The sequence below is a fragment of the Gilliamella sp. Pas-s95 genome, from assembly GCF_009795795.1.
Lineage (GTDB): Bacteria > Pseudomonadota > Gammaproteobacteria > Enterobacterales > Orbaceae > Gilliamella > Gilliamella bombicola.
Genome location: NZ_WTFC01000001.1, coordinates 57,672 through 115,342, shown reverse-complemented (window position 1 = coordinate 115,342; position 57,671 = coordinate 57,672). Strand labels below are relative to the sequence as shown.

The 57,671-nt window shown below is 35.3% G+C and carries 55 protein-coding genes and 1 pseudogene (2 of these 56 cut by a window edge); 24 read left to right on the top strand and 32 right to left on the bottom strand.

Annotated features, from left to right (window positions below; all coding sequences use genetic code 11):
- Positions 1-1,021 carry the 5' portion of an LTA synthase family protein gene (locus GQ598_RS00610; protein ID WP_160401886.1) on the bottom strand. It extends 422 nt beyond the left edge of the window, so only the first 1,021 of its 1,443 coding nucleotides appear in the window; its start codon is at positions 1,019-1,021; the stop codon falls past the left edge of the window.
- A 216-nt stretch (positions 1,022-1,237) separates the two neighbouring features.
- Here GQ598_RS00610 and GQ598_RS00605 point away from each other — a divergent pair, with 216 nt between their 5' ends.
- The 10 genes from GQ598_RS00605 to GQ598_RS00560 all read left to right on the top strand — a co-directional run bounded on the left by GQ598_RS00605 (position 1,238) and on the right by GQ598_RS00560 (position 10,750).
- Positions 1,238-1,870: a nitroreductase family protein gene (locus tag GQ598_RS00605; protein WP_160401885.1), complete on the top strand. Its 633-nt coding sequence runs from the start codon at positions 1,238-1,240 to the stop codon at positions 1,868-1,870.
- A 16-nt stretch (positions 1,871-1,886) separates the two neighbouring features.
- Positions 1,887-3,089, top strand: coding sequence for an FTR1 family protein (locus GQ598_RS00600; protein ID WP_160401884.1), 1,203 nt, complete (start codon positions 1,887-1,889; stop codon positions 3,087-3,089).
- Between the two features lie 84 nt (positions 3,090-3,173).
- Entirely contained in the window at positions 3,174-3,737 is a 564-nt protein-coding gene (locus tag GQ598_RS00595; RefSeq protein WP_091346214.1) for an iron transporter, read from the top strand.
- 95 nt (positions 3,738-3,832) lie between these two features.
- On the top strand, positions 3,833-5,092 hold the full coding sequence (locus GQ598_RS00590) for a Fe-S-containing protein (RefSeq protein ID WP_160401883.1): 1,260 nt from the start codon (positions 3,833-3,835) through the stop codon (positions 5,090-5,092).
- A gap of 22 nt (positions 5,093-5,114) precedes the next feature.
- Positions 5,115-6,401 carry an ABC transporter permease gene (locus GQ598_RS00585; RefSeq protein ID WP_160401882.1) on the top strand — a complete coding sequence of 429 codons (1,287 nt, stop codon included), beginning with the start codon at positions 5,115-5,117 and terminating at the stop codon, positions 6,399-6,401.
- A 17-nt stretch (positions 6,402-6,418) separates the two neighbouring features.
- Entirely contained in the window at positions 6,419-7,561 is a 1,143-nt protein-coding gene (locus GQ598_RS00580; RefSeq protein WP_160401881.1) for an FtsX-like permease family protein, read from the top strand.
- Between the two features lie 10 nt (positions 7,562-7,571).
- Positions 7,572-8,231, top strand: coding sequence for an ABC transporter ATP-binding protein (locus tag GQ598_RS00575; protein WP_091346207.1), 660 nt, complete (start codon positions 7,572-7,574; stop codon positions 8,229-8,231).
- A 20-nt stretch (positions 8,232-8,251) separates the two neighbouring features.
- On the top strand, positions 8,252-8,785 hold the full coding sequence (locus GQ598_RS00570) for a DUF4418 family protein (protein WP_160401880.1): 534 nt from the start codon (positions 8,252-8,254) through the stop codon (positions 8,783-8,785).
- A gap of 85 nt (positions 8,786-8,870) precedes the next feature.
- A complete protein-coding gene (locus GQ598_RS00565) occupies positions 8,871-10,082 on the top strand; it encodes an ABC transporter permease (RefSeq protein WP_160401879.1) in 1,212 nt (403 codons plus the stop codon).
- 2 nt (positions 10,083-10,084) lie between these two features.
- Positions 10,085-10,750 carry an ABC transporter ATP-binding protein gene (locus GQ598_RS00560; RefSeq protein WP_160401878.1) on the top strand — a complete coding sequence of 222 codons (666 nt, stop codon included), beginning with the start codon at positions 10,085-10,087 and terminating at the stop codon, positions 10,748-10,750.
- Positions 10,751-10,762: 12 nt separating this feature from the next.
- Here GQ598_RS00560 and GQ598_RS00555 read toward each other — a convergent pair whose 3' ends face one another.
- Positions 10,763-11,356: a nucleoside triphosphate pyrophosphatase gene (locus GQ598_RS00555; RefSeq protein ID WP_091346200.1), complete on the bottom strand. Its 594-nt coding sequence runs from the start codon at positions 11,354-11,356 to the stop codon at positions 10,763-10,765.
- A gap of 1 nt (position 11,357) precedes the next feature.
- Positions 11,358-11,762 (bottom strand): GNAT family N-acetyltransferase, encoded by a 405-nt coding sequence (locus GQ598_RS00550; protein WP_091346198.1) that lies wholly within the window; start codon positions 11,760-11,762, stop codon positions 11,358-11,360.
- A gap of 133 nt (positions 11,763-11,895) precedes the next feature.
- Between GQ598_RS00550 and GQ598_RS00545 the strand changes: the two genes are divergently transcribed.
- The gene (locus GQ598_RS00545; RefSeq protein ID WP_091346196.1) at positions 11,896-12,324 is read left to right on the top strand and encodes a universal stress protein; all 429 of its coding nucleotides are present in this window, start codon (positions 11,896-11,898) and stop codon (positions 12,322-12,324) included.
- Between the two features lie 238 nt (positions 12,325-12,562).
- Here the strand turns inward: GQ598_RS00545 and GQ598_RS00540 are convergent, their stop codons facing one another.
- Together GQ598_RS00540 and rlmKL are read right to left on the bottom strand one after the other, a co-directional pair.
- Complete coding sequence (locus tag GQ598_RS00540) at positions 12,563-13,645, bottom strand: hypothetical protein (RefSeq protein WP_160401877.1); 1,083 nt, start codon at positions 13,643-13,645, stop codon at positions 12,563-12,565.
- A 246-nt stretch (positions 13,646-13,891) separates the two neighbouring features.
- Positions 13,892-16,012: a bifunctional 23S rRNA (guanine(2069)-N(7))-methyltransferase RlmK/23S rRNA (guanine(2445)-N(2))-methyltransferase RlmL gene (gene rlmKL, locus GQ598_RS00535; RefSeq protein WP_160401876.1), complete on the bottom strand. Its 2,121-nt coding sequence runs from the start codon at positions 16,010-16,012 to the stop codon at positions 13,892-13,894.
- Between the two features lie 197 nt (positions 16,013-16,209).
- On the opposite strand from rlmKL, the gene GQ598_RS00530 reads away from it, so the two are divergent.
- Entirely contained in the window at positions 16,210-16,962 is a 753-nt protein-coding gene (locus GQ598_RS00530) for a hypothetical protein (RefSeq protein ID WP_160401875.1), read from the top strand.
- A gap of 561 nt (positions 16,963-17,523) precedes the next feature.
- Here the strand turns inward: GQ598_RS00530 and GQ598_RS00525 are convergent.
- The 6 genes from GQ598_RS00525 to glmU form a co-directional block, all read right to left on the bottom strand.
- Positions 17,524-17,856 carry a hypothetical protein gene (locus GQ598_RS00525; RefSeq protein ID WP_160401874.1) on the bottom strand — a complete coding sequence of 111 codons (333 nt, stop codon included), beginning with the start codon at positions 17,854-17,856 and terminating at the stop codon, positions 17,524-17,526.
- A gap of 475 nt (positions 17,857-18,331) precedes the next feature.
- Complete coding sequence (locus tag GQ598_RS00520) at positions 18,332-18,883, bottom strand: MltR family transcriptional regulator (RefSeq protein ID WP_160401873.1); 552 nt, start codon at positions 18,881-18,883, stop codon at positions 18,332-18,334.
- Entirely contained in the window at positions 18,883-20,055 is a 1,173-nt protein-coding gene (locus GQ598_RS00515) for a mannitol-1-phosphate 5-dehydrogenase (RefSeq protein WP_160401872.1), read from the bottom strand. The genes GQ598_RS00520 and GQ598_RS00515 overlap by 1 nt, the downstream gene beginning before the upstream one ends.
- Positions 20,056-20,134: 79 nt before the next feature.
- Complete coding sequence (locus GQ598_RS00510) at positions 20,135-22,012, bottom strand: PTS mannitol transporter subunit IICBA (protein WP_160401871.1); 1,878 nt, start codon at positions 22,010-22,012, stop codon at positions 20,135-20,137.
- Between the two features lie 394 nt (positions 22,013-22,406).
- Complete coding sequence (gene glmS / locus GQ598_RS00505; protein WP_160401870.1) at positions 22,407-24,239, bottom strand: glutamine--fructose-6-phosphate transaminase (isomerizing); 1,833 nt, start codon at positions 24,237-24,239, stop codon at positions 22,407-22,409.
- Between the two features lie 3 nt (positions 24,240-24,242).
- Positions 24,243-25,628, bottom strand: coding sequence for a bifunctional UDP-N-acetylglucosamine diphosphorylase/glucosamine-1-phosphate N-acetyltransferase GlmU (gene glmU, locus GQ598_RS00500; protein WP_160401869.1), 1,386 nt, complete (start codon positions 25,626-25,628; stop codon positions 24,243-24,245).
- Positions 25,629-25,781: 153 nt separating this feature from the next.
- Between glmU and hemG the strand changes: the two genes are divergently transcribed.
- From hemG to GQ598_RS00480, 4 genes are all read left to right on the top strand, one after another.
- Entirely contained in the window at positions 25,782-26,303 is a 522-nt protein-coding gene (hemG, locus tag GQ598_RS00495; protein ID WP_160401908.1) for a menaquinone-dependent protoporphyrinogen IX dehydrogenase, read from the top strand.
- A 165-nt stretch (positions 26,304-26,468) separates the two neighbouring features.
- Positions 26,469-28,295 carry a ribosome-dependent GTPase TypA gene (typA, locus tag GQ598_RS00490; RefSeq protein ID WP_091346614.1) on the top strand — a complete coding sequence of 609 codons (1,827 nt, stop codon included), beginning with the start codon at positions 26,469-26,471 and terminating at the stop codon, positions 28,293-28,295.
- 249 nt (positions 28,296-28,544) lie between these two features.
- Positions 28,545-28,799 (top strand): type II toxin-antitoxin system prevent-host-death family antitoxin, encoded by a 255-nt coding sequence (locus tag GQ598_RS00485; RefSeq protein ID WP_160401868.1) that lies wholly within the window; start codon positions 28,545-28,547, stop codon positions 28,797-28,799.
- On the top strand, positions 28,792-29,046 hold the full coding sequence (locus tag GQ598_RS00480; protein WP_085248226.1) for a Txe/YoeB family addiction module toxin: 255 nt from the start codon (positions 28,792-28,794) through the stop codon (positions 29,044-29,046). The genes GQ598_RS00485 and GQ598_RS00480 overlap by 8 nt, the downstream gene beginning before the upstream one ends.
- 45 nt (positions 29,047-29,091) lie before the next feature.
- On the opposite strand, the gene GQ598_RS00475 is transcribed toward GQ598_RS00480, so the two are convergent.
- Both GQ598_RS00475 and GQ598_RS00470 read right to left on the bottom strand, forming a co-directional pair.
- Entirely contained in the window at positions 29,092-29,508 is a 417-nt protein-coding gene (locus GQ598_RS00475) for an RnfABCDGE type electron transport complex subunit B (protein ID WP_091346178.1), read from the bottom strand.
- Positions 29,508-31,220: a formate--tetrahydrofolate ligase gene (locus tag GQ598_RS00470; protein WP_160401867.1), complete on the bottom strand. Its 1,713-nt coding sequence runs from the start codon at positions 31,218-31,220 to the stop codon at positions 29,508-29,510. Before GQ598_RS00470 ends, GQ598_RS00475 begins: the two co-directional genes overlap by 1 nt.
- Positions 31,221-31,360: 140 nt before the next feature.
- Here GQ598_RS00470 and sohB point away from each other — a divergent pair, with 140 nt between their 5' ends.
- The gene (gene sohB, locus GQ598_RS00465; protein ID WP_160401866.1) at positions 31,361-32,470 is read left to right on the top strand and encodes a protease SohB; all 1,110 of its coding nucleotides are present in this window, start codon (positions 31,361-31,363) and stop codon (positions 32,468-32,470) included.
- 69 nt (positions 32,471-32,539) lie between these two features.
- On the opposite strand, the gene GQ598_RS00460 is transcribed toward sohB, so the two are convergent.
- The 16 genes from GQ598_RS00460 to GQ598_RS00385 all read right to left on the bottom strand — a co-directional run bounded on the left by GQ598_RS00460 (position 32,540) and on the right by GQ598_RS00385 (position 46,121).
- Positions 32,540-33,766: a beta-ketoacyl-ACP synthase gene (locus GQ598_RS00460; RefSeq protein ID WP_160401865.1), complete on the bottom strand. Its 1,227-nt coding sequence runs from the start codon at positions 33,764-33,766 to the stop codon at positions 32,540-32,542.
- Complete coding sequence (locus GQ598_RS00455; protein ID WP_160401864.1) at positions 33,763-34,494, bottom strand: 3-ketoacyl-ACP reductase FabG2; 732 nt, start codon at positions 34,492-34,494, stop codon at positions 33,763-33,765. Before GQ598_RS00455 ends, GQ598_RS00460 begins: the two co-directional genes overlap by 4 nt.
- A gap of 8 nt (positions 34,495-34,502) precedes the next feature.
- Complete coding sequence (locus tag GQ598_RS00450; protein WP_160401863.1) at positions 34,503-34,976, bottom strand: 3-hydroxy-fatty acyl-ACP dehydratase; 474 nt, start codon at positions 34,974-34,976, stop codon at positions 34,503-34,505.
- Entirely contained in the window at positions 34,976-36,157 is a 1,182-nt protein-coding gene (locus tag GQ598_RS00445; protein WP_160401862.1) for a beta-ketoacyl-[acyl-carrier-protein] synthase family protein, read from the bottom strand. The genes GQ598_RS00450 and GQ598_RS00445 overlap by 1 nt, the downstream gene beginning before the upstream one ends.
- Positions 36,158-36,730: a DUF3261 domain-containing protein gene (locus GQ598_RS00440; protein ID WP_160401861.1), complete on the bottom strand. Its 573-nt coding sequence runs from the start codon at positions 36,728-36,730 to the stop codon at positions 36,158-36,160. It lies immediately after the preceding gene.
- 18 nt (positions 36,731-36,748) lie between these two features.
- The gene (locus GQ598_RS00435; protein ID WP_160401860.1) at positions 36,749-39,085 is read right to left on the bottom strand and encodes an MMPL family transporter; all 2,337 of its coding nucleotides are present in this window, start codon (positions 39,083-39,085) and stop codon (positions 36,749-36,751) included.
- Positions 39,063-39,668 (bottom strand): outer membrane lipoprotein carrier protein LolA, encoded by a 606-nt coding sequence (locus GQ598_RS00430; RefSeq protein WP_160401859.1) that lies wholly within the window; start codon positions 39,666-39,668, stop codon positions 39,063-39,065. Before GQ598_RS00430 ends, GQ598_RS00435 begins: the two co-directional genes overlap by 23 nt.
- Positions 39,665-40,087 carry a thioesterase family protein gene (locus tag GQ598_RS00425; RefSeq protein ID WP_160401858.1) on the bottom strand — a complete coding sequence of 141 codons (423 nt, stop codon included), beginning with the start codon at positions 40,085-40,087 and terminating at the stop codon, positions 39,665-39,667. Before GQ598_RS00425 ends, GQ598_RS00430 begins: the two co-directional genes overlap by 4 nt.
- Positions 40,077-41,828 (bottom strand): glycosyltransferase, encoded by a 1,752-nt coding sequence (locus tag GQ598_RS00420; RefSeq protein WP_160401857.1) that lies wholly within the window; start codon positions 41,826-41,828, stop codon positions 40,077-40,079. The genes GQ598_RS00425 and GQ598_RS00420 overlap by 11 nt, the downstream gene beginning before the upstream one ends.
- Positions 41,819-42,181, bottom strand: coding sequence for a hydroxymyristoyl-ACP dehydratase (locus tag GQ598_RS00415; RefSeq protein WP_160401856.1), 363 nt, complete (start codon positions 42,179-42,181; stop codon positions 41,819-41,821). Before GQ598_RS00415 ends, GQ598_RS00420 begins: the two co-directional genes overlap by 10 nt.
- Entirely contained in the window at positions 42,174-43,559 is a 1,386-nt protein-coding gene (locus GQ598_RS00410) for an acyl-CoA synthetase (protein ID WP_160401855.1), read from the bottom strand. Before GQ598_RS00410 ends, GQ598_RS00415 begins: the two co-directional genes overlap by 8 nt.
- Positions 43,529-43,945 carry a hypothetical protein gene (locus GQ598_RS00405; protein WP_160401854.1) on the bottom strand — a complete coding sequence of 139 codons (417 nt, stop codon included), beginning with the start codon at positions 43,943-43,945 and terminating at the stop codon, positions 43,529-43,531. Before GQ598_RS00405 ends, GQ598_RS00410 begins: the two co-directional genes overlap by 31 nt.
- A gap of 148 nt (positions 43,946-44,093) precedes the next feature.
- A complete protein-coding gene (locus GQ598_RS00400; protein WP_160401853.1) occupies positions 44,094-44,342 on the bottom strand; it encodes an acyl carrier protein in 249 nt (82 codons plus the stop codon).
- Positions 44,335-44,610 (bottom strand): phosphopantetheine-binding protein, encoded by a 276-nt coding sequence (locus tag GQ598_RS00395; protein ID WP_160401852.1) that lies wholly within the window; start codon positions 44,608-44,610, stop codon positions 44,335-44,337. The genes GQ598_RS00400 and GQ598_RS00395 overlap by 8 nt, the downstream gene beginning before the upstream one ends.
- Positions 44,611-44,622: 12 nt before the next feature.
- Entirely contained in the window at positions 44,623-45,420 is a 798-nt protein-coding gene (locus tag GQ598_RS00390; RefSeq protein ID WP_160401851.1) for a 1-acyl-sn-glycerol-3-phosphate acyltransferase, read from the bottom strand.
- The gene (locus GQ598_RS00385) at positions 45,402-46,121 is read right to left on the bottom strand and encodes a beta-ketoacyl synthase chain length factor (RefSeq protein WP_160401850.1); all 720 of its coding nucleotides are present in this window, start codon (positions 46,119-46,121) and stop codon (positions 45,402-45,404) included. The genes GQ598_RS00390 and GQ598_RS00385 overlap by 19 nt, the downstream gene beginning before the upstream one ends.
- A gap of 129 nt (positions 46,122-46,250) precedes the next feature.
- Between GQ598_RS00385 and GQ598_RS00380 the strand changes: the two genes are divergently transcribed.
- The 4 genes from GQ598_RS00380 (at position 46,251) to GQ598_RS00365 (ending at position 51,405) form a co-directional block, all read left to right on the top strand.
- A complete protein-coding gene (locus tag GQ598_RS00380) occupies positions 46,251-47,336 on the top strand; it encodes a class I SAM-dependent methyltransferase (protein WP_160401849.1) in 1,086 nt (361 codons plus the stop codon).
- 34 nt (positions 47,337-47,370) lie between these two features.
- Entirely contained in the window at positions 47,371-47,769 is a 399-nt protein-coding gene (locus GQ598_RS00375) for a hypothetical protein (protein WP_160400158.1), read from the top strand.
- Between the two features lie 310 nt (positions 47,770-48,079).
- A complete protein-coding gene (gene aspT / locus GQ598_RS00370) occupies positions 48,080-49,780 on the top strand; it encodes an aspartate-alanine antiporter (protein WP_160401848.1) in 1,701 nt (566 codons plus the stop codon).
- A gap of 29 nt (positions 49,781-49,809) precedes the next feature.
- Positions 49,810-51,405: a bifunctional aspartate transaminase/aspartate 4-decarboxylase gene (locus tag GQ598_RS00365; RefSeq protein WP_085248216.1), complete on the top strand. Its 1,596-nt coding sequence runs from the start codon at positions 49,810-49,812 to the stop codon at positions 51,403-51,405.
- A 235-nt stretch (positions 51,406-51,640) separates the two neighbouring features.
- On the opposite strand, the gene GQ598_RS00360 is transcribed toward GQ598_RS00365, so the two are convergent.
- The 3 genes from GQ598_RS00360 to GQ598_RS00350 form a co-directional block, all read right to left on the bottom strand.
- The gene (locus tag GQ598_RS00360) at positions 51,641-52,852 is read right to left on the bottom strand and encodes an MFS transporter (RefSeq protein WP_160401847.1); all 1,212 of its coding nucleotides are present in this window, start codon (positions 52,850-52,852) and stop codon (positions 51,641-51,643) included.
- A gap of 667 nt (positions 52,853-53,519) precedes the next feature.
- Positions 53,520-54,371, bottom strand: a complete 852-nt coding sequence (locus GQ598_RS11240) for a methylated-DNA--[protein]-cysteine S-methyltransferase (protein WP_160401846.1) — start codon at positions 54,369-54,371, stop codon at positions 53,520-53,522.
- Positions 54,372-55,151: 780 nt separating this feature from the next.
- A complete protein-coding gene (locus GQ598_RS00350) occupies positions 55,152-56,351 on the bottom strand; it encodes an MFS transporter (protein WP_160401845.1) in 1,200 nt (399 codons plus the stop codon).
- A 200-nt stretch (positions 56,352-56,551) separates the two neighbouring features.
- Here GQ598_RS00350 and GQ598_RS00345 point away from each other — a divergent pair, with 200 nt between their 5' ends.
- The 3 genes and pseudogenes from GQ598_RS00345 to GQ598_RS00335 form a co-directional block, all read left to right on the top strand.
- Complete coding sequence (locus GQ598_RS00345; RefSeq protein WP_160401844.1) at positions 56,552-56,731, top strand: aldehyde dehydrogenase; 180 nt, start codon at positions 56,552-56,554, stop codon at positions 56,729-56,731.
- A 358-nt stretch (positions 56,732-57,089) separates the two neighbouring features.
- Positions 57,090-57,293, top strand: a pseudogene (locus GQ598_RS11280) (type I glyceraldehyde-3-phosphate dehydrogenase); the annotation flags it as partial.
- Positions 57,294-57,495: 202 nt separating this feature from the next.
- Positions 57,496-57,671, top strand: partial view of a TetR/AcrR family transcriptional regulator gene (locus GQ598_RS00335; RefSeq protein WP_160401842.1) — the 5' portion only. It continues 355 nt past the right edge of the window; the window shows 176 of its 531 coding nt (coding positions 1-176); its start codon is at positions 57,496-57,498; the stop codon falls past the right edge of the window.

Here is a 57,671-nt window from a genome sequence, read left to right as displayed (position 1 = left end):
GCATTCTTTCATCATCAAAACCATTTGGTGCATGGGTTGAAACAGTCGAAACAAACAAAGCAAAGGGTTTGTTTGCTTGGCGCATTTCGCCAATTTGTTTTTGCGCAACATCAAAAATATCTTTGTCATACAATCCAAAAGGTGCTGGTGGATATTGCCCAACATAGTTTTTTTCGGAAATAACTTGCATACCAAACAGCTCCGCAGTATGGCCAATGCCAGCAAAATCGGGGCTTGCCATTACATAACGGGTTTGATACCCCGCTTGTTTAAGCACATCTCCCAAACTGACTAAGTTTGTTTTATCTGCACGCATTAATGGCGATGTGGTGTAGCCGCCAATTAAAAAAGGCATACCAGTCATATAAGTATACATCGATGCGGTAGTCCAACTGCTACCAGGGCTCATTGGCATATTGGCAAAAAAGGTATAATCTTGGCGAAGTTGTCGTAAATTAGGCGTTATGTTGTCAAAATCAAAAAAGCCTTGTTCAAACGATTCTAAAGATAGCACAATAATATTTTTACCCTGATGGCTAACAAGCTGATTTTTATTAGTATAGTTAGTCATGTTGAGTGATTGTAACGCTTGATCAAATGGCTTACGAGGGGCACTTGTCACTTGATAAATTTCGTATAAACGGCTTAGTGGTCCATTGTGATAACTAATTGATACAATTGCTACAACGGCTAATAATAAACGAACAATTAAAGGGCATTTTCGTTTGCACCAATTCGCTAGTTTTGATAGCAAAAAAATAAGGGTAAAAAAGACGACAATAACCAAAGCAGCTTGTAATTTGAAAATAAATAGCCCTTCAATAATGTCATTAACGTTTAAATTCACATAAAACTGATAATCAATAAAGCCACCACTAAAGTAGATAGAAGTGAGCTCCATTACGATAAAGACCGTGAATAATGTTATGCTTAAAAATTGCCACTTTTTTTGTTTAAAAAATGTGGCAAAAACAATTGCGATAATAAAAAGTGGTAAAACAATCAGTGTTGATAATGGCATAAAATGTGTTACTCAATTTACTCAAGAATCAATTTTGCTTAAGTATATACTTAATGCGCAAAAAAATAAAAATATCGGTTAATTTCGTATTATAAAATGCCAATAAAAATAGTGTTACTATGGGGAAAAATGATAATTGTTACTATTTGATGTTGATAATTGATGTCATTCGCAATAAGATATCCCTAGTCCATTATTATAATGTCAGGGGTTGCTATGCCGTGTTTTATACGGAAAGTCATTGCCATTTTATCTTTATTTTGCTTTTCTTTTTGTTATGCCGATATTACATTACCAACACCACAAACTAGAGATGGCATGAGTTTGTTTGAAAGTTTGAAAAAGCGCTCTTCAACGCCCGGAGGCGGTTTCCCTGTTGGTCAAGTGGCTGATGATGAACTTTCAACTGTGCTTTGGGCGGCAAGTGGTTTAAACCGAGGCAAAAATGGTTGGACTGTGCCAATGGCTAATGGTAATTCTCCTTACGTACGAATTTATGTTGCCGGTGAAAAGGGCACTTTTTTATATGAGTGGGAAGGACATTATTTAAAAGAAATTAATAACAAAGATATTCGTGCTGATATTGGTTTACAAAATTTTACTAAGCGAGCGGCTTATTCGTTGATTTTTGTGTCAGATGCGCGTGCATTTACGGATATCAATCCAGAACAAATTACTAACTTTAGTTACACAGCTGTTGGTGCAATGAGTCAAAATGCCTATCTAGCTGCGACAGCGTTGAAATTAAGCGCCCGTTATATTCATTCTATTAAACCAGACGTCATCATCCAAGAGCTAGAATTACCCGAAGGCAGTAAACCACTTGGTATGCTTTTATTAGGAAAATAAGAGGTAATAACGGGATATGAAAAGATTTATTACACTTACTTTGCTTCTTATTGCAAGCTTGATGGCCTTTGCACCATCGTCTTATGCGGTAGAAAAAAAATATGAAAGTTGGAATGCCATTATTAGTGAAATGGATGTCATTTTAAATGACGCTTATGATATCTATTTTATGAAAGATGTTGAGCGTGCCAAAGCTCGTGTTAATAATGCCTATTTTGGCTTTTATGAAAAGCACGGAGTAGAGCGTGCTGTTATGTCTTATATTTCGGGTAAGCGTGGCACTGATACTGAATATCAATTTGCTAAAATTAAGCGGTTGATGAGTGATGGTGCACCAAATAAAGCTGTTCGTGTTGAGATAGATACAATTTTAAAAATGTTGCATGAAGACGCTAACGAATTGGATGGCAAAAAAGAGAGTGGTTGGGGCGTTTTCTTTGCTTCATTTATTATTATATTCCGAGAAGGCTTAGAAGCGATTTTAGTCATTGCAGCAATTTCAGCTTATCTTGTTCGTTCTGGGAATATGCCAATGGTGAAAGTAGTTTATATGAGTTCACTTGCTGCTGTTTTTGCCAGTGTATTTGCTGCGATAGCACTTCGATCTGCAATTACAATCAGTGGTGCTAATCAAGAAATTATAGAAGGTTCGGCAATGTTACTTGCAACAGTGGTGTTGTTTTTTATTAGTAACTGGATGTTTTCTAAAGCCGAAGCTGAAGCGTGGAAGAGTTATGTCCAAGGTAAAGTGCAAACAGCAATTTCATCAGGAAGTCGTTTTGCATTAGGTTTTGCCGCTTTTTTAGCTGTTTTTCGAGAAGGTGCTGAAACGATCTTATTTTATCAAGCCATGTTAGTTGATGCTCAAGATCATATGGATAAGGTTTGGTATGGACTAGCCGTTGGAACAATTGTGTTGGCAGTGATTTTTATGGTGATTCGTTTTGGCTCAATGAAACTGCCGATTAAACCATTCTTTATTGGTACTAGTATATTAATGTATGTTATGGCAATTGCTTTTGCTGGTGGTGGAGTGAAAGAGTTGCAAGAGGCTGATATTATTTCGGTTACTCCTGTTGATTTTGTTCATTCTGTTGAGATTTTAGGTATTTATCCAACACTAGAGACATTAATTCCACAAGTCATTATGGTGTTTATTGTGGCGTTTGCAGTTATATATTACACATTTAAGCGTAGTCATAAAAATTATAAGAGTTAACGGATTTGCCACCAATAAAATAGAGACAAGCCTTTAGGAATATTCGTTAAAAAAGTTGTTAAAAAGAAAGTGAAGGAGTTTTCAATGAAAAAATTAGTATTATCGGCGGGTATTGCTTCAATACTTGCGTTATCTTCGTTTGCTCACGCAGCAGCGCCGGCGCCAGGTGAACAAAAAGGTTTTGAAGAGTTCCCAATCGGTGATGAAGTCACTGTTGGTCCATTACATATTGGCGCAGTTTATTTCCAACCTGTTGATATGGAACCGGCTGGAATGGGTGGTTTGCCAGCTTCAAAATCAGATATGCATATTGAAGCAGATATCTCTGCTGCAGAAGGTAATAAATTAGGTTATGGCGTTGGTGATTTTGTCCCTTATTTGACCGTTAAGTATAAAATACAAAAAGAAGGTAGCGATAAAGCGATCGAAGGTAACTTTATGCCAATGAACGCATCGGATGGCCCTCACTATGGTAATAATATTAAACTTGATGGTGCAGGTAAATATAAAGTCACGTTTACGATTGAAAATCCTGAAAAACAAGGTTATTTATTACACGTTGATAAAGAAACAGGGGTAGAAGGTCGCTTTTGGACTAAACCGATTGAAGTTTCTTGGGACTTTGATTATATTCCACGTGCATGGTAATTGTGTTTTAAACACTAAATATAATTATATTTAATAGTCAATTATTGGTGAGCATTATGCTCACCAATAACATTTGTAATCACTAGGCAATGAATATGCTTCAATACCTTATCAATATTACCGATAATACTTTCGTTCCGGCCATGATGATGGCACTACTTAGTGCAGTAGTTGTGAAATCAATACCTAATCATAGTAAAAAAATTATTTTATTCGGTTTTATAGTAGGATTTGTTGCTGCCTTAGTCTATGCCGTTTTAAAACGCAATACGGGTTTTGCTGTTCGTGAATTTTATGATCTCGGGGTAATTATACCTTGGGTTATTATTGCTGTACCCGTTGTAATAGGTATTTGTTTACAAAAATCTACTGATAATTGCATTGGACGTGTTGGCAATGCTGTATTGATAGTGCTATTTGTAGTAGGTATTGGCTCGATCAGTGCTCAATATTTACCTAATTTAATGCTTTATCCGTTCGAATTTGCAGTTGGTATGGATTCTATCTTTAATCATGACTACTTATTTAAGTGGGTAGGCTATGGGTTTGCTCTGCTGGTTATTTTGTTAACGGGGCTGTTTGTTTATCGTGCTTGTGGTCGATTGTCGACTAAATTTGTTTTTACCATTACTGCATTGTCGATTATTATTTTTGCTATTCAAAATAGCATTAATATTTTACAAATTTTAATTGTTAGACGTTTTATTTCAACACAGCCTTGGATGATGAAGTTGGTTATTTTCATTCTTGGACATGTTAACTTTTTTATCTTTATTTTTATGGCTATTGTGCTTTGTTTAGCCATTGCTTTATATATCAAGTCTAAAACAACCTCGTTAGTGGGTAGTAATCCAGCTCAAATTCGCAAACTAAAAGCGCAATTACACAGCAATAGAAGAAGTGCCTTAATGATTATGGCGGGTACCGTAATCACTGCTTATACTGTAACGCGTGCGCGTTATATTTTTGAAAAAGGGGTAGAGCTTACACCAGCTGAGCCAGTGACCACTAATGCCCATGGCTTAATTGTTATTCCCCTTGATCAAGTGAACGATGGTAATTTACATCGTTATGGTTATAAAACAACGGATGGTACTCTAGTTCGCTTTATTATTATCAAAAAAAGCGAAAATGCTTATGGTGTTGGATTTGATGCTTGTGATATTTGTGGTGCAAGTGGTTACTACCAACGCGGTAATCAAGTGGTATGTAGTTTGTGTGATGTAGTTATGAATATTGCAACGATTGGATTTTCGGGTGGGTGTAACCCTGTCCCACTTAAATACGAAATTATTGACGGCAATATGGTGATTCGCCCTGCGAATCTTGAAGCAGAAAAAAGTCGTTTCAAATAAAGCGTATTAAAAGGAATAGGTTATGTTTCGCAGAATGTTACTTAGTGTATTAGTGCACCAAAAAAAGAAACTCTTTCTTATTGCCTTAACGGTTGCTTTGGGCGTTTCGCTTGCCACCGCCATGTTAAATGTGATGTTTGACGTGGGGGATAAAGTGAACCAAGAGTTAAAAGCCTATGGCGCTAATCTTAATATCGTTCCTCGTGGTAGTTCTGTAATTAGTGAAATGTATCAACTTGATAGCAATGATAAAGGGCAAGCTTTACAGTATATTAAGCAAGATGAGCTTGTCAAAATTAAGATGATATTTTGGGCCTATAATATCGTTGATTTTGCGCCTTTTCTAACAACTCAAGCGACCTTTCATGATAAGCCAATTACGGTGGTGGGCACTTGGTTTAATAAACATCTTAACATACCAACTGGCGATCAGGTTGATACGGGCATGTTAGCTATGAAATCGTGGTGGACAATTGACGGTAAGCCCATGACCGATGACAATTTACAAGGTGTGATGGTAGGTGAAACTGTTGCGAAACAGTGGAATTTAAAGCTAGGTGATACGATAGATATTATCTCAATGCAAAACAACAAAAAGCTTACTCTGACAGTGAATAATATTTTTCATAGCGGGGGCGTAGAAGATGCTCAAATTTATGTATCGTTACCTGTTGCACAAGATCTTGCCAATAAAAAAGGGCTGGTTGAGCGTGTTGAGGTGAGTGCATTAACCACCCCCGAAAACGAATTAGCGCGCAAAGCGGCGCAAGATCCGAATAGCTTATCTAGAACCGAGTGGGACACATGGTATTGTACCGCTTATATCAGTTCAATAGCTTATCAACTTGAAGAATTAATGCCTGATGTTAGAGTCAAAGCTATTATGCAAGTGGCTGAATCTGAAGGTGCAATATTACAAAAAACACAATTATTAATGTTATTGCTGACTATCTTATCGTTGATTTGTTCGGCATTGGCGATTTCGAATTTGGTGACAGCTAATGTTATTGAGCGTAGTACCGAAATTGGTTTATTAAAAGCGCTTGGCGCAACCAATACGGCGGTTGCGATGTTAATATTAACTGAGATCTTAATTATTGCCTTACTTGGTGGTTTTTTTGGTTACTTTATTGGGCTTGGCTTTGCGCAAATCATTGGTCATACCGTATTTGGATCGTTTGTTCAGCCTAAAATGATCATTGTGCCTTTAGTCCTAATTATGGTTAGCTTGATCACCTTGCTAGGTAGCTTACCAGCATTGCGTATTATGATGTTTTTACGTCCAACAAATGTGCTGCATGGTCGATAAGGTGAAAGGTCACTATCATGATGAATAAAAATAGACGCTTTATTATTAAAACGGTGTTTAGTTCACTTATCCGCCGCCGTTCTCGCATTGCTATTGCTTTGCTTGGTGTTGCAATTGGCGCAACTGTGCTCCTTGGTATGATCACGCTTTGTTATGATATACCACGGCAAATGGGGCAAGAGTTCCGTTCTTATGGTGCTAATCTTCTATTGTTACCTGCTAATAATCAGCCAACGGTGGCAATGACGGATGTTAATAAGGCGGTGAGTTTTTTGCCAAAAGATAAATTACTTGGCGTGACCCCGTTTCGTTATGAGTCAATTCGCAGTAATCAACACCCTTATACTATTGTGGGAACAGACTTTAAGCAAGTAACTAAAACCAGTCCTTATTGGCATATTGAAGGTACGTTGCCACAAAATCCACATGAAATAATGATTGGTACCGATATTGCTAATTTCGCTAAGTTAACCATTGGTAGCCCTGTGACCATTTCGGGTAAATCTAAACAAGACTCACGTTTTGATGAGGACCTGAAAGTCACCGGCATTGTCAAAACAGGGCGCTCTGAAGATGGTTTTATTTTTATTGACTTACATGATTTAGAACAGTTATTTGAAGAAAGAGAACAAGCCGAAGTAGTCGAAGTGAGTATTACGGCAACTGAACTTGAGTTACAGCAGTATATTGAGACACTCAAACAACAATCCAGCACAATCGATCCTCATTTGATTAAATGGGTGACAAAATCCGAAACTCTAGTACTTGGTAAATTATCCTCGTTACTTTATTTAGTCACTTTTGTTGTATTAATACTAACTATGATTTGTGTTGCCACCACCATGATGACTGTGGTCATGGAGCGTCGCAAAGAGATTGGTCTTAAAAAAGCAATCGGGGCAACTAACCAAAGTATCGCAAAAGAGTTTTTAGCCGAAGGATTAGTTTTAGGTATCGTTGGGGGCATGATTGGGGCTATTTGTGGATTTATTTTTGCGCAAATCATCAGTACCAATGTATTTGGTCGTTCAATTATTATTGAGTTTTATCTAATCCCAGTCACCATTATTATTTCGGCGATAGTCACGGTGATTGCGTGTTTAATTCCGGTAAAACGTGCACTTGAGGTTGAACCAGCGTTAGTTTTACGTGGTGAATAGGATATAAAGTATGAATATACTCGAAGTAAAAAATGTGTCTAAGATTTATGGTTCACTGCATGCATTGTCTGAGGTGAATCTAACGGTTGAGGAAGGGAATTGGTTATCAATCATGGGACCATCTGGTAGCGGTAAAACGACTTTGATGAATATCATTGGTTGTATGGATAAACCTTCACTTGGTTCGGTTATTCTCGATGGACAAGATATTACCCAGCTTTCTTTATCCCAATTGACAGAAATTCGCCGAGATAAGATAGGCTTGATTTTTCAACAATTCCATCTAGTACCGTATTTAACAGCACTAGAAAATGTTATGGTTGCCCAGTATTATCATAGTATGGTCGACGAAAAAGAAGCCATGCAAGCACTTGAGCGGGTAGGGCTTGCCGCCCGTGCTAAGCACTTACCGCGACAGTTATCGGGGGGAGAACAGCAACGAGTTTGTATTGCTAGGGCATTAATTAATTATCCTAAGTTAATACTAGCCGATGAACCAACTGGTAATTTAGATGAAAGCAATGAAGCGATGGTTATGAACTTACTACATCAACTGCACGAAGAAGGCAGTACAATCATTGTGGTTACTCACTCACCAGAAGTATCAAAACATGCTCAAACCACAGTAGTACTGGAGCACGGCAAAGTCGCGCGTATCATTAATAATTAACCAACAAAAGGTTGTCGTATATGAAAAACCGTATTATTTCGTCAAGTATCTTTATTGTCCTTGGTGTATTAATTATTTTATTTCCATTATATATCTTACCTGTTTGCCCACCGCCTGAAAATGCTGTGATGCCAGTTGATACAATGAGTCACACCATGAATGATGTAATGGATGGCGCGGTAAGTAATGCTATGGATAGAGCGAGTAGTGAGCTTGCCCATAGCGGACACATGCATGCCACTGGTGCAGGGAAAATCATGAAGTGTTTTTGGACAGCAAGAGCTGAAATTGGTGTTGGTTGTTTAGTTATTGCCATTGGCGTATTACTACTGATTAGTCGTACTGTTTTTGTTCGAATGGGATTAAGCATGGCTCTTGCCTGTATTTCTTTATTAGCTATGGCTATTCCAACCATTTTAATTGGTGTCTGCTCAAACGAGATGATGCGATGCAATATGGGCTCTAAACCAGCTTTGGTGTTGTTATCTAGCTTATTATTTATTGTAGCTGTAGTTAACACTTATTACTTAAATAAAAAGACTAAAAATCGATAGCTAATTGTTAGCAAACATCAACCATATTCATCTTTGCCTGATATAGGCAAAGATAGCTTTTTAATAAGACAAGTAGGAAGTCATCATGCAAGAAAAACCGCTCACCATGGCAAATTTAGCGTGGCGAAACATTCAGCGACGACCATTTCGAAGTTGTTGTTTGATTATTATCATTATGCTTTTTTCTGCAACGCTATTTGGTGGTAGCGTGCTGATGAAAAATCTTAGTCTTGGTATTTCGGGCATGGCTAACCGATTGGGTGCTGATATTCTTATTGTACCTTATGGTTATGAAAAAAATATGGAAGTTGCTCTATTGCGTGGTGAACCAAGTAGCTTTTATTTAAAAGTCGATTTGATTGATAAAATAAAAGATATCAAAGGCATTGATGCTATTTCACCCCAGCTATTTATAGCTTCATTAAATGCGGGATGTTGCACAACAAAAGTACAGTTAATCGGGTTTGAACAGCAGAGTGACTTTGTGATAAAACCTTGGCTACAATCGCAACTGACGCAACCGTTAACCGACAATCAAGTGGTTGTAGGTGCTAAAATTAACTCACAAGTCGGGGATGAAATCATATTTTTTAATCATCCCTTCAAAATTGCCGCTAAAATGGATAGTACAGGGATGGGATTTGATACCTCTGTCTTTATGACTATGTCTGCAGCACAATCATTAATGAAAAATGCAAAATTAGTTGAAGGGGATGTTGACCATTTTGCTGATTATGCTTCGTCGATTTTTATTAAGGTCAATTCAGATTATCAACCTAAAGATATTGTTAATCAAATTATGCCCAGATATGCCATGGACTATAATATCGATTTTGTTATGACCAAAGGAATGCTAAGCAATATCGCTAAATGGTTAACAGGCTTTTCAACCATTGTCTATAGCTTATCGGCTATTTTTTGGGTGTTAGCCATTATTGTGATTTTTGTGATATTTTCTTCAACCTTAAATGAACGCAAGCGTGAAATTAGTTTATTACGAATACTGGGCGCTTCACGTCGAGATTTAGTTAACATGTTGTTGCGTGAATCATTAATTATCAGTGCATTAGGTGGAATTGCAGGCATTTTCATTGCGGCAGTATTACTTTATGCATTTAGTTTATTAATCTGCCAATCTATTGGTTTGCCATGTATGAATATTTCGCTATTTGATGCCGTGTTGTATGCAATTGTTGTTTTTATTTTGACGCTAATTATTGGTCCTTTATCAAGCATTTATGGTGCCTTATCAATGACTAAATTTGATACTTATAGTACTCTTAGAGAGGGCGAATAATAATGTTACTGAATGTTAAAAATCTACGTAAAGATTACACAAGAGGACAACAAACCTTTTCAGCAGTGAATAATGTTAGTTTTTCAATGACAAAAGATGACTTTATTTGCATTATGGGTAAATCGGGCAGTGGAAAAACCACGTTACTTAATATGATTGCAGGTTTACTGACGCCAACACAAGGCAAAATCACTATTAATGATACTAATTTGTTTGAGCTTAATGATCAGCAAGTTTCTGCCTTTCGCAATCAGCATATTGGTTATATTCCTCAAGGTAGCAGTTTGTTGCCTAATTTAACGGCAATTGATAATATTCGACTGCCTTTTTATTTAACTAAGCGAGAAAACCAAAATCCCTTAAATGAAGCCAAGAGTTTGCTTGAAAAAGCCAAAATAAGCCACTTACAAGATGCGTATCCAGCTAATATGTCTGGTGGTGAAATGCGTCGTATTGCGATACTGCGAGCACTAATTTGTAGACCTCAAATAATTATTGCCGATGAGCCAACCAGTGCTCTTGATGAAGAGAGTGCAACCGAGATTATGCAATTACTTACTCAAATTCATCAACAAGGTACAGCGTTATTGATTGTTACTCATGATCACGATGTTGCCCATTATAGTCAGAAAGTTATGAAAATGTCAGCAGGGCGATTTATTGATTAATGGGTTTATTTATTAGCTCAATTGTTGTATTAAAAGTGGATTACAGCCCATTTCGATCATAATTTTATTGAGTTTTAGTAATGGCAATCCAACCAATGAATTAATATCATCGCCTTCTAGTTTATCAAACAGGGTAATGCCCAGTTCATCACATTTAAAACTGCCAGCACATTGTAAAGGCATCTCTTTGCTAATGTAGGCATCAATTTCTGAATCAGTTAAGTGCCGAAAGGTCACTTTAAACGGTTCGCAAATGGTGGTTTGTTGTTGAGTTTTGGTATTAATTACTGTCATACCAGTATAAAAATAGAAGGCTTTACCGCTGCTTTGTCGAAGCTGTTTGTGGGCATTATCAACCGTATGCGGTTTGCAAACAATATTACCGTCTAATACGCCGACTTGATCCGATCCTATAATTAAGCTATTCGGGTAGTCTGTCACTAATGACTGCGCTTTAAGCTTAGCTAGCCGAACCACCAATTGCTGAGCTGATTCGCCGACTAGCGGTGTTTCATCGCATACAGGTGGCACACACTCAAAAGGGATAGCTAATTTTTCAAGTATCTTTTTACGTGATGGTGAAGTCGAGGCTAATATGATTCTCATTTTAATTATCTCTTAAAATCCAAGCTGAAGGATGCGCATTAAAACCGATATGAGCATAATAATCAACTGCCTGTGGTGCAGCTAGTAGAGTAATTGAACATGATTTGTCAGTATTGTTTTTCACTTCTTTAATTAATTGCTTTCCGATGCCTTGTCGTTGATAATTTTCATCCACCGCGAGATCTGCCAAATAGGTGATATAAACAAAATCCGTTAAACAACGCGCAATGCCAATCAATTTATCATCATGCCAAGCAGTTACCACCAAATTCGCATTATCTAACATAGCTTGAAAGCGTACGGTATCGGTAAGTGGACGACGTTTGCCTAATGAACAATGACGATAAAGGGTGGTGGCTTGTTCTAGTGTCGGTTTGACATCAGAACGATAAATAATGCAATTCATGTTGATCTCCAGCATAAAACGAATAAAAATAATTAGGGATTACATTTAAAATTAGTATCATACTAGCAAGGTAAAACCTATTTTAGTTTCGCTGAATATATAATCTAATCTATAACAAAGCAAGGAGGGAGTTATGTACAAAAAAATTTTAGTTCCTATCGATGTGCTTGAAGATGAATTAACTAAAAAAGTCATTCCACATGTAGAGTGCTTAGCCAGATTGTCTAATGCGCAAGTCATCTTTTTTCATGCCTTGCCTGTTTCATCGGCTATTATCAATGCTTACTCTTTTGGATTTGATGAATTTAAAGATCATGCAACAGTACAAACGGAACAATACCTTCATCAATTAATGGATTCGATTAATTTACCGCATGAACATGTATCGTTTTCTATCGCATTTGGTCATCCAAGAGATGAAATCCTTGCATTAGCTGACGAAATCAAACCAGACTTAATAATTTTAGGCTCGCGTCGTCCCAATATCTCAACGCATCTTTTAGGATCGAATGCGTCAGGAGTGGTGCGTGGAGCTAAAACGGCGGTGCTTGTGATTCGGTAGGTTTAGCATTATATGTTAAGTATGTCTTTTAGAGGGCACCGTTGTAATTTACTTTTGATCAGTATAGATAGGTAAGCAGGAGGAATTTAATGTAAAAATTCCCCCTGATAAATAATTTGGGCTTTTAATTTTAGTCACTTAATGTGTAATTTATAAAAGATGCAAAATCAATTACTTCTATCTTTTTTGTCGATATTGATGATAGGACAAAATTAAGCTCTAACTTGGTAAGTTAACGCTAATCGTCATCTTCTTCTTCATCCTTATCTTTTTCTAAGCTTACTAATGATCGTTTAAAGTACTTAGTTAATAATTCATTGATATTTATCATATCTTTTAATTGAACAATATTTTTTCTTGTTATTTTTTGGCTGACGTCTTGCAGATCTCCATAAAATACTATTTTTGCACTTTTTTTGTCATTAAGCCATTTTATATAATCTGTTATCTTTTTATCCAAATAGAAACGATACTTTTCAATTACTTCTTGCTTGGTGAAAAGCAACTCATATATTGTAAGCTCTTTATTAGAGTTGATAGTGTAAAAACGCGTATTAATAGAAGAATATGTTGCCTTATTTTGATTGATAGTAAACTTTTTAATCAAAGCCTTAGTGCCTTTATATGTAATATCTACTACGGGAGCAACCTCTAGATTTGTAGAAATAAATATGTCAATTTTTAGAGGTGATGTTGAATTATCCATTGAAAATAAATATCGATTGTCATAACCTGTTGTAAAAGATAGTTGGTGTTTTTTCATATAGTGAATTAATAATTTTAAATCATCTGGGTTTGTGATTTTTTTGCTTAAATTGAGAAAATCATTGAGATATTCTTTTTGTATTTGTAACCCATTTGAAAAAGTAACTTCATAAATATTATCTTTTGTGACAGTTACTGTTTTAACCACAACATCATTTAGATTAGGAATTTTTATTTTTTTCAAATCCTGTACATTTTTCTCTATTTCGCTGTATTGATCTGGTCGAATTAGGTATTTTAGTCCATTAAATTCAATTTCTTTTGAAAAACACTGTTCTTTTAAATAAAAAATTTCACCATTTTCTAGATTAAATTTATAGAATAAACAATCATTTGCTACAAAGCTATCAAGGAAGACAACTTTCATTGCACTATATTTATTTGCTGGCAAGGATATTTTTGTATCTGTAAGTGGATCTGTGTAGAAATGCGAGTATTCGCCAGTTTTTATAACATTGGGATCGTATTTGTTGAGTATAAATTCATCGGCTAATGATGTGCTCGGAATAAAATTCGACAATAACATCAACGCCAAGTAAAAAATTGTTCTTTTCATTTATATCCTTATAAATAATTGTTGGTAATATGTGAGTTATGTTGTACTAGCAATAATAGAGTCGCAAAGATAGTTTAATAAATTAGACTAGTTGTGTTTTATTTATTTGTATTTATTATAATAAAGTATTTTCTAATAAAAAATTATTGAAATAAAGTCATTAAAAAATCAGTTAGAAAAGGTATTGATTTTATTTAATTTTTTTGTCTTTTTTGTGTAAATTAACCGCCTTATTGGCGGTTTTGTTTATTGATGCTTTATAATAAAACAGCAATGGATCTGTTTGTTGCGTTTAAAATCAAGCGAAAGGGTTTTATTAGTAATCTCTTGATAGGTGAGCCCCAGATTTTGCATACCGAGACTATCCATTTTAAAACCACGCTTATTGTTGGAGAAAATGATAATACCATTAGGTCTTAATAGACGTTTTAAATCCGTCATTAATTTTAGATGATCACGCTGAACATCAAAGGTATCGTGCATACGTTTTGAATTCGAAAATGTCGGCGGATCGATAAAAATTAAATCGAATTGCTCATCAGCCTGAGATAAATAGAGCAAACAATCTGCCTGAATTAATCGATGTTTTTTACCCGTTAAACCGTTTTGTTTTAAATTGCGATCAGCCCATTCCAAATAGGTGCGTGACATATCGACCGTGGTGGTCGATTTTGCTCCGCCAAGTCCGGCATAAACCGTTGCACTACCTGTATAGGCAAATAGATTTAAAAAGTCCTTGCCGGCACTTATTTCACCTATCATTTTTCGCGCTAAGCGATGATCTAAAAACAATCCTGTATCTAAATAATCGGTCACATTAACCCAAAATGCGGTTTTGCGTTGATTAATTGGGTATTCATGTACTAAAAAATAGTCCTGTTTTTGCCCCAGCTTTTGATATTGCTGTTTACCTTTTTGCTTTTCACGCGTTTTTAATACTAGCTGATCGGCAGTAAGTTCAAGTACTGACATGGTTGCATTGATAATATCAAAAAGTCGCTGGCGTGTTTTTTGTGGATCAATATTTTTAGGTGCGGCATATTCTTGCATCACTATTTTATCTTTATAACGATCGATAGCAACGTTGTATTCAGGTAAATCCGCATCATAAAGTCGATAGCATTCTAGCTGTTCTTGAGCAGCCCATTTTTCTAACTTTTGCTTATTTTTGCGTAATCGATTAGCAAAGTCTGTAGCTGGCAACGTTGGATTATTGATTGGATGTTCAGTGTTACGCTGAGCAATGACATAATTTTTTTGTATACAGTCCAGTGGACCATTTTTGGCTTTGAATTGTCTATTTGCTCGCATTTGTAAGCAATCTAATAATTGTGGTGCGCCGCTAAATAGCGATAATTTCCACCCACCAAAATTTTGTTTAATTTGTTGACCGAGTGCCGTATGCAAAGCAATCAGTGCAGGCTCACTTTCTAAGCGTTCGCCATAAGGTGGATTGCTAATAATCATACCGGTTGTTTGTGCTAGTAATGGATTACTTAATTGCGTTACATCTTGCACTGAAAACGTAATTAAATCACCCACACCTGCTTGGATGGCATTTTGTTTGGCTCGTTCAAGTACTGCTGAGTTATTATCGTAACCAATAAAAGGGGTATTGGGTTTGCCAACATTTTGTTTAGCTGAAAATAATAGCTCATTCCATAAAGTTGGATTAAAGCTTTTCCAAGCAAAAAATCCCCATTGTTTGCGTTGTAATCCCGGTGGGATTTTTGATGCAATCATAGCGGCTTCAATCAGTAGCGTGCCCGAGCCACACATCGGGTCAAGCAGTGGTTCATCACTTTGCCAACCTGAACGCATAATAATGGCAGCAGCCAGGGTCTCTTTTAATGGTGCTTGCCCTGTTTGCTGGCGATAACCACGCTCATGTAAGCTGTTACCACTCAAATCTAAAGACAGTGTGACACGGTTTTTATTTAAATAAGCATGAAGCCGAATATCCGGATCTTGCTTTGCTACATTGGGCCTTTGGTTGGTATTACGTAAAAAATGATCGACAATGGCATCTTTGATCTTTAGCGCACCATATTGGCTATTACGAATAAACTCATTAACACCAACAAAGTTGATCACAAAAGCGTTATCGACAGCAAAAATATCTGTCCATTTAATATTAAATACGCAAGAATACAGATCTAAATCGCTATAGATATCAAATTCGGCTATTGGCAATAAAATGCGTGACGCTAAACGTGACCACAATAGTGATTGATATACAGTTGTTTCATCAGCATCAAAATAGACACCACCTTGTGCAATTTTACAATTAATCGCACCAATTTGTTCTAACTCTTTTTTTAATAACTCTTCAAGCCCGCGAGAAGTGCTGGCAAATAGCGTTTTCATGCATAACCCACTTTACAATAAAATTGCTGGCATTATACCGACTAATTGCAATGGTGGGAAATAAAGGCTAAATTTAGTCAGAAGAATTAGAACGTAGCTCAAATATAAAAATTTTTTTGATCAATTTATCGTATAATTAAATATAATTCGCTACCGTACTTTAATATGAAAATAATGGATATAGGAAACTAATAAGTATGAAAAACTTAGTATCAGTAATATTAGGCATTTTTATTTGTGGTTACTCATATGCTGAAGTAGATACTAAAGTGTATAACAATTATCTTTCATTATACATTCCAGAAATAGCACCACATTCCAAACTAATAAAACGTCAAGATATTTATACATCTATTGATTATTCAGATGCAATGAGATTTATAGACGGAAAATTAGTTATAGAATCAAATAATAGAGGTTTAATTATTTTTAGTGGTAGCGAAAAATACAAATCAACACTGTTTTATGATTATGTTAAAAATATTATTGTATGGAATATGAATGATAAACCTTTTACTCAAATTAAATTAACTCTTGATAAAGATGAAAATATTATTGAATCTTCTTCATTAAATAGTTTTAATTTCCATTATCAGTATGATTATGATGAACAAAAAAGATTGGTAATGTCCATGGGAAATGGGGCAAATATTAATGCAAAAAACCAATTTTTCTATACAAACAATAATATGTTGAAATCTATTTCTGAGGAAAAAAAGATCCTTAAAGCTTTTTATAATAGAAAAATAGAGTTTATTTATGATGATAATAATAAACTGAAGAAAACAATACAAACTCATTATTTAGATGAAAATAACTCAAAAATAGATAAGACAATAATGTGTTATTTCACCGATCATAATGAAAATGGAGATTGGACAAAAAGCCATTGTATTAAAGATGGAAATATTGATTTAGGTGATATAACAAGAATAATAGAATACTGGTGATAAATAAAATTAAAAAGTTAACATCCCCCCCAAAAAAATGAACGCCATGATTTAAATGATATGTCCATTAGTATTAATCAAACAAGGATAACTCATTATGAAAAACGATTCACTGAAGAACAAATCATAAAATGGTCTCGTAAATAAATTTGTGTATTTACCTATTTTTGAATCACTCTTTTCGCCTTGAATAATTTTTTATTTAGATTTTTTCTGTTTTATATAAGATTTAGGTTTTTCTAACCATGATAAAGGAAAGAATGAATAAAAGAGAAAAAACGCAAATGCAGAAAAAACTAATGGTTTATATTCAGAGGAATAACTAATGATAGTTTTGTGAGCGCAAAGAATAAAAATATGAGTAAATCCAATAATAACACACAAAAATAACATTATTCGCCTTTCCCATCTTAAACGCTTATTTTCCATATAATCTACTCTACTATATCCCCTATAACGAATAGTAACAAAAATAGGTAGAATAGAAACAAGATAAAATAAAATATAAATCAAAATAACCACGTTTAACACTTTCTCCTTTTACCTTGAATAATTTTTTATTTAAATTTTTTCTTTTTTTATGTGAGATTTAGGACTCTCTAACCATGATATAGGAAAGAGTGTATAAACAATAAGAAATATGTATGCTGAAACTAAAATAGGCTCATAGCCTAAAATAGAATTATCTAGGCTTTCTAATTTACTTTTTAGTTCACCTGCAACTATTACTTGAAAAATTAAAGCGATATAATTAAAAATTAGCGCTCCTCGTTTTTTCCAATTCAATTGCTTATTATATTGGTAATCACTTATTGTATATTTTCTAAATCGATAAGAAATAATAATAGGCAAAAGAGATAAAAAATAATATGCAATATAGATTAATATAATCATATGTGCTATTCCTTTTCTTAAATATGATAATCGTAATATTTTAAATATTCAGCACCATCTATATGCTAACATAGCTAACCTATACTCTTTTGCTGTACTATTTTAAAGGGGGATAGTTACAGTCTGAGATTTTATGATTTGTGATACAATGTTCTCTCTATTTAAAACATGCAAAAAAGCATTGTAATCTATCTTTTACTTCTTAAAAAGAATCCAGTGAAAAATATTTTATTTTTTAGCTTTCAAGATGGAGAAATGCAAAAAAATCAATGATTTAAGTCGAGATACAGAGTATGCTAGCAACGAGTCTCAAACATATCTTTAATGAAGAAAAAACAAAAAATAAAACGGTCTTAACCGAAGATCAGTAATAAAAAACCTATATTTCTTTTGTATATCGCATGCAGCAATAGCTATTTTTACTTTAATTTATTTTAAGTCAAAATAATCGAACATTTAGCAAAAGAGTTGGCCATTATGGAAAGTAGTTGATATGTTCTTTATTTATAATACGTAACGTCAGTTCGGTAATAGCAATAATTAACGCTGAGCGTATCATTTGTTGATAGCGGTTTTGGTACATGGAAGATTTTAAAGTATCGACAATGCCAGATTGTTTGGCTTTTTCGTGTTGTGATTCCCAGCTTGGTGGAAACACCATATCATGTAATAAGCTAATAGGCCCTAAAATTTCATCATCTAAATAAGTATATTGCCTGTCATCTTGCTCTAGCTCGTCTAAAATAGCAATCAGTAGCTCTATATCTTCGTAATCCTCACGAGAAATAATTCCCAACGCATAAAGTAGTTTTAAGCAAACAGAGGTATCATTGAGTGGTCCATTTTTACCGACTAATGACGGAATGACAAATTTAATAGCGTGTGGTTCTTTTCGAAAGACTTTAAGAATTAATTTGTTGACATTATCATTGATTAATTTTATTGCAACAGTTAGCAAGCTGTGAATGTCAGCTTGCTGGTTAAGTTTTTCTAATATCGTATCTTCTTGTAATATCGATTCTGGCATTAGGTGTTATGGGTAAATTGATGATTTTGCATTGTAGTATAAATTTCTTCAATTTGCTTAACAATAGAATTGTTAACATCAATCCCAGCGATTTGACAAAAAGCGTGTTTAACACCTTTTTCAGTAATGAGTTTTGCCAGTTCAACTGCTTGCTCATCATCACTATTACGATAGTTGAGAGCGGCTGCGATACCGATTAGTAAGTTAGTATTTTTAACTTGATACTCAAAAGTACCGAGCAATGGCTTAATTAAACGATCGCCAGCACCTAATTTACGCATTGGTTGCCGACCAACACGTGAAGTATCATCATGTAAATACGGGTTTTCGAAGCGGTTTAAGATTTTTTCGATATAAGCCATGTGTTTTTGTTCATCAAAATTGTAACGTTTGATAAGTACTAAGCCGCTTTCTTCCATTGCTCCACGAACAATTAAACGAATTTTTTCGTTTAAAATTGCATCGCGAATGGTGCCAATACCATGATAGAAACCTAAATAAGCCGTAATCGCATGACCTGTATTTAAGGTAAATAGTTTTCGCTCAACAAAAGCCATTAAATTGTCAACAGGCTGCATACCTGTAATGGTTGGAATAGGGCCAACAAACTGCGTTTCATCAACAATCCATTCAGAAAAAGTCTCTACAGTGACTTCTAAAATATCGCCTGTTTTTGATGTTGCAGGCGGTACAATGCGATCCACTGCTGAATCGACAAAACCGATATGGGCATTTGTCCATTGATGAAGCTCTTTTGGTAGTGATTTGAAGATTTCTTGTTTAAATTGGCTAGTACCACGAACCATATTTTCACAAGCAATAATATTCAGTGGCTTGGTGTTGCCTTGTTGATATCTTGCTATAATTCCTTGCGCAACACTTGAAGCAATGCTTGCTAAAATTTGCGGACCCACGGCGGTGGTGATTAAATCAACTTTGGTAATATAATCGATCACTTTATTAGAGGTGCTGTTAATTCCATCGACATTTTTGATTATTTCCGTGGTGGATTGTTCGCCAACAACATTGACTGGGTACTCACGGCGCTTAGCGATTGCAGAGATGATTTGTTCATTGATATCGGCAAAGGTGACCTGTATGCCAGCATCCGATAGTAATTTTCCAATAAAACCTCGCCCAATGTTACCTGCGCCAAAATGTAATGCTTGCATTATAATAATCCTTAATTAAATTTAATTTTAAAAGTGGTAATGGTTTCCCACTTGTTAAGTGGGAACGATAATTGTGATATTAACTTAAAATAGCAAGTACCTCTTCAATACTTGTTGTGTTAACCAGTTTGGTAATAATGGCTTGCTCATCAAGAGCATTAGTGAGTTTTGCAATGACATCAAGGTGTTCATTATTACGTGCAGCAATACCTATTACAATTTTCGCTTTGTCGTTGTCTTCTTCGCCAAATTGAACACCAGCTGGATATTGGCAAAATACGATGCCGGTTTTAATAACGTCGTTTTTTGATTCAATAGTGCCATGTGGAACAGCTATTGATTCTCCTAAATAAGTAGACGTTAATTTTTCACGCGCTAACATTGCTTCAATGTAGGCAGGGGTAACATAACCACTATCGACCAATTTTTGCCCGGCAAAACGAATGGCTTCTTCTTTGTTTTTAGCGGTTAGCCCTAAAAAAATGTTTTGTTCTGATAATTTAAATAGAGGTGCATTATCAGTGGATTGGTTGCTGCTAGGTATCGTTTCACTTGCTAAACTACTCGTTTGAGAACTTAAAAGATCCGCAACCAATTGGCTATATAATTGACTGTCTAAAAAGTTGGTTAATGATATGTGATGTGCGTTTGGAGCGTGTTGTTTGGCTTGAACGGTTAAGTCTTTATGTGTGATAACTATGTCAACATCATTAGGAAGGTTATTAATTGCTAAATTAGTGACAAAAATATCGAGATTGGCATCTTGTACTTTTTTGCGTAACACACCTGCTCCCATAGCACTAGAGCCCATTCCTGCATCACAAGCCACAATGATTTTTTTCACTTTAGCTAAGTCAAGTATTCCATTTGTAATACCTTTTGATTCGTTTTTCATTGCAGAAACATTCGATTTAGCATCTTCAAGACTTTTGTCTGTTTCTTTGGTTGTTTTTAATAAAATCGCAGAAACGATAAAAGTAACCGTAGTTGCAGCAATGACAGAAAAAATTACGCCAAGCATAGATGATTTTGGTGTGACGGCAAGAACGGCGATGATTGAACCTGGTGATGCGGGTGAACCTAATCCTGCTCCAAATAATGTTAAAGTAAATACGCCTGTCATTCCACCTAAAATAACCGCAATAATAAGACGTGGATTCATTAATACATAGGGGAAGTAAATTTCATGGATCCCACCAAAGAAGTGAATAATTGCTGCGCCACTGGCTGAACTTTTTGCTGATCCTTTACCAAAAAACATATAAGCGAGTAACAAACCTAAGCCAGGGCCAGGGTTGGCTTCGATTAAAAAGAAAATAGATTGAGAATGTTCAGCCGCTTGTTGAATACCTAATGGTGAGAATATACCGTGGTTAATGGCATTATTTAAGAAAAGGATCTTAGCGGGTTCAATAATGATCGAAGTTAAAGGTAATAAATTATGCTCAACTAAGAAATTAACGGCAATAGTTAATTTACCAGATGCAATAACGACAGCAGGACCAATTGCGAAAAAAGCAAGCAACGCAAGTAGCATACCGATAATACCCGCTGAGAAATTATTGACTAACATTTCAAAACCGCTTTTGATTTTACCGTCTACACTTTTATCAAATTGCTTTATTACCCAGCCAGCAAGTGGGCCGACGATCATAGCTCCTAAGAACATGGGAATATCTGAACCAACAATGACTCCCATTGTTGTGATTGCACCAACTACTGCACCTCGTTCACCGTGAACTAATTTACCACCAGTATAACCAATCAATAGTGGTAATAGGTAGGTAATCATAGGTCCAACTAGCTTGGCAATCGTTTCATTTGGATACCAGCCTGTTGGAATAAAAATAGCGGTAATAAATCCCCAAGCAATAAACGCACCAATATTTGGCATAACCATATTACTTAAGAATCGTCCAAAATTTTGGACTTTCAATTTGATGTTTGAGGTTGTCATAATATTCATCTTTCCTTATTGATTGGTATAATCTTTATGCAGTTATTGTAGAGGGATTTTGTTATTCGATTCATCAAAAAAAATTGATAAGTGTGATGAATATCACATTGTTAAAACCATTCCATTTTTTATTTTTGTGATTAAGATCACATTTACTTGGTATAAAAAGCAAAGTTTTAAGTCCAATAGACTAAAACGTATGTTTTCCTGAAATTTTTTTACAAAATAAGTGAACTTTGCCAAACTCGTTAACAAAGTCTTGCGCCATGATAAAAAATCACTGGAAAACTTGTCACAGTAAAATTTTAGTATTCGTTGATGTTATGTGAGAACTTTAGTTTTGATTACGATCTCAAAACCATACCGTCAGTCCCCACATTTAGTCTAGCAGGCTTTACTCCACGGTAACCGATTTTGCTAAATTACGAGGCTGATCTACATCAGTGCCTTTGATTAAAGCAACATGATATGCGAGTAGCTGTGTGGGCACGGTGTAGTAGATTGGTGCGGTAAGTTCTTCAATATGGGGTAGATTGATGATGTGCATGGTGTCATCACTGACAAAACCCGCATCTTGCTCGGCAAAGACATACAGTTGACCGCCACGCGCTCGTACTTCTTCGATATTGGATTTTAGTTTTTCTAGCATTTCGTTGGTTGGTGCCATCACAATCACTGGCATATCCGCATCAATTAATGCAAGAGGGCCATGTTTGAGTTCACCTGCAGCATAAGCTTCGGCGTGGATGTAAGAGATTTCTTTGAGTTTTAACGAAGCTTCCATAGCAATTGGATATTCATCACCCCTCCCTAAGAATAACGCATGATGTTTATCAACAAATTGCTCTGCTAATTTTTTAATTTGTGGTTCAGACATAAGCACTTGTTCAATGCGGTTTGGCAAGGTTTGTAAGGCGTGGACAATTGCTTGCTCGGTGCTTTGTGCCATATTATTTAAACGTCCTAATTTTGCAACTAGTAGCAATAAAACCGTTAATTGTGTGGTAAAGGCTTTAGTTGATGCAACACCAATTTCAACTCCTGCTCTGGTTAATAAAACTAAATCGGCTTCACGTACGAGTGTGGATGCAGCCACATTACAGACAGCAAGGGTGCTTAAGTAGTGGTTTTCTTTCGCCAATCGCAAGGCTGCGAGTGTGTCAGCTGTTTCGCCTGATTGTGAAAGGGTTATAAATAGACTGTTTTTGCGACGAGCGGGATTACGGTAACGAAATTCTGAAGCAATTTCGACATCGCACGGTATACCCGCTAAGGCTTCAAACCAGTAGCGTGCCACCATACCGGCATTATAAGCGGTGCCACAGGCAACAATTTGCACATGCTCAACCTGCTTTAGTATATTTTCTGCATTCTCACCAAGTTCCGATAAATCCACCTTACCATGTGCCATACGCCCTTCAAGGGTATTTTTGATCGCATTAGGTTGTTCGTAGATCTCTTTTTGCATGTAGTGGCTATAGCCTGCTTTGCTACCCGCATCGTATTTTGCATCAGATTCTATACATGGGCGCATTACTTCATGATGATTTTTGTCTATGATAGTCACTGTGTGGTGAGTGATAAGCGCGGTATCGCCTTCTTCCAAATAGATAAATTGGCGGGTGACAGGTAATAGTGCTAACTGATCTGATGCAATAAAGTTTTCGCCTACGCCACAACCAATAACTAAAGGGCTGCCAGAGCGCGTTGCAACTAATATATCTGGGTTGCGCGTGTCCATAATGACTGTGCCATAAGCGCCTCGTAGCTGTGGGATAGCTTTTTGCACGGCGTCAAATAAGGAACAATCTTCGGTTGATATAATGTCATGAATTAAGTGGGCAATAACTTCAGTGTCGGTTTCTGAACGGAATTGGTAGCCTTTGGCGATCAGCTTTTCACGCAATGGTTCAAAATTTTCAATAATTCCATTATGCACGACAGCAATAAAGCCAGATATATGTGGGTGGGCGTTATGTTCAACGGGTTCACCATGGGTTGCCCATCGAGTATGTGCAATGCCGGTAACTCCTTTAAGTGGATGTTTTGCAATGGCGTCTGTTAGGGCTTGCACTTTGCCAACACGGCGAACGCGTTGTAGTTCGCCGTGTGGTGAGATAATTGCCAGTCCTGCTGAGTCATAACCACGGTATTCTAATCGTTTTAGACCTTCTAATAATATTTCAGCAACATCACGTTTGGCGATAGCACCCACAATACCACACATAATTTATTCCTCGTTAGTTAACTTTGTAGGTCGTTTCCAACCAGCAAGTTGTTTTTGTTTAACTCGACTTACGACCAATTCGTTATCATTTACATTATTGGTAACGGTTGTGCCTGCTGCAATGGTTGCGCCTTTACCCACTTTTACTGGTGCAATCAATTGTGTGTCAGAACCGACAAACACATCATCTTCAATAATAGTTTTAAATTTATTGGCGCCATCATAATTACAAGTGATAGTGCCTGCACCAATGTTGACATTACTGCCAATTTCGCTGTCGCCAAGGTAGCTTAAGTGCCCAGCTTTGGTGGCTTTGCCCAGATGTGCTTTTTTTAATTCAACAAAATTGCCGACATGGGCTTGTTCGTCAAGTTGTGAGCCAGGTCGTAGGCGAGCAAAGGGGCCGATAGTACACTGTTTAGCGATAGTTGAATCTTCAATAATGCTATACGGACTGATATTTGAATTATCATCAATCGTGCAATTTTTTAAGATACAGCCCGCACCAATAAATACGTTATTACCTAGTGTGACATTGCCTTCAATAATTACATTACAATCAATAGTGACATCTTTACCGTGCGAGAGTGTGCCTCGTAAGTCAAAGCGATTTGGATCAAGCAGTGTCACACCAGCGAGTAATAAGTGTTGAGCTTGCTGATATTGATATTGCCGTTCTAATGTTGCCAATTGCAGGCGATTATTGACGCCTTCAACTTCAAATGGTTGTGCTGGGTGTGAGGTTAGTATGTCATAACCATCTTGGTGTGCAAAAGCAATAATGTCGGTTAAGTAAAACTCTTGTTGCGCATTATTGTTGGTTAAACGAGATAACCAATTTTTCAATAATTTACCAGTAACGAGCATGATACCGGTGTTAATTTCATTGATTTTTTGTTGCTCAGGGGTGGCATCTTTTTGTTCCACAATGGCAACGACTTTACCGTTGTGGCGTTCAATGCGTCCATATCCAGTTGGATTATCGAGTATTACCGTCAATAATGCGATGCCTTGTTTTGGTTTGCTAGCAATTAAAGTTTGTAGTGTTTGAACCGATATAAGAGGTGTGTCGCCATATAAAATTAAGATATCTTCATCATCTTGAATATAAGGGATAGCTTGTTGAACAGCATGGCCAGTGCCGAGTTGTTCAGCTTGATAAATCAGCTGCACATGTTGATTTTTAAGTACATCTTCAAGCTGTGCTTTGCCATGTCCATAAACAATATTAATGCGGTTGGTATTTAGTTGTTGAACTGTATCAATAACATGTTGTAACATCGGTTTTTCGCCGATTTTATGTAAAACTTTAGGTAGGTTGGAATACATCCGTGTGCCTTTTCCTGCCGCCAAAATAATAGCACTCAGTTTTGGAGGTGAAATTGCCATAATCAGTTCCGGTCTGGTTAAATTAGCCTAATACTATAATCAAAGTTTTTAATGAAATCATCCCCAATCTTTTAATTTTTATCATAAAAAAAGTAATGTTGATATTTACCAATGAGTTTAACAAAAAAAGGAGGTCATGTTATGAATTCCGTGATGAAAGTTTTATTACTCTATACCACACACGAAAAACAAACACTTAAGATTATGCAACGTATAAAATCGCGTCTTTATGATAAATGTGAGTGCGACGTTATTGAACTGCTACCCGATACTAAAATCGATCTAACTCAATACCAAGCAGCTTTATTGGGTTGTTCGATTCGTTATGGGTTTTATAGCAAAGTGATGAAAGCGTTTATTGATAAGCATTATCAGCAATTAAATAAGATGAAGTCTGGATTTTTTGGGGTAAATTTGGTGGCAAGAAAACCCAATAAAAATACGCCAGAAACGAATTTATACACCAAAAAATTCTTAGCTAAAATAGCATGGAAGCCAACCACTACTGCGGTTTTTGCTGGCGCGCTGTATTATCCACAATATAATTGGTTTGATCGCAATATGATCCGTTTGATTATGTGGTTAGGAAAGGGCGATACTGATGTGACAAAACCAATGATTGAATATACTGATTGGACAAAGGTAGATGAGTTTGCCGATCAGTTTTATACTTAAACGCATAGTTTCCTGAAACTTTTTCACAAACAAATCGATATTCTTCTAAACTTATCAAGTTTTCAAGTTCTTTTAAATAAACTTTGTGATATAGATCAACATTTCGGCTAAAAAGGTGTACAATACCGCGCCTATAGAATGTGTCTCCTAATTGGAATTTTAATTGTGATTGAAAATTTAAGAAATATTGCCATTATTGCCCACGTTGACCATGGTAAAACGACTTTGGTTGACAAGTTATTAAAACAGTCGGGTACGTTAGATAATCTACGTGGTGACGATAACGAACGTATCATGGACTCTAATGCGCTTGAAAAAGAACGTGGTATTACCATTTTAGCTAAAAATACCGCTATTGATTGGAATGGTTACCGAATTAATATCGTTGACACCCCAGGACATGCTGATTTTGGTGGTGAAGTTGAACGTGTTATGTCGATGGTTGATTCTGTGCTATTGCTCGTTGATGCAATGGATGGACCAATGCCACAAACGCGTTTTGTAACGCAAAAAGCATTTGCTTATGGTTTAAAACCGATTGTAGTTATCAATAAAGTCGATCGTCCAGGTGCACGTCCTGATTGGGTTGTTGATCAAGTGTTCGATCTGTTTGTTAATTTAGGGGCTACTGATGAACAGTTAGATTTCCCTATCGTTTATGCTTCAGCATTAATGGGGATCGCAGGTTTAGATCATGAAAATATGGCTGAAGATATGACGCCATTATTTGAAGCGATCGTTAAATATGTTGAACCACCAAAGGTTGATTTAGACGGTCCATTCCAAATGCAAATTTCTCAACTTGATTATAATAATTATGTTGGTGTTATTGGTATTGGTCGTATTAAACGCGGTCGCGTTAAACCAAATCAACAAGTGACTATTGTTGATAGTGAAGGCAATAAACGAACTGGCAAAGTAGGGCAAGTTCTTGGTCATTTAGGACTACAACGCTATGAGGCTGAAGTTGCTGAAGCTGGCGATATTATTGCATTAACGGGGCTTGGTGAACTAGGCATCTCTGATACGATTTGTGATAATAGCTGCGTTGAAGCATTACCTGCGTTAACCGTTGATGAACCAACTGTAACTATGTTCTTTAATGTCAATAGCTCACCGTTTGCTGGTAAAGAGGGTAAATATGTCACTTCTCGCCAAATTCTTGAACGTTTAAATAAAGAGCTTGTCCATAATGTTGCACTTCGTGTCGAAGAAACGCCCGATCCAGATGCCTTTAGAGTCTCAGGTCGTGGTGAATTGCATTTGTCTGTACTCATCGAAAATATGCGCCGTGAAGGTTATGAGTTAGGGGTTTCTCGTCCTAAAGTTATCTTTAGAGAAATTGACGGTAAAAAACAAGAGCCATTTGAACAAGTTACGCTTGATATTGAAGAACAACATCAAGGTTCAGTGATGGAAGCACTTGGTTTACGTAAAGGTGACTTAACAAACATGCTACCAGATGGTAAAGGTCGCGTACGTTTAGACTATATCATTCCAAGTCGTGGTCTTATTGGTTTTAGAACTGAATTTATGACCATGACCTCAGGTACCGGTTTACTTTATTCTACCTTTAGTCATTATGATGACGTTCGCCCAGGCGAAATTGGTCAACGTAATAATGGCGTAATGATTTCAAACGGTACTGGTAAAGCATTGGCTTATGCGCTATATGGCTTACAAGACCGTGGTAAGTTATTCCTAGGTCATGGTGCTGAAGTTTATGAAGGTCAAATCATTGGTATTCACACTCGCTCAAACGACTTAACCGTTAACTGTTTAACTGGTAAAAAATTAACAAATATGCGAGCATCAGGTACTGACGAGGCAACAACACTTTCACCTCCAATTAAAATGTCATTAGAACAAGCATTAGAGTTTATTGACGATGACGAATTAGTGGAAGTTACACCATTATCTATCCGTTTACGTAAACGTCATTTAACTGAAAATGATCGTAAACGTGCGTTTAGAAGTGGTAATAAAGACTAATGTAGTATTAGTGCTACCGTAATATGAAAACCTCGATACAATTCGGGGTTTATTTTTGTCTATTGTGATAATAAAACGATATCGTTTTCAATGTGCTTGATGAGAACGCGAAAAGCTATCGTTTTTCCCTGCGACTAGTTTATTAGTTTTATCAATTTTTCTATAATTTAAGGAAAAATAACAGTTGATGTTGTACAAGTATTTTGTACAATGTTAGCAGGTTAATTAAGTTTTCAATAAGGAAATATTATGAGGCATATTAGTTATTCAGCGGCAAGAGCAAATTTATCAGCTAAAATGGATGAAGTTGTAAATGACAGAATGCCAACTATTATTACTCGTCAGAACGGGAATAATTGTGTCTTAATGTCATATGAAGAGTATGCATCTTTAGAAGAAACAGCACGCTTATATCGTTCGCCTGCAAATGCAGCTCATTTGTTGCGTTCATTAGAACAAATTAATAGTGGAAAATTGCAAGAGCATCAGTTGAACGATGAATAAATTATTTTCTGATGAGTCTTGGAGTGATTATCTATATTGGCAGAAAACTGATAAAAAAATGATTAAACGCATCAATGAACTTCTTAAAGATATTAGCAGAACACCATTTTCTGGCCTAGGTAAGCCCGAAAGTCTAAAGTTTAATTTATCTGGCTATTGGTCAAGAAGGATTGATAGTGAACATAGATTAGTTTATAAAATTGAAAATAATTGCATTATTATTCTATCGTGTCGTTATCATTATTGAAACTAGAAACTAGTCAACAAAGTTGGCTCAGATTGTCGAACCCCGCTATTTAGCGAGGTTTTTTTTGGCTTTTACTCTAGCAATGGCGTCGGCTATTGACTGTTTACGATCGGTGGGAGTGCTGATTTTGTTTGTCGTCGGCATGGTGCGTGGAAACAAGATCGTTGGTGGCACTAACTGATTATGGCCTAATCGCTGTTGCTTTTTCTGAGTTAGCACTAACTCTTCTGATTCGCTCAATACGCTACCTAACGTGCTTAATGTAATACAGTCTGTTGGGCAGGTATTGATACAATTACTACATGAGGTACATAATTGTGGCAGTATTGTGTGCAATACTTGTTTGCTACCGACAATGGCATCGGTTGGGCAAACACGGATGCACTTGCCGCAGCCAATACAGTTTTCTTCGTCAATAAATGCTTTATATTGTTGTTGGGTTTGCATAATCACTTCTTGCATTAACTTAAACCTACAATATTACCATCTTTGTCAATATCAATTTGTCTATAAGCTGGATTAGTGCCTAGCCCTGGCATAGTCATTACATTACCAGCATAAACACGAATAAAACCAGCACCAGCAGATATAGCTAAGTGACTAATGTCGACATCAAAATCGGTAGGTACATTTTTTAGATTGGCATCAGCGCTAATTGACATAGGGGTTTTTGCGATACAAAGCGGCAAATGATCGAGTTTTAATGCTTCTATCTCTTTGATATTTTCCAGTGCTTGTGCTGATAAATTAGCTTTGTTGGCGCCGTATTTTTTTACCATAGTTTGAATTTTATCAGCAAGTGACATGTTGTCAGGGTAAGGTAATTTGATCTCACTTGGCATATCACACGCTTTGATAACATGCTCTGCCAGTTTTTCAGCGCCTTTACCGCCTTGAGTGAAAACTTCACTCACTTCGCAAGCAAATGCCCCATGTTCAACTGCATATTTTTGTAAAAATGCGAGTTCTTCTTCACTATCGTGTGGAAAGCGATTAATGGCAACAATTACTTGTAGCCCATAACTTTTAGCATTGTTGATATGCCACGCTAAATTAGCCGCACCAATTTCAAGCAGCTCCACATTAGATTCTGAGATTTCTTTTGGAATCGCTTGTCCTGGTTTGATATTATATTTACCGCTGTTAGATTTTAAGCTACGAACCGTTGCAACCAGCACTACACATGAGGCTTTTATTCCTGCTTGGCGATATTTAATATTAAAGAATTTTTCCATGCCCATATCTGAGCCAAAACCAGCTTCGGTTACGACATAATCGGCAAGTTGTAAAGCAATGCGATCTGCAATGACAGAGGAGTTGCCATGGGCAATATTAGCAAAAGGTCCCGCATGAATAAGTACCGGCGTATTTTCAACTGTTTGCATCAGGTTTGGATTAATTGCATTTTTTAGTAACACTGTCATAGCGCCCGCAACTTCAAGTTGTTCTGCGGTAATCGCTTCACCTTGAGTATTATAAGCAAGAATAATACGCCCAATGCGTGCACGCATATCGTGTAAATCTGAGGCTAATGCTAAAATTGCCATAAGTTCTGACGCTGCGGTAATTTCAAATCCATCTTGGCGTGTAATGCCATTAACGCCACCACCGACACCAACAGTAATTTTGCGAAGCGCACGATCGTTATGATCTATCACGCGTTTCCACACAATGCGATTTACATCGATATTGAGACGAGGCAAGCCCGTTTGTGCGGTAAATTCATCGCCCAAGCGTTCTTCATGATAAAGCCGTGAATCTAATGCGGCTGATGCCAAATCATGGGCGGCAGTAATAGCATGAATATCACCAGTTAAATGCAGATTTAAGGTTTCCATAGGTAATACTTCAGCCTGACCACCGCCAGCAGCACCACCTTTTACACCAAATACAGGACCTAAACTTGGCTGACGGATACAAGCAATGGCTTTTTTCCCAATATAATTTAAGCCTTCACTTAGTCCGATAGTATTCACCGTTTTACCCTCACCAAGTGGGGTTGGCGTAATAGCGGTAACTAACACTAATTTGCCGTTAGGTTTTTTTTGGTTGGCTTTAAGAATCGATAGATCGATTTTTGCCACATGTTTGCCATAAGGCAGGACAAATTCTTCTGGAATGTTGCATTGTTTAGCGATTTCAGTAATTGGGCGTAAAGGCATATTAGTTCTCATCTAACAATAAATTGGACTATCAGTATAAATAATTTAAATAGCCGAATAAAGCGACAATTTTATCTTTATTGATTTTCGGCACAAGTCACAATTATCTTGTTATAATAACTCAATACATTCAATAAAAGGAAAATAGTTAAATGAATTGGTTTTCTGAGTATTCACTTTTTTTAGCTGAAACAGCAACAGTTGTTATTGCAATTTTAGCGATACTTATTTTTATATTAAGCCAACGCCGTAAGTCAGCAACGGTGGCAGGGCGTTTGTCAGTCAAAGACATTAGTCAAGAATATGAGCAAGTTAAAGATGATATGTTAATGTCAAGTATGGACGAACTAGAAGCTAAGCTGTTTATGAAAGATCTTAAAAAACAGAAAAAACTTGAAAAGAAACAGGCAAAATTAGCGGCTAAACAAAAAAAGAAACAAGTTAAAAAGCAAGAAAAATCTGACGAACAGTCAACGCTAGATAATACAACCAAGCCAGCAGAGAGTCATACAGACCAGCAAGTAAAACCAAAATTGTTTGTATTGTCTTTTAACGGCAGTATGGATGCGCATGAGGTTGAAGAGTTACGTCAAGAAATTACAGCAGTATTGGCTGTTATTAAACCAGAAGATAAAGTTGTCGTTAAACTTGAAAGCCCAGGTGGTGTCGTCCACGGTTATGGACTTGCAGCATCGCAACTATTACGGTTTAGACAGCGTGATATTCCTTTTACCGCTGTGGTTGATAAAGTTGCTGCCAGTGGTGGTTATATGATGGCATGTACAGCTTCAAAAATTGTCGCTGCGCCATTTGCCATTGTGGGTTCAATTGGTGTGGTTGCACAAATTCCTAACTTTAACCGCTTACTTAAAAAACATGATGTGGATATTGAGTTACAAACAGCAGGTGAGTATAAACGCACTTTGACAATGTTTGGAGAAAACACAGATGAAGGTCGTGAAAAATTCAAACAAGAACTTGAGGAAACACATCTATTATTTAAAGATTTTGTTAAAGAATATCGACCAAATATCGATATCGAACAAGTTGCTACTGGTGAACACTGGTTTGCAACGCAAGCTAAAGATAAAGGCTTAGTTGACGAAATTAGTACTAGTGATGATTTTATTTTATCTCACTTAGAATCACATAAAATTATCGCTGTTAGTTATCAACGTAGACAAAAATTATCAGAAAAAATTTCAAAAAATGTCGTAAAGAGTGTCGAAAAATTATTTTTCAGACAAGGAAATGGGCTGTAATAGCCCTTTTTGTTGTGAGGTAAACCATTAATAACAGAACAAAAGTAGTGTTATTAATGATTATAGTTATTATATACGTTTAATAATAATTGAAGTATTAATACCGCCGAAGGCAAAATTGTTGGTTTGCATATATTCAATATCTAAATTTCGACCTGTACCAACAATATAGTCTAGATCACCACATTCAGGATCGACATTATTAAGATTAATTGTTGGGTTAAACCAGCCTGAAAGCATCATTTCTACTGATAGCCAAGCCTCTAATGCTCCGCAAGCACCTAATGTGTGCCCAAAATAACTTTTTAATGATGAGATTGGCGTTTTATTGCCGTATATGTTGGCAACAGCATTACTTTCTGCAATATCGCCACGTGCAGTTGCAGTGCCATGTGCACTGATATAACCAATGTTACTTGCTGTTAAACCTGCTTGTTTCAATGACTGTTCAATACAGTATTGAATTGTTTCTTGCCGTGGCTGAGTTATGTGGCTGGCATCACAATTGGTTTTGAATGCAATTATTTCTCCATAGATTGTTGCGCCTCGCGCTTTAGCGTGTTCATATTCTTCTAGTATTAAGGCTCCGGCTCCTTCCCCGATAACAAGACCGTCACGATCTCGATCAAACGGTTTTGGAGATGTTTTCGGCATGTCATTTTTTTGACTAGTGGCAAAAAGAGTGTCAAAAACGGCTGCTTCAGAAGGGCATAATTCTTCTGCGCCACCCGCAACCATGACGGTTTGCATACCATATTTTATTGCTTCATAAGCATAACCAATTGCTTGACTACCCGATGTACAAGCGCTAGAGGTAGTGATTAAACGACCTTTTAGACCAAAAAATAACCCTGTATTAACAGCTGTGGTATGTGGCATCATTTGGATATAGGTTGTTGCCGTAATATTATTTGTGTGTTTTTCATTCAGCATGGTAGCAAAAGATGCAACAGGCTGTGTGCTACCTGTTGATGAACCAAATGCGATCCCTGTTTCGCCATTAGTCAGTATTGGATCACCTAGTAATCCCGATTTTTCTAAAGCAATTTCGGTAGCTTTTGTCGATAATAACGAGACTCTTCCCATTGAGCGTGTTTTTTTTCTAGTGTAATGCTCAGGTAACTCAAATTGATCAATTGGTGCACCTAATTTGGTATGTAATCCATCATAAACTTCCCATTCAGGCATATATCTAACCGCATTTTCTAAGTTTTTTAATTTAGATTGAATGCTAATCCAATCACTCCCAAATGCGGTGATACCACCCATGCCTGTTATGACTACTCTTTTCGTCATATCATACCTCCATTGATTGAAATAACTTGACGAGTTACGTATCCAGCAATATCAGACATTAAATAACTCGCAAGTCCTGCAACTTCATTTACTTGTCCCATTCGTTTTAAAGGGATCATTCTCATTGCTTCTTGTAATGCAATCGGTTCCATATCTAAAATACCAGTATCAATTAATCCCGGTGCAATACAATTGACAGTAATTTTTCGTTTGGCTAATTCTAGCGCTAACGCTTTACTTGCGCCAATAACGCCAGCTTTTGCTGCGCTATAATTGACTTGTCCTCGATTACCTGCAATACCTGAAACCGATGAGATAATAATAATTCTACCTCCATCACGTAATCCTATCATTGGCATCACACATGGATGAAGTACATTATAAAAACTGTCGAGGTCGGTATGAATAACTTTATTCCAATCATGTTCAGTTAAAGCAGGAAATGCTCCATCACGAATGATACCAGCATTATTTACAACGCCATAATAAGCACCATGTTGCTCGATATCAGTTTCTATAGCTTGTTGGCATTGCAAACGATCACTTACATCAAATTGAATCAATCTAGCGCTACCACCTAATTGTTCTATTCTAGCTTGGGTATCAGCTGCTCCTTGTTTATCATTATGGTAGTGAACTACGATAGTAAAACCATCTTGTGCAAGTTGGTAAGCGATTGCTTTACCGATACCTTTACTTGCTCCGGTGACTAGAACTGTCCGTTTCATTGTTTTTTTTATTCTCCTAATCGTTTTTTGCCAAACAGATAGTCTAATTCGGTATTATCAGGTTCATAAACATTAAGTTTACCTGAAACAACACATTGTTCTTCAATCATTATTTGGCAGTCAAAATTAGCTAATCTAGCATCAGCAAGGACTAAATTTGCATGAATCATTAAATGGCTATGATGAGGGAATGTGGGTAATGTAGTTTTTATTGACCTTCCCCCTAATAGCATACCTAGTCGTGGTGGTTGATTGTTTTTCATGCCATGATAACCATTCCAAACGCCAATGGTTTGCGCCATGAGTTCAATGGCATAAAAATTGGATAATGAATTATCTTCATTTAAGAAAGGCGCTAAAATACTATGTTGATTGACATCAACACTACAGATACAACAGTTTTCATCGATTTGATGAACATGTTCTACCATAACCATTGGTTTTTCATGGGGTAAATAATTTTCAGCTAAATAATATTGCATTATATTTTTCCGATAATAAGTGAAGCATTGCTTCCACCAAATGCAAAAGAGTTTGACATGATAGTTGGGGTTTTTAACATCATGTCTTGTGTCACTATATTTATTGGATCAAGACTTTTATCATATGGTGATATTGAAAAATCTTGTTGGGGTAAATAAATATCTTGGTTTAGTAATAAATAGCTTATTGCTAATTCAGTTATGGCAGCACTGCCTAAAGTATGCCCTGTTAAGTGTTTGGTTGAACTACAAGGAGGACAATTTTGCTTAAATAGCCGATGAACAGCTTTACTTTCAGCAATATCATTTAATGTGGTTGCTGTGCCATGTAAGTTAATGTAGCCAATATCATTGGGGGTTAATTTTGCGTTATCAAGTGCCATTTGCATGGCTTTTTGAGCCCCAACGCCCTCAGGATGTGGTGATGAAATATGATAAGCATCAGAAGACTCTCCAGTTCCTAAAATAGCAAAGTTGCTGGTTTCAGTTCTAGTAAGCAGTAATAATGCACTGGCTTCACCAATATTTATACCATTACGCCCCTGTGCAAAAGGCATGCAGGGGGTTTCAGAAAGTGATTCTAACGCGTTAAAACCATTTATTGGCATTCTACTTAAACTATCGGCTCCACCGACAATAGCTGCATCAACTAAGCCTGCTTCAATTAACCGTTTACCACTGATAACAGCTTTTGCACTCGAAGTGCATGCTGTTGATATGGTATAACTAGGCCCCTTTAATCCCAATAGTGCTGTTAAAAAGCATGATGGATCACCTAATTCTTGTTGATTGTAGGTAAACGTGTGTGATTGATTCTGTGTGCGAAAATAATGTTTTATATTTAGATCACCTTCATGAATTCCTGAAGTGCTTGTTCCCATAATAATAGCAATACGTTTATGCCCATATTGCCTAATAGCTTGCTCTATTTCAGTATGAATTTGTAAATAAGCTGCATATAATAACTGATTATTTCGTGTTGCATATTGTGATAAATGTGCTGGGATCTTAGGTAGATTATCATCGACCTTTCCTAACCATGCTTTTTTACCGTGTAACAACCAACCATCGCACTCAATTAAATTATGTTTTGCACGATAATGTTGGGTTAATGCGTGCTTAATTTCAGCTTGTGTGCTACCTAGGGTATTGATAGCGCCAAGTGCAGCAACATAAATCATTTATTTTGTATCCATTCTTTGTATTGTGATTTCATAACCGAAGATATTGTGTTTTATTCGGTTTGGTTTTCTAATTTGTTGAGATTGTTTTTCTGTATAGGTTATCTCAACAATCGTTTCTTGTTTGTCATTCAATAAAGTTCGCTTTTGTTCACTATCAATGAGTTGCCATCCAGTAGGTAACACTGCTTGCCAATTTTTAATCGGTAAAATGCTTAACATAATATCAGACAGAACTTGCTCTGGTGCAGGTAGTTCTTTTACAAAGATATTATGTTTAGTATTAATGGTTTTGCCATTGTAGTTTATTTCAAATAAGCGAATACCAAGTGCTGAAAGACCAATGACTTTTAGTTGATTCTGATCTACATCAATTAAGGTAATCAAGGAATTTTCTTGTCCATTGTAATTGAATTTTAATAGTTGTTGATCGTGATAAGACTGTTGAATATTAGGTTGAGGGAGATTGATTCGAGTCCCTTTGGTTAGCCATGCTTTTGTTTGTGATTGGCTACTACAAGCCGAAATCAACATGGCAAGTAGTACAGTTATTATCATTAAATATCTTCTCATTAATTATTCCTTGATTTTTTAATTATTTTTGTATTTTGAACTTTGGTTAGTCTTGACCGCTAATGGCGCAAATAAAAAAGCAGCAAAAATTCCACTGGTTAACACAAGCCCAAAGCCCATAATGGCACTGGTATGACTAAAAATCAGTAGACCAAAGGACAATAATGTTGTTAGTGCAGCCATAGTTACTGCTAATAATGCACTTTGCGTTTGGCTTTTAGGGTTACCCAAAAAAAGGCTATAGTCGATGCCAATACCAATCACCAAAATTAACGCTAACATAGAAAATAAATTGAGTGTTTGGTTTATAATGCCATGTACCGACAATGCAATACCTATTGATAGCAGTGTCGGTAATGTGCTTTTAAAAGCGGTTTTTAAACCATACTTCCAGTTAAAACTAATAAAGCTTAAGCAAATAATAACGACCGCCAAGGCAATTAATTGTGATAAGTGAATTCGATAGGTCGAGAACATGGTATTAAATTCGGTGTGACGATCAAGCCAATAAACACCTTGTTTAAGGTCAGATAATGATGGCATTTTATCTAACTGGTTGACCCCACTAACAGGAATCAGGGTAGCACTTTGCCCCCCTTTTAATGATAACCAAAGTAGCTTTCTACCTTGGCTAATTGAGCTTTGTTGCCATAATTCTGGCGTTATAAATTCGTTTATTTCATTAATGTTATCTAATTTTGTATGAATATTCATTTGGTTGAGTGCGACAATAATATCCGGTGCATATTGTTTTATTAAGGCAATATTTTGTTGTTGTCGTTGTATTGAAGGAATATTGATCGTTTGATATTGGTTAATTATGCCATTTTGTTTAGCTTGTTCTAATTTAGGTAAGAATGTTTCTAAGCGTTGTAACGTTTGTTCAGGCGTACGGCCAAATACAATAAACCATTTTTGATCGGTTGATTGATGTGTAATGCTAATAATTTTTTGTTCATCGGCCTGGAGCTGAGCAGGTAGTGTTTGCAATTTACTGATATCATCATCGACTTTTAAATTGATCATCCCACAGCCAATAAATAAAAAGGCGAATGATATCATTATCCATTGGATTTTTTTATTTTCCCATAGGTTAAGCCAAAAAGTTAAAAAACGCATCCCTACCTTTTCGCGGACTGGTAATTTTTTGACTAACAGTGGATACCAACATATCACGGTTAAAAATGCTCCAACTAAGCCGAATACAGCAAAAATGGATAGTTGTTTTAATCCGGGAAATGGTGCGATCAATAACATTAAATAGGCAATAAAGCTAGTGCACAAAGCAATAGCTAACGTTGATATCAATTTTTTTAAGCTAGTATAAGGGGATTCTTGATTGCCATGTAGTAACCGTTCAGTTAGATAGTGAAGGGAGTAATCAATGGCGATACCAATAATGCTAGTGCTCATTACTAAGGTTATAATATGTATTTCACCAAATATCGTTAATACTGCAACTAATCCGGTAACAATACCAATAAAAATCGATAATAGAGAAAGGATAATTGGTGTGACAGAACGAAATATGGTTATCAATAAAATAATAATACCAATAACCGATAAACTACCAATGGTAGTAATATCATTTTGGGCTTCAACACTAGCATTATCGCTATAAAATAGTACGCCTCTTTTTAAAACTTCGGCACCTGGCCATATAGTTTGAAGTTCATCTGTTAGTTGTTTGATTTGTTTTACAATTTTATGAGATTGACTCATATTGAAAGATGAACCATTAAGCTCAGCATAAATCATATACCATGTCTGGCCTTGTTCATCTTGTCCAGATAACCAATTATTTTTAATGGTTAAATTCCCTGCGTTGTTCAATTGATTGATCTGTGATGAACGGGTTAATAATAATGGGTCATTTTCTAACTCTTTACTGCTTATGCCACTAAATGGCGAATATAGTTGGCTTTGTATCCAGGTTAATTGTTGATGAGATTGTATTTTTTCTGCTGTTTTTTTATCCATTAATTGGTAACGATATTGATAAGCAAATTGCCCCCACTGTTGCTGAAAGGACTCATCAAGAAGGCCATTTACTTGGTGCATAAATGGCTGCTTTTTTAGTTGTTTATACCACCAATTAACAGGTGCCATTTCATCAGGTTTTGCTGGTTTAATTAAAAAAATTAGTTGTTTATCTAATCTATTTTGAAAACCATCGATTATTTCTGTTGGAACATTATTAATTTGATCTTTTGGAAGCAAAGACAAAACACTGCTATTTAGTTTGCTATGTGTTATAAGATAACAAGCGCCAATAATCAGGCCAATTACAGTAATAAGCCATATGATTGCACAGTTTTTTAGTATTGGATGATTAGTTGAATAACACTTGTTCATTTTTAGTTAGTTTTACTGTTTGATGGTGTGTGAATGCAATCACGGTTTTATCATTTTGCATATCGTTAATGGTAACTGTTTGTAGGTATTGTTGACCATCTAAAATAATTTGCTTAAAAATCTTATTTAATGGTGCTAATTTTGGTGTAAGGATCAATGTCCATTGTTTATTGTGTTCTGATAATGTTAAATCAAAATTGTTGGTTAACATCTCTTTATCAGCAGTAAAGATGGCTGTGAGTAAATGATTAAATTGAAATAGTTGTGGTTGATTTTCAGCTGTGATGATTTGTGGTTTTTGATCTTCAATACGCTGTTCCATTCTTTGTTCATTCATTTTTAATGTCATGATAAAAGGCGTTTGTTGTTGCCACCATAGTCCAAATTGTTGCGAAATAATCATTTTTCCTGTTGAGTGAAGTGGATTTGGTAAGCCATTAATATATCGATCTTGCACAAAATCAGCACGAACAGTTGCTTGTTGACTAAACTGCTTTTGCAGATCTTCAAGCGTGATAGCTTGACTGCATGTTGAAAAACAGATAACAAAAAGTGTAACGAGATAGCATAAATATTTTTTCATTTTTTGAGTCCAAAGTATTCTAAGAAAACTGATGGTGTGACAAAGTTCATTTTTTTAGTGGCGACTGATACTGCCACTTGAATGGTATAGCCAGAAGTAGTTTTTTGCCCTGTTTTGTTATCGATTATTATATAACTAATTTTAATACGATTTTCATACTCTTCTAATTTGGCTGTAATATGTAGAGTTTGTTCTGCGATAGTGGAGGCACTATATTTAACACGTGTGTCAACAATAGGCCAGAGGTAACCCGATTCGATCATCTCTTTATATCCATAATTAAATTTCTGAAATAAAGCTTCTCTGGCTTTTTCAAAAAATTTCAAATAATTACCGTGCCAAACCACCCCCATAGCATCGGTATCATGAAAGGAGGTAGTATATTCAATGGTTGCACTGTATTTTGATTCACTTTTCATGTTTTTCACTATTGATCATTAAATTAATTTGTTTAGGTTGATTAAATTGCCAAAAATCATAAAAATTAAACCAATCTAGGGGGGATATTAGACAGTAATGCTCTAATCTATTTGCATATTTTTGTACGATTAATTCAAGTTCAGAGTAACGATTCTTTCTTGGCAATACCAGTTTATCTGCGAAAGGTTCTAAATAGATCTGAAAACGACCATTGGGTTTTAACCCCCAAACTAAATAAACAGGAAAGCCTAGAGCCGAAGACAGAATAAACGGCCCTTTGGGGAATGGCGCTGGTTTGCCTAAAAAATCTGCCCAGATAATCGAGTTGTCTTGTGATCTATGGTAAGGATTATTTGAAGTTCTATCGCCTACAATTGCTACCCATTCTCCTAATTCTAATTTTTGTTTTAGTAAAATTGCGGTGTCAGGGCCTAAGGTATCGACTTCGATTAAATTAATTACTGAAGCTTGATTAGCTTCTTGTAGAATTTGGTTAAAACGAACTGCATTTTTTTTAAATACAAGCGCATTAATTTTTATATTATGGGAAAGTTCAGCTATTGCTCTGCACATTTCCATATCACCGAGATGCGAGCAAAGTAAAATAATTCCTTGTTTTTTATTGATAATATCTAGAAATTCTTGTTTGCTAGTAGAATAAATGTCATCAAGTTTTATATCACCTTGCCAACTAGCTAATTTATCCAATAATGAATCGCCAAAACGTTGAAAATGACGAAAAGTTGTTAATTGTTTTTTATCTACTAAAGGCATCTTTTCATAGTAAGATTTCACTGTTTGCAAATATAGTTTTGAGGCTTGGCGTTGTTTTTTACCTGTTAGCCAGAAATAAGCTATGACAGGGAACATAATATATTGCGCTACGTTCCTACCAAAAAACTGATAAAGTTTAAGGATTAATCTTATTCCAAATAAGCCTTTTCTTTCTTCTGCTTGTGACCAATGCAACTGTTGATTCTCTTCTGATATGTTTCTTTTTATTAATGAAGGTATACGAGGTAACATTCCAAAAAATAATCTAGTATGCATTCGCGTAATTAACAGATTATCTTTTAGCGTTCTAAAATGTGAAATACCACCTTTAGGATAAGTAACATGGGTCGGAACAAAAATTGACGGTATACCTTGCCAGTATAGCCGCACCATAATGTCTGTATCAAAATCCATTCTTTTGCCAATTTGGCTCTGTTCTATTAAATGACATGATTGTTGTAAAGGATAGATACGAAATCCACACATGCTATCTTTAAGAGAAAAAGATAATGTTTCAACCCATACCCAAAAATGAGTGATATATCTAGCAATTAAACGATGTTTAGGAACTGATTTATCATATACAGGGCAACCCGATATTAATGCATTGGGATGGAGTTCTGATTGAGTAATTAATTGTGAAATGGTTTTCGTGTCATGCTGTCCATCTGCATCAATTTGTATAGCATATTTATAGCCAAGGCTTAATGCGTGTTTAAGCCCCGTCATGACTGCTTCGCCTTTACCTTGGTTAGTTGCTAAACGAATTAGGGTTACCCAATGAAATTGGGCTGCAATCTGTTCAAGTTCTAGGGCTGCATGTGTTGCACTGCCATCATCCACTAAAATACATTCAAGTTGATGCGATTCAATATTTTTTAGTACACAAGATAAAGTTTTGCTATGGTTATAACAAGGAATAACAAAACAGTAATGTTTAGGTGTAGGAAATGGTATTACGGACATAGTGTAAGCCTTCCTGAACTAGCAACTTTTTTTCTATTATCTGTTGAGACAATAGTGTACTTAAATTCTAGTTTATTTTTTTCTTTATACCATACTAGGTGTAAGATGAGGTGATCTTTTGGTAGCACAGGACATTGAAATTTTACTAAGTCCATCGATGATAAAGTCAACTGCTCTCCAAAGCATTTTTGAGTATAATAAATGACCCAATTAAGTTGAGCTACGCCAGGCAATAAAGGCTGAAATGGAAAATGCCCTTTAAACCAAAATAAATCAGAAGGGACAGTAAACTCAATATCAGCTTCTGTTTCGTTAACATTAATTGTTATGTCATTTACATATTTTTTATTCATTATTTTTCTTTGTTGCATCAAATAGAGCTTTTAGCTCTATGTAAGTACATTTTTCTTGTGAATTTTTTGGAATAAGCTCAACAAAACGCCATTTTTTTGGTATTTCATTTAATGATAAAATATCTTTTAGTAAAAGTCGAAAATATTGTGTTAATTTTAAGTGATTATACTGCTTTAAAAGTGATTTATAAGTGGGTGAAAGGGTAATAACTGCCCCGAGTATGGTTCTGTTATTTTGTTCTAAAGGAATAATAATGACTTCATTAACTTGTTTCAGTTGCTGAATTTTTCTTTCAATATAAGTAAGCGACACTCGATTTTCTGAAATTTTTACAATTTTATCTTGTCGTCCATACAGATGAAAATGTCTGTCATCTACTTTTTTTATTTTATCGTTCAATGGTTCTGGTTTTGCTAATAAAGGTGATATTAGTAAAGGTTGCTGAGTTTGAGCTTGTTCAATATGAATTGATGAAAATAATTGCCAAGGGGTAGTTGTGGTATGTTGTTGGCGAGTGGCAATGATACCTGTTTCACTCGATCCATATATTTCATTCGGTAATACATTGAAATTTTGTTGGCAATATAGTGCTTCTTTATAACTTAATTTACCACCTGAAGAAATGACTTTATCACATTTGATTGGTGGTAAATTGTTATCTAAATTTTTAATAATTGAAGGTGTAGTAATATAGATAATCTGTTTTTGTTGATATTTTGCTAACTGTTCTTGATAGACTACTGGTTCACAAAGAAAGGGGATTTTACTACTTAGGGATAACATAATTTTAAATGTTAAACCATACATATGCTCATGTGAAACCGATGCTACAAACAGATCATTAGAAAATGATCCCCAATTATCAATTAGGATCTGAATTTCTTTTTCAAGCTGTGACACTGATTTATCGATTGGCTTAGGTAATCCTGTTGATCCCGATGTAAACAACGTTAAAATCTGTTGTTTAAATTCAGTATTTAAACACTGATAATCGTCAACTAGCGTTGTATCATCTAACTGATTAATCTGAATGATTATTTTATCTGTTAAAAATTTTTCATCGCTATTGATATTATCAGTTAATAACCCATTATAGTAATGCTGTATCTCTTGATGATAGGGGTTAAGCAACTTAGGCATTTTGCCTGCATAAAGCAGCGCAAGTAATCCAGCCACAAAATTGAAGCTGTCTTGCATTGATAATGCCCAATATTGATTAGAATAATGATTCAATGCGCTATAGATACGCCAAACCTGTTTTTTTAGATCGTTAACCGTCAAAGGCTGATGTTTTCTAAATGCAATTATATCATTTTCTGATCGAGATAGCTGCTGTGACAATGGCACTAATGTTGTAGTTTTTGACGAATGAGCCATTCTCCCCCCATTAATATGGCCATTAATAAATAACTAATTAAACCATTATAAATTGTCCACCAATACATATCACCAATTAGACAGGTTATTAAAGCAATAGCACCATTTACAACAAAAAATAGACACCAGCATAAGGTAACTTTGCGTGTATATTGGACAGCTTCAATTGGTAAGTCTGCGTGTTGCATTCTAGCAAATTTTTCGATGATTGTTTGAGGTTGTGATAATGAATAGCTAAACAACAACAAGAATATTATATTAACCATTACAGGATAATAAAGAAGTAGTTGATATTTGGCAAATAGCCAACTGCTTACTGCTAATAATATACCTATAATGGCAAGAATTTTAGCTAACCAATACATAGATGAAAATAGATTAGGCAATGAAACGAATCGTAAAACGAAAAACATCATTAAAATCAAAATAGCTAGGTTAATGTATTGATATTTAAATGATAAGTAGATAATAAAAGGATAACAAACCAATAATAGGTTAGTTATAATTTTTATTATTAACTTAGCTTTCCTCATATTAATTATCATTTATGAGGTTATAAACGGCTTCAACAACATCTTGCACTGTTCTAACTGATTTAAAAGTTTCGGGATCAACTTTTTTACCAATCTTTTTTTGTAGGTGTACAACTAAATCAACTGCATCAATACTATCAAGATCTAATTCTTCAAAAAGTTTTGATTCCGGTTTAATGCTTTCTGCAGGTAATTCAAATAGTTGAACTAATGCTGATTGAACTTGTTCAAAAACCTGTTTCTTATCCATTTTGTTTTGCTCCTTGTTGTTGTGATGAAATAAAATTCGCTAATGCTTCGACTGAATAAAACGCTTTTTTGGTTTCGTCACTTTCAGACGATAAAACGATACCATATTGATTTTTGATAGCTAGACCAAGCTCTAACGCATCAATAGAATCAAGACCTAAGCCATCACCAAAAAGAGGGGCTTGGGTTTCAATATCATCTGGTGTGATGTCCTCTAAATTTAACGTATTAATAATAATGGTTTTAATTTCATTATGTAGCTTTTGCATTGAGTTTCCTTTCTACTTATTCTCGTTTGTTTTTTCTAATACCGAAGTAAGATGCTTTGTTAATTTTCTTGCTGCAATTGTAGCGTTTTGGTCTGAAAAATCACTAATTTTGATTTTTTCTCCAATGGTAATATTAAAAAATGCTTTTTTAACAGGGATATCATACCATTTTTGTTTTTTAATTAGCCAAGTAGGCTTACACTCAATATGAACAATTCGAATATTGGCATGACAACGTAAGGCGATATTTGCTGCGCCACGTTGTAATATCATTGGTTGATTGGGAACACTTCTTGTCCCTTCTGGAAATATCAATATCCGTCCTTGGTTGTCCAATATTTGCTGACATTGTGGCAAAATTTGGCTTGATTCTCCGTTTAAAATATAGCCTGCTGTTTTAATTATGCGGCTAATAAAAATATTTTTGAGTAATGCCCCTTTGACTAAACAATCACAACGGGGCATGACAGATGCTAATAACACAACATCTAACAAAGAAGGGTGATTGGCAACAATCAGGCAACTTTTATCCTGTTTTAGTTTTTCAAGTCCGTTAAACTGATAATCAATAACTCCCAAAAATTTTATTATCCGTAAAAATAATTTAAAACTAAGGCTAATACTTTTTTGGGCAATAATATTTCTTTTATTTTTATTCCAAACTAGTAATCTTAATAGACTAAACCATAGAATAGATAAAATAACTAATCCGTAAATACCAAACAACACAAATCCGAATGCTGTAACAAATAAGCGCCACCATTGATTAAAAGTATAACTATTTTTTTTTGTTACAGATTTAATGTCCATTGCCAATCTTGTACCTTTCCTTGTAAGGTAAATTGTTTTTGTTGATTTAAATATGCATGTAAAAACGCAAGAGATTGAGGATAGTCTTCTTGATAAATGGTTGCTGACTTTTCTACGCTTTGGCAATGAATTTGATTACCTTGAGTTAATATATAACCAACCGCATAGACAGGGACCAATTGCTTAATTTTAGTTTGGTAAATGTCAGGAATAATACCATCAAAATCAACCAATAACCCCTTTTTATTGTCAAATTGCAGCATGGGTAATGCTTCAATCAAACCTTGATGAAAACCATCAATATGTGCTGAAAGAGACGTAATAGGTATTGCTTGGTTAGCAATAATTGTCAATAATCCAGAAGCCGTATTATGTACGGATAAGGCAAAATCTGTTGGTGAGATATCATTATCTTGATTCAGTGTAGATAAAATTTTATACGTTCTTTCTAATTCACCATGTCGGCTAACAAAAATCGCAAAGTCGACTTGATTATTCCGCAATAATTCAAGTCCAACTTCAACAGCCAAACGAGACGGAGCGCTCATTCTTCGAGCTTGTATCATTGGTATTTTGGTTGACTTGGGTAATGGTAAACACCAATCATGATTAAAATGTGTTGCCCAGAATTCCCACTCAACTTTATTAGATAATCCAGGAGATAAAGCAAACCAATTTTCAATGGAAAAAGAAAAGTTCATTTTGATAATATATTATTTAATTAATTCTTTACTTAACGATATTTTGCATTATTATTTACAACGATTTTTCTAAAAAGTGACAAAATTTACTTATTACAATACATTAAAACAATACAGAAAGGCAATAGTTTGACGGGACAAAAAAATACTCAATATGGATATCATGAAGATATTTACACTGCGTTAGATGCTATTACGGAAGCTCAAAAAATCGCATTTTCACCTATTTTTTTTCAAGCTGTTCTTTGTATGAGAAACAAAGGTCTATTGGCTTGTCTGGATCGTGCTGGTAAAAATGGTGCTGATTTTGATCAAATTGTCAGAGAGGTTTCTTTATCTGATTATGCTATTGAAATTTTATTGGATGTTGGATTGAACATGCGTGTTATTTATCAAAAAGAGACACGTTATTTTCTGGGTAAAATAGGTCACTATTTATTGCATGATAAAATGACAACAGTCAATATTAACTTTACTCAAGACATTTGTTATCAAAGCATGTTTTATCTGCAAGAAGCGTTAGAAACCGGTACTCCTGCTGGATTAAAAGTTTTTGGGGATTGGCCAACTATTTATCCAGCGTTGCAATCTTTACCAGAACAAGCTAAAAAAAGTTGGTTTGAATTTGACCATTTTTATTCTGATCACTCCTTTCCGGCTGCTTTTTCGCATATAAGCCAATTAAATCCCAAACATATTTATGATGTGGGTGGCAATACGGGTAAATGGGCGATGTATTGTGCAAAACATTGTTCGGATATAAAAGTAACGTTATTGGATTTACCTCAACAAATCGCTGTTGCGGAACAAAATATTAAACAAGCTGGTTTTGAAGATCGTATCGATGGGATTGCTGTTGATTTATTAACTGCTGAGGCCTTGCCAAATAAAGCTGATATTTGGTGGATGAGTCAATTTTTGGATTGTTTTAGTGTCCAACAAATTACTCATATATTAACACTCATTCATCATAGTATGAAAGATGATGCAACCCTATGTATTATGGATCTTTTTGGAGATAGACAGAGCTTTGAAGGCGGTGCATTAAGTGTCAATGCATCTTCTTTATATTTTACTTGTTTAGCAAATGGCAATAGCCGTTTTTACCATTCTAAAGTGTTTTATCAATGTTTAAGCAGCGCAGGTTTTTACGTTGAAAAAGACATTGATGGTCTAGGTTATGGTCATACTTTGTTAATATGTAAAAAACGTTAATTAAAATTAATCAATAATATTCAAGGAGTAAACAATGAAGTTTTTAAAATTTATCATAGCTGCTGTTTTCGTTTCACTTTTATTTGGTTGTTCTGGTAAGTATCAACAACCACAAACCTTTAACACACCAGTACAAGGTCTAACTAAGGAACAAGTAAAAAGAGCAATTTTAGATTCAGCAACAAAAGGGCATGCAGCATTTGGTTCTTGGAAGCTTCAATCAATTAATAGCAACACTATTCGTGGTTCTTTATATAATCGAAAATTTGAAGTTGTGGTCGACATTCCTTATTCAGCAAAAGGGTATTCAATTAAATATGTATCGGTTAGCGATAATTTAAAAGATAGCCGTGGCAATGTTCATCGTAACTATAATCGTTGGGTAAATAATCTAGACGCTAAAATTAGGGAAAATATTTTTAAAGCAAAATAATAAGCTCCGCTATATTTAGTTTTACTTAGTGTTATTTAAATCGAAATATGAGTAATAAGCTCCATTTATTATTGGGCTTATTACTCCCTATTCCAAACAGTCTTACTCCAAATATATTTTGAATATAAAGTATCTAAAGTCATCAATTAATCACTTTATTAACGATGAGATTAATTGTTAAAAATGAATATCTATTAATCTAATTGCGATTTAATATAAAACCATATTCATACAAATTGATGAATATGGTTCCATTCTATTACATATCTTTTTTATGATTCATAAATCATTATGCTTGAGGACAATTATTATGTTTCAATGGCTTTCAAACTGGATTTTAGATGGACTTAAACACTCCCCTGAAATTTTATTATTTTTATCGTTAAGTTTAGGGTATTTGATTGGTGGCATTCGGATGGGAAAATTCCAACTTGGTGGTGTCGCTGGTTCATTACTTGTTGCCGTTGCGTTAAGTGTTTTTGGTGTGACTATTGACGCAGGCGTTAAAGCGATTCTTTTCGCACTGTTTATTTATGCAGTAGGTTATGAAAGTGGTCCTCAGTTTTTCCGCTCACTGGGCGTTAAAACATTACGCGAAATTTTCTTAGCATTATTTATTGCAGTTGCTAGTTTTATAACTGTTGTGGTATTAGCTAAAATATTCAATTTAGATAAAGGTCTTGCTGCTGGTTTAGCGGCAGGTGGTTTAACCCAATCTGCTATTATGGGTACGGCTTCTGATGCTTTAAGTCAACTTGGATTAAGTGTCGAAGAGTTAAGAAAAATGCAAGCAAATGTCACCATTGGCTATGCGGTAACTTATATATTTGGTTCACTAGGTGCCATTATTGTGTGCGTTAATATTTTGCCAAAAATCATGGGGAAAGATATCGCCGATGATGCAATTAAAGCACAAGCTGAACAGCTTCATGGATCACTCTTATTGGGGGCTGATCAAAATCTAGCTTTATCAGATATTAGTGGTCGTTTATATCGTATTTCAAACAAAATCAATCAAACCGTTGCGCATGTGGAGCAAACTGTTAATGGTATTAGCATTGAGCGTATCAAGCGTGGCAATAACATTATTGAAGCAACACCAGAAACAGTATTAAAGTCGAAAGATATCATTCTAGTTGTTGGTCACCGTGATGCAATGATTAAAGCGCATGATCTACTTGGTACCGAAGTTAATTCAGCATCAGGTATGGACGTTGTGATGAACAAGCTAGATGTTGAAATGCGTAACAACAAATATGTAGGACAAAATCTTACACAAGTGCTCACTTCTGACGAAGTCATGAAATTAAAACATGGTATCTATCTTGTGGCTATTCATCGTGATGGTCAATCTCTTCCCCTTAATAATGATATCTATTTAAAACTAGGTGATGTTATTACCATTTATGGTGCTGATGGTGATCTTCGTCGAGTGGTTGATAAAATCGGTGCGCCAATTACTAAAAGCGAAAAAACTGACTGGATATTCCATGGGTTAGGGCTTGTTGTTGGTCTTATTATTGGCTTAGTTGTGATTCGTGTTAGCAATATTCCAATTACTTTAGGTGCAGGCGGTGGTGCGCTTTTATCTGGTTTATTATTTGGTTGGTATCGTTCTGTTCATCAAACTATTGGTAATATTCCAACTGGTGCAGTGCAACTTTTAAAAGACTTTGGCTTAGCAGGTTTTGTTGCTGTTGTGGGTCTCAGTTCAGGTCTTCAAGCGATTAATACTATTAAAGAACAAGGTTTATCCCTATTTTTAATTGGTGTGGTTGTGACCTTATTACCGATGCTGCTTGCCATCTATTTTGGTAAATATGTGCTTGGCTATAAAAATGCAGCAGTATTTGCTGGTGCGTTAGCTGGAGCACGTAGTGCTAATCCTGCTTTTGGTGAAGTGCTTAATAAAGCTGGCAACTCAACACCAACTAATTCTTTTGCTATTACTTATGCTTTAGCTAATGTCTTCCTAACTTTATTAGGTCCATTAGTTGTTGCTTTTGTTTAATTGATATATCAAATTAAGGATACAAATGTATGAAAAACAATACACAATACAGCCAATATGCTAATTTAAGTCCTTTTGAATTGAAAGATAACTTAATTAAACTGGCACAAAGTCATACTGATCGCGTAATGTTAAATGCAGGAAGAGGCAATCCTAACTTCCTTGCGACTTGGCCTCGACAAGCCTTTTTTCAATTAGGTGTGTTTGCAACTCAAGAATCTGAAATGTCATTTTCATATTTAAATGAAGGCGTTGGTGGTATGCCAATCAAAGCTGGATTAACAGGACGCTTTGAACATTTTATTTGTCAAAACTATAACACTCCTGGGGTTGCCTTTTTAGGTAAAGCTTTTTCTTATATTCGTGATCAACTTGGGTTGGACGAAAATGCTTTTTTACAAGAGATGGTAGAAGGTATTTTGGGATGCAATTACCCAGTACCTGACAGAATGCTACATTTTAGTGAAGATGTGGTTAAAGCCTATATTTTACAACAAATGGGCGCTCAATATCTGGATCGTGATAACATCGATTTATTTGCCGTTGAAGGTGGCACAGCTGCCATGGCTTATATTTTTAATTCAATGAAAGAAAACGGTTTAATCCAAAAAGGCGATAAAATTGCTATTGGTGCGCCAATATTTACGCCTTATCTTGAGATTCCTGAACTCAATGACTATCAACTAGTTGAGGTGTTAATCAATTCTGATCCTAATGCAAATTGGCAGTACCCTGAGTCAGAATTGCGTAAATTAGAAGATCCATCAATTAAAGCCTTTTTCGTTGTTAATCCATCTAACCCGCCATCAGTTAAAATTGATGATAAAAGTCTAAAAATTATTGCTGATATTGTTAAAAAACGCCCTGATTTGATTATTCTAACCGATGACGTTTATGGTACATTTGCGGATGATTTTCAATCTTTATTTGCAATATGCCCACAAAATACCATTTTAGTTTATTCATTTTCTAAATATTTTGGTGCGACTGGTTGGCGTTTAGGTGTCATTGCCACAGCTCGCGATAATGTTATCGACAAAACAATTAAAGCATTACCAAACAAAACTAAACAGATCTTAAATAAACGCTATAGCTCAATTGTTACTGATCCAGAAAACCTAAAATTTATTGACCGACTAGTGGCTGACAGCCGTGCGGTTGCATTAAATCATACTGCCGGTCTTTCAACACCACAACAAGTACAAATGGTTTTATTTGCATTATGCGAAATGATGGATAGCGATCAAAGTTATAAATCTGCATTAAAATCACTAATCCGACGCCGTGCAGCATCACTTTATCAACATTTAGGTCTTAAACATCAAACGGATGAAAACAGTGTAGATTACTATACGCTAGTAGATCTTGAACATATTTGTCGAGAATTATACGACGATAATTTTGCAAAATGGATCCTAAAAAATAAAAATCCATCTGAAATGTTATTTAGAATTGCTGATGAAGCAGGGGTTGTATTATTACCAGGTAAAGGCTTTGCCGTACAGCATCCATCAGCTCGAGCTTCGTTAGCTAATTTAAATGAGTACCAATATGCCGCAATTGGTTTATCAATGCGCAAATTGGCAGAAGAATATTATGATGAGTATAAAGCTAAAAACAAATAACTAAATAGTTATACTAATAACCCACACAAAACCCTAGGTAATCTAGGGTTTTTATTTACTAAATAAAACATCATTTCACTATTTATTATAAGAACAAATAAATGCCTTATAAAAATAGGTTAGAAAAGTTATTGATTTTATTTGATTTTTTATTTTTCTATTCCTGGATTCAAACATGAAGTGCAATTTTCAACAATATTTCACATAACAACATATTTCGTACGTTTTTATAGAATTACTCCTCTGCATCTGATAAATTTTTTAATTTGGATGGTTTTGAGAAAAGAATAATAGCTAACTGAATAAAAAAGCCGATAAAAACAGCAAAAATGCAACTATTCACACCAAAATTTGCACTTATGTATACGCCTAGAGCAGCCCCTAAAGGTCGTGCTCCAAAAGTAACAGTCATGATCACCGATGATATTTTAGCTATCATATTACTAGGTGTAACTAGCTGTCTTAGTGATACTGTAGATATAGTCCATATAATAGGTCCAAATCCAAAAAAGAAAAAAGAAATAAAAACTAGTTCTTTGACAGGATATATAATAGTTAAAAGCATCAATATTGAGGCTAAAAAAGCAGATATAGGTCCTAAAGTCAGTTGAAACCCAAAATTTATTTTTATAGAAATAAACTTGTATAGAAATGATCCTATTAGCATTCCTAAACCAATTAAACTTAATGAAACTCCAACTTCAAAGGAGTTAAAAGAAAGATTATTGATAACGTAGTAAGCAAAAATCGATAATAATAAATACTGCGATAAATTAAAGACAAAAGCAGTTGTAGTTATCGGCATTAGATATTTATTTCTGACTAAAAAAATAAAACCATCACATAGTTCTTGAAGTACGTTTCTTCCTGATTTTTTTGTACAGGCTCCTTGGGTAAACATATTAGAAAAAAGGCGCTGATTATCGAGAGTAAAAAAAGCCAATATGAATGCTAATCCCCCAGAAAAATAGCCGGCAAGAATACCACCCAAAGCAGGACCAGCAGTGAAAGCGATGCTTTTAGCAATTTCTATTGATCTATTGGCATTAATCAACTGATCTTTTATGACAAAAGATGCTACTAAAGCTGGACTAGCTACACTGTAAATAACAGTACCAATTGCTATAAAAAAACCGAATAATGCAATTTTATTTATTGACAGATTCCCTGAAAACGTCAAATAAAATAATATAAATATGGCTGCCGCACAAACTATTTCTATTACAATCATTAGTTTCTTTCTAGATACTTTATCTGCAATTATTCCCATTGGGATCGATAGTAATAGAAAAGGTAAAGTATTTATCATTTGTATAAATGCTGTTTCAGATGCTGAAGCATGTATAGATAGCACTGCTATAATCGGAAGTGCTGCTATTATTATTTGTTCAGAGAACTGCGCGCATAAATTTGAATAAGAAATCTTATGAATTAGCAATTTTTTCATCTTTTCTTCCCATTATTTTTTTATTTTTGTTAATAGAATGTTATAAGCGTTTTTTAGCAAAGATGTAGTATCGGCGAGCCCGGATACTGCCGTTGTTCGCGTGTTCATCTATATGCAAATATACTTTTATTTTGTTATTATTAAGTTTTTCATACATCAAAGCGGCCTCTTTTAAGAGAGGAGCTTTTTTGCAGCAAATAAAATACAAGGAGGATATTTTCTGAGATAATAATCATTAATATTTAAGGCAGAAAAATACTCACAATCACTATTTATTTTTCTCCTAGATAAAGGCTTGTAAAAAAATGCATTTTGTCTTGAAATTCTTGACTACAGTCTTTAACCTCTCGTTTACAATTGAAGGATTGTCAGCATACCTATTTTAATTTCTTAGATTTTCCATTTGTTATTCTCCTTATATTTGTACTTCTTGTTTATTTTTATATTTTGACTATATTTACATTTACTCAATCTTGCTTATAATCCGAATCTTGCTAAGATGTTAAATTGTTGTTGTTAATAATGAAAATTCAGTTTTCATGCGCTTTCCAGAATTGTAATTTAGCTTTCTATTAATTTTCCTTTTTATATAACCACCAAACTTTATTTGTCCTGTCTTGATTCTTTTGCTACTTTTTTACGAAGCTCACTTTGATGATTACCTAGTTCATGGTGTTTGATCCCATATTTTAGCTCCTTCCCAACCGATTATGGCTGCTTTACGGTCACTGCCCCAATGATATTGCCCTAGTAATCCTGTTGATTTTATAACTCTGTGACAAGGAATTAAGAATGCCACAGGGTTATCGCCAATAGCCCAGCCAACCGCACGACTAGCTTTGGGGTTGTTTATCTTGTGTGCTATGTTGCTATAGGTTGATAGTTTGCCCATAGGAATTGTCAACAAAGCCTGCCATACCTTAAGCTGAAAATCAGTACCTTTAATATGTAGTTTTATTTTATCTAGTTTTGACCAGTCTTGTGTAAATACGAATGTTGCATTTTGTTGAATCTGGTCTGTGTATTGTCGATATTGAGCATTAGGATATAGCTTTTTCAATGACTGAAGTGCTGACTTTTCATCCTTAACAAAAGCAATATAACAAATTCCTTTTGTTGTTGATGCAACGATAGTTTCACCAAAAGGGCTTTCAACAAAACTGTAATTAATTGATAAGTTTTCACCGCCATTTTTATATTCTCCTGGAGTCATACCTTCAATATCAATAAACAAATCGTGCAATCGGCTCGTGCTTGACAAACCCAATTCATAGGTGGTATCCAATAATGAGGCGTTTTCTTCTTTTAGGAGATTTTTAGCGTGAGTTATACTTATATATCTTAGAAATTGTTTAGGACTAACACCAGCCCAATTAGAAAACATACGTTGAAAATGATAAGAACTTAAATTTACATGCTCAGCTACCTGTTCAAGTGTCGGTTGGGATTTATAATTTTCATTCAAATATCCGATGGCTTTTTTTATTCGATCAAAATCTATCTGTTTTTGTTTATGCATTATAAATACTCCTTTTCAGCTAGCTGATAATGCTATGAAAGAAAGTTCTAATGTTAGCGGCTTCTTTTTATGGACTATCTAATCCGCATACCCAGTTAGTATTCCATTTTCACCAGTTACTCAATGTCAGTGAATCACTATTGCTATTATGTTATGTTCATTGGAATTAATCACAGCTCTAATAGCTAAAGTCTTACTCATTTTGCATGGTTAACCCATAGTAAGTATGGGTGATACCGTATAGTATCATCAATAAAGTGTGCTATATTTTTTTCTGAAAACCAGTATCAATAAACTCTAAAGACACATCAAACTTTATCAATTGTCTAATTTGCCTAATCTCTCGTAATAACGCACTATATTCAGGAAATACAAGCGTATAAATACCTTTATTCGAACTAGCTGCAATCATCATTCCGAAGTTTTCTTCCATACGCATTGTTTGAATTTTTTATTAGTATTTGACCTTTGATTAGCTTTATTAACCAATGTTGTATAATTATTTATTGATAACTTATTTGTGTTTTTCTCTATGATAAGTCTTGATAATATGCAAGATCACAACGATTAAAAAGCCGAATCTTGCTATTAAAATAACTCACTTTGTGAAATAAATAACGATTGCATTGGTTTATCTTTAATTGTGTTTGTTTCAAGGGAACAGCCTATTTAGGGGGTATTACTGTTACCGTGGTTTTTCAAATTATTTCAGATAACGCAAGTATCTCAAGTCGACAATCACTTTAGTGTTCATTCATTCCATTAATAGAAGCTAAAGGTTTATTTCTTTTTTGAGAATGAAACAAAACATAATAATGTCATAAATGTCAGTATAGCTACAGCGCACCACACAGCACTCCATCCATAGCCATGGGCGATACCAGCAATGATAATAGGGGTTAGAAACGAAGTGATAAATACGGTAGTACCAACCATACCCAAGGCTGTCCCTGCGCGTTCAATACCTGCTTTTACTGCTACCTCAGTATAAGCAATACCATGCCATGCATGGCCAAATAAACCAGTTAGCACAACAAATACAATCCCCATATATGTATTATTTACCATTAAACAGAGCATCAAGGAGGCTATTCCGCCAAGTATGGCGTAGTATTTTAATAAGGGGATACGATTCTTTTTTCTGTCTGTATAGTAGCCTGACCAAATTCTGAGTATTCCGCCGCCAATCTGCACACCAATGAGAATAACAGAGATTGATGTTAAACCTATATGTAGGATATCGCGCATATAGATACCGCCAAATGTAAGTACTGCCATTTGAGGTACCGTTAGAAACCCCGCGGCCATAACTACTCTCCAGACTTCAATACTTTTCAGCGGTGAGGGAATAGTAAGCATTGATTTGGATACATATTTTGATTCGGCATGTTTAGTGTTGATAAACAACACAACCACAAGACCAACGCTCAAGCCTGCGATGGCTAACACGGTAAACATCAGTTCAAAACCATATGAATAGGCCAACCAAGGTAGTAGTCCTGTACCAATCGCTCCGCCAACCGGGATTGCAGTTTGGCGAACACTCATGGCAAATCCACGTTCACTATCATCAAACCATGACATGACTGTTCTGCCTGATGATGAGTTAATACTACCGCTGAAAGCCCCTGTTATTGCTAGGGCTGCGCCCAAGTGTAGATACTTGATACCTCCAGGCGAAGCCTCTGGTGTAAGTGATATGGCGATTAAAGCATATACTATCGCTGATGACCATAAGCCGAGAATTAGAACTTTTTTGTCACCTAGTTTATCGGTGAGTAGCCCCCAAAGTATTTCTGAAGCCGCAACGCCTAATCCCATCGAACCTAAAACAAAACTAAGCTCGTATAATGAAAAATGATAGGCATCTCGCATTAAAATTCCGGTGATAGGAATGCCAGCAAAGCCCATGGCAAATGTTGCTTGTGCTAGAACGCCAATTGCAAGCACAAACCAACGATAATTATTTTTTTTATCCATTTTTTTCCCTTATTCTAATTACATACCAAGTGGTATGTTTCTATTTTATGGTATCATGTTTTTTATATAAGTAAATTTAAATAAATTTAATTTTTATATATAGATATTGATTGTTTTGATTTCAGTTAGTAAACGGTTGACTTTTACATTGACATACTAATTGGTATTTTTTGTTTTTATTAATTTTATTGGAGACAATAATGACTAATGCAGCAATTAATGGTTTTGGTCGTATTGGGAGTAGTTTTGTACGTGCATTACAGGATTGTTTACACGATATCAAAGTTTTTGCGATTAATGATCTGGGTTCAATTGATCAACTTGCTCATATTTTAAAATATGACACAGCTTTTGGCCGGTTTGCTAAAAGCACGATGTAATAAAAGATTGCAGTTTATCAGGAATCTAATTCTGAGAATTTACTCTGGGAAAAACACTAAGTTGATGTGGTACTAGAATCAACAGGCGTGTTTAATGATGGTAAAAAAGCACAAGCTCATCTTAAAGCCAACGATAAGAAAGAGCTTATTTTTACACCTGCAAAAATGTTGATTTAACCCTTGTACAAGGCATTAATGACTACTTGTATAACAAAGATGGACACCACATTATTTCTAATGCTTCATGTACTAAAAATTGTTTAGCGCCTGGCCTTTGGTTAAAGTGTTGTATGAGAATTTTAGAATTAAATTAGATTTTATAACAACCATTCATGCTGGCATGTAGGATCAAAATTTTCAAGATGCACCACATCGTGATATGAGACGAGCTCAAAGTGCAGTTCAAAGTATCGTTCCAACCTCAACGAGATCTGTGCAATCAATTGACCTTTTTATTCCTGAATTAAAAGGCAAATTATTGGGGGGGATCAGTACGTGTCCTTGTAATTGCAGGTCAATGATAGACCTTACGTTAAATCTAGATAAAAAAGTGACAGTATAATTAGTAAATGATACTATCAAAGAAATCACTAGCTCGAAAAAAAATGGATAAAGCTATTTCATCTGATATGATTCATAATCCAGCCTATTCAATTTTGATTCTAAGCTAACTAAGGTGATTGATGGTAACTTAGTTCACTTATAATACAATGAATAACGAAAAAAACGCGAAACAAAATTCCAGAGAAAAGCTAATTCTAGCAATGGCTGATCTCTTATTAGAAAAAGGCCTAGCGAATACTAGTCCTAAGGACATTTTAGAATGGTCAGGTGTTGGGCAAGGTAGCCTTTATCATCACTTCGATGGTAAAGAAGATTTAGCTTCACATGCCATAATCTATAATGTAGAACAATTTATAGGCATTAATAATACAGTGCT

Bases quoted from the DNA above. Each gene is read 5' to 3' on its own strand.
- GQ598_RS00605 (WP_160401885.1), top strand. From the start codon at position 1,238: ATGCCGTGTTTTATACGGAAAGTCATTGCCATTTTATCTTTATTTTGC.
- GQ598_RS00600 (WP_160401884.1), top strand. From the start codon at position 1,887: ATGAAAAGATTTATTACACTTACTTTGCTTCTTATTGCAAGCTTGATG.
- GQ598_RS00595 (WP_091346214.1), top strand. From the start codon at position 3,174: ATGAAAAAATTAGTATTATCGGCGGGTATTGCTTCAATACTTGCGTTA.
- GQ598_RS00590 (WP_160401883.1), top strand. From the start codon at position 3,833: ATGCTTCAATACCTTATCAATATTACCGATAATACTTTCGTTCCGGCC.
- GQ598_RS00585 (WP_160401882.1), top strand. From the start codon at position 5,115: ATGTTTCGCAGAATGTTACTTAGTGTATTAGTGCACCAAAAAAAGAAA.
- GQ598_RS00580 (WP_160401881.1), top strand. From the start codon at position 6,419: ATGATGAATAAAAATAGACGCTTTATTATTAAAACGGTGTTTAGTTCA.
- GQ598_RS00575 (WP_091346207.1), top strand. From the start codon at position 7,572: ATGAATATACTCGAAGTAAAAAATGTGTCTAAGATTTATGGTTCACTG.
- GQ598_RS00570 (WP_160401880.1), top strand. From the start codon at position 8,252: ATGAAAAACCGTATTATTTCGTCAAGTATCTTTATTGTCCTTGGTGTA.
- GQ598_RS00565 (WP_160401879.1), top strand. From the start codon at position 8,871: ATGCAAGAAAAACCGCTCACCATGGCAAATTTAGCGTGGCGAAACATT.
- GQ598_RS00560 (WP_160401878.1), top strand. From the start codon at position 10,085: ATGTTACTGAATGTTAAAAATCTACGTAAAGATTACACAAGAGGACAA.
- GQ598_RS00555 (WP_091346200.1), bottom strand. From the start codon at position 11,356: ATGAGAATCATATTAGCCTCGACTTCACCATCACGTAAAAAGATACTT.
- GQ598_RS00550 (WP_091346198.1), bottom strand. From the start codon at position 11,762: ATGAATTGCATTATTTATCGTTCTGATGTCAAACCGACACTAGAACAA.
- GQ598_RS00545 (WP_091346196.1), top strand. From the start codon at position 11,896: ATGTACAAAAAAATTTTAGTTCCTATCGATGTGCTTGAAGATGAATTA.
- GQ598_RS00540 (WP_160401877.1), bottom strand. From the start codon at position 13,645: ATGAAAAGAACAATTTTTTACTTGGCGTTGATGTTATTGTCGAATTTT.
- rlmKL (WP_160401876.1), bottom strand. From the start codon at position 16,012: ATGAAAACGCTATTTGCCAGCACTTCTCGCGGGCTTGAAGAGTTATTA.
- GQ598_RS00530 (WP_160401875.1), top strand. From the start codon at position 16,210: ATGAAAAACTTAGTATCAGTAATATTAGGCATTTTTATTTGTGGTTAC.
- GQ598_RS00525 (WP_160401874.1), bottom strand. From the start codon at position 17,856: ATGATTATATTAATCTATATTGCATATTATTTTTTATCTCTTTTGCCT.
- GQ598_RS00520 (WP_160401873.1), bottom strand. From the start codon at position 18,883: ATGCCAGAATCGATATTACAAGAAGATACGATATTAGAAAAACTTAAC.
- GQ598_RS00515 (WP_160401872.1), bottom strand. From the start codon at position 20,055: ATGCAAGCATTACATTTTGGCGCAGGTAACATTGGGCGAGGTTTTATT.
- GQ598_RS00510 (WP_160401871.1), bottom strand. From the start codon at position 22,012: ATGACAACCTCAAACATCAAATTGAAAGTCCAAAATTTTGGACGATTC.
- glmS (WP_160401870.1), bottom strand. From the start codon at position 24,239: ATGTGTGGTATTGTGGGTGCTATCGCCAAACGTGATGTTGCTGAAATA.
- glmU (WP_160401869.1), bottom strand. From the start codon at position 25,628: ATGGCAATTTCACCTCCAAAACTGAGTGCTATTATTTTGGCGGCAGGA.
- hemG (WP_160401908.1), top strand. From the start codon at position 25,782: ATGAAAGTTTTATTACTCTATACCACACACGAAAAACAAACACTTAAG.
- GQ598_RS00485 (WP_160401868.1), top strand. From the start codon at position 28,545: ATGAGGCATATTAGTTATTCAGCGGCAAGAGCAAATTTATCAGCTAAA.
- GQ598_RS00480 (WP_085248226.1), top strand. From the start codon at position 28,792: ATGAATAAATTATTTTCTGATGAGTCTTGGAGTGATTATCTATATTGG.
- GQ598_RS00475 (WP_091346178.1), bottom strand. From the start codon at position 29,508: ATGCAAGAAGTGATTATGCAAACCCAACAACAATATAAAGCATTTATT.
- GQ598_RS00470 (WP_160401867.1), bottom strand. From the start codon at position 31,220: ATGAGAACTAATATGCCTTTACGCCCAATTACTGAAATCGCTAAACAA.
- sohB (WP_160401866.1), top strand. From the start codon at position 31,361: ATGAATTGGTTTTCTGAGTATTCACTTTTTTTAGCTGAAACAGCAACA.
- GQ598_RS00460 (WP_160401865.1), bottom strand. From the start codon at position 33,766: ATGACGAAAAGAGTAGTCATAACAGGCATGGGTGGTATCACCGCATTT.
- GQ598_RS00455 (WP_160401864.1), bottom strand. From the start codon at position 34,494: ATGAAACGGACAGTTCTAGTCACCGGAGCAAGTAAAGGTATCGGTAAA.
- GQ598_RS00450 (WP_160401863.1), bottom strand. From the start codon at position 34,976: ATGCAATATTATTTAGCTGAAAATTATTTACCCCATGAAAAACCAATG.
- GQ598_RS00445 (WP_160401862.1), bottom strand. From the start codon at position 36,157: ATGATTTATGTTGCTGCACTTGGCGCTATCAATACCCTAGGTAGCACA.
- GQ598_RS00440 (WP_160401861.1), bottom strand. From the start codon at position 36,730: ATGAGAAGATATTTAATGATAATAACTGTACTACTTGCCATGTTGATT.
- GQ598_RS00435 (WP_160401860.1), bottom strand. From the start codon at position 39,085: ATGAACAAGTGTTATTCAACTAATCATCCAATACTAAAAAACTGTGCA.
- GQ598_RS00430 (WP_160401859.1), bottom strand. From the start codon at position 39,668: ATGAAAAAATATTTATGCTATCTCGTTACACTTTTTGTTATCTGTTTT.
- GQ598_RS00425 (WP_160401858.1), bottom strand. From the start codon at position 40,087: ATGAAAAGTGAATCAAAATACAGTGCAACCATTGAATATACTACCTCC.
- GQ598_RS00420 (WP_160401857.1), bottom strand. From the start codon at position 41,828: ATGTCCGTAATACCATTTCCTACACCTAAACATTACTGTTTTGTTATT.
- GQ598_RS00415 (WP_160401856.1), bottom strand. From the start codon at position 42,181: ATGAATAAAAAATATGTAAATGACATAACAATTAATGTTAACGAAACA.
- GQ598_RS00410 (WP_160401855.1), bottom strand. From the start codon at position 43,559: ATGGCTCATTCGTCAAAAACTACAACATTAGTGCCATTGTCACAGCAG.
- GQ598_RS00400 (WP_160401853.1), bottom strand. From the start codon at position 44,342: ATGGATAAGAAACAGGTTTTTGAACAAGTTCAATCAGCATTAGTTCAA.
- GQ598_RS00395 (WP_160401852.1), bottom strand. From the start codon at position 44,610: ATGCAAAAGCTACATAATGAAATTAAAACCATTATTATTAATACGTTA.
- GQ598_RS00390 (WP_160401851.1), bottom strand. From the start codon at position 45,420: ATGGACATTAAATCTGTAACAAAAAAAAATAGTTATACTTTTAATCAA.
- GQ598_RS00385 (WP_160401850.1), bottom strand. From the start codon at position 46,121: ATGAACTTTTCTTTTTCCATTGAAAATTGGTTTGCTTTATCTCCTGGA.
- GQ598_RS00375 (WP_160400158.1), top strand. From the start codon at position 47,371: ATGAAGTTTTTAAAATTTATCATAGCTGCTGTTTTCGTTTCACTTTTA.
- aspT (WP_160401848.1), top strand. From the start codon at position 48,080: ATGTTTCAATGGCTTTCAAACTGGATTTTAGATGGACTTAAACACTCC.
- GQ598_RS00365 (WP_085248216.1), top strand. From the start codon at position 49,810: ATGAAAAACAATACACAATACAGCCAATATGCTAATTTAAGTCCTTTT.
- GQ598_RS00360 (WP_160401847.1), bottom strand. From the start codon at position 52,852: ATGAAAAAATTGCTAATTCATAAGATTTCTTATTCAAATTTATGCGCG.
- GQ598_RS11240 (WP_160401846.1), bottom strand. From the start codon at position 54,371: ATGCATAAACAAAAACAGATAGATTTTGATCGAATAAAAAAAGCCATC.
- GQ598_RS00350 (WP_160401845.1), bottom strand. From the start codon at position 56,351: ATGGATAAAAAAAATAATTATCGTTGGTTTGTGCTTGCAATTGGCGTT.
- GQ598_RS00345 (WP_160401844.1), top strand. From the start codon at position 56,552: ATGACTAATGCAGCAATTAATGGTTTTGGTCGTATTGGGAGTAGTTTT.